We start from the raw sequence: 57671 nt of genomic DNA, 5'->3' as shown, positions 1-57671 counted from the left end.
GTCGAGGCCTCGCCGTCGGCGTCCCGGACGCGCAGGTGGGAGGCGTAGACGGGGACGACCCGGCCGTCGGCGTCCCGCATGCCGTAGGAGCCCTCCCAGCGGGAGAGCTGGAGCGCCTCGGCGATGCCGGTGCCGGTGCCGGGGGTGTGCGGCCAGGCGGCGAGGTCGGTGAGCGGTTTGCCGACGACCTGCTCGGAGTCGTAGGCGAAGAGCTCCTGGGCGTCCTCGTTCCAGGAGCTGATGCAGCCGCCGCGGTCGATCTGGACCACCGCGACGCGGACGCGGGTGTCGGTGACCGGGAGGGCGTCGACGGGGAGGGCGGGGCCGGCGGAGCGGGTGCCGGCGGGGCGCTCGGGGAGGTCGAGCTGGAACCAGACGTGCTTCTGGGCGGCGGTGTACTCGACGCCCCAGCGGGTGGCCAGTGCGCCGCAGAGGAGGAGTCCGCGGCCGCCCTCGCGGTCCGGGTGGACCATCATCTGGCCGGTGTTCTGGAGCGGAATCTCACGTTCGGGGTAACGGTCGGCAACGGAGATCCGTACCCCGCCGTCGTTGCGCAGACACAGTACGTCGGCCGCGGTGCCGGCGTGCACCACGGCGTTGGTGACCAGCTCGCTGGTCAGGACGACGGCGTCGTCGACGATGTCGGCGCAGCCCCAGCCCTGGAGGGTGTCACGGACGAACGCACGGGCAGTGGCGACCGAGCGCCCCACCGGCTCGAATGTTGCGGTGGCCCGCGCGGTGATCACTGGTCTCCTCATGCGTGTGTCGGTGAACTGCTCCCCCATGGTCGCGGCGCCCTCCGATTACCTGTCGTGCGTGCACCACCGCCCGGGCCCCGTGGCCGGGCGGTGGACAGCCGTATGCCAGGTTACTTACCTTCGCCGCACCCGAGGATGCCGGTCACATGTGTTTCCGCCCCCATCGTGCCGTGGGACGGTATGCGATGCTGCCGAAGTGTTATGGCCTGGTTGGGCCATGGTGAAACACTGGGCAGGCTTCAAGAGAAGGCCCGGGTAGGACGGTCGACCCTGCGGGAGGGACACGGTGGAGTCTGGCGCAGCGGCGCGGGGCGCAAGTACGCGCGCGAAAGGCGGACGATCCCGGAGCAATGGGACGACCGAGGTGGATACGGCTGCGCTGAACCGGCTGTTGGTCGCTCTGGTCGCCATGCGGGACGGGAATTTCCGCAAGCGGCTGACGGTTGCCGGCGACGGTGTGATGTCGGAGATCGCCGCCGTCTTCAACGAGGTCGCGGACCGCAATCTGCATCTGACCGGAGAGCTGGCGCGGGTGCGCCGGGTCGTCGGACGTGAGGGGAAGCTCACCGAGCGGCTGGAGGTCGGCGCCGCCGAAGGCTCCTGGGCCGCGGCCATCGATGCCTCGAACGCCCTCGTCGACGACCTGGTACGGCCGGTGTCCGAGGTGGGACGGGTGCTCTCGGCGGTGTCCGAGGGCGACCTGGAACAGCGGATGGACCTGCGGGTGCGCAGCGCGGACGGCTCGTCGGAGCATCCGCTGCGCGGTGAGTTCCTCAAGGTCGGCCGGACGGTCAACGGGCTGGTCGACCAGCTCTCCGCGTTCACCGACGAGGTCACGCGGGTGGCCAGCGAGGTCGGTACGGAGGGCAAGCTCGGCGGGCAGGCCCGGGTGCGCGGAATGTCCGGTTCGTGGAAGGACCTGACGGAGTCCGTCAACACCATGGCGTCCCGGCTGACGGCCCAGGTGCGTGACATTGCTCTCGTCACCACCGCGGTCGCCAAGGGCGATCTGTCGCGCAAGGTGACGGTGCATGTCGCCGGCGAGATGCTCGAGCTGAAGAACACTGTCAACACGATGGTCGACCAGCTGTCCTCGTTCGCGTCCGAGGTGACCCGGGTCGCCCGTGAGGTCGGTACGGAGGGCGAGCTCGGCGGCCAGGCGCAGGTCCCCGGTGTGGCCGGGGTGTGGAAGGACCTGACGGACTCCGTCAACCTGATGGCCGGCAACCTCACCGCGCAGGTGCGCGGGATCGCCCAGGTCACCACGGCGGTCGCGAACGGCGACCTGTCGCAGAAGGTCACGGTCAGCGCGCGCGGCGAGGTCGCGCAGCTCGCCGACACCATCAACACCATGACCGAGACGCTGCGGACCTTCGCGGACGAAGTGACGCGGGTGGCGAACGAGGTCGGGGCCGAGGGGCAGCTGGGCGGCCAGGCGCAGGTGCCGGGTGCGGCCGGTACGTGGAAGGACCTCACCGACTCGGTGAACAACGCGTTCCGCAACCTGACGGGTCAGGTGCGGGACATCGCGCAGGTGACGACCGCGGTCGCGAACGGTGATCTGTCGCAGAAGGTCACCGTCGATGTGGCCGGCGAGATGCTGGAGTTGAAGAACACCGTCAACACGATGGTGGACCAGCTCTCCTCGTTCGGTGCCGAAGTGACGCGGGTGGCACGGGAGATCGGCGTCGAGGGCGAGCTGGGCGGCCAGGCGGCGGTGCCCGGGGCGGCGGGGACGTGGAAGGACCTCACGGACTCCGTCAACACCGCGTTCCGCAACCTCACCGGTCAGGTGCGCAACATCGCGCAGGTGACGACCGCGGTCGCGAACGGTGATCTGTCGCAGAAGGTCACCGTCGACGTCTCCGGCGAGATGCTCCAGCTGAAGAACACCGTGAACACCATGGTGGACCAGCTGTCCTCGTTCGCCGACCAGGTCACGCGGATGGCCCGGGACGTGGGTACGGAGGGCCGGCTGGGCGGCCAGGCCCGGGTGGACGGCGTCAGCGGTACCTGGAAGGAACTGACCGACTCCGTCAACTTCATGGCGGGGAACCTCACCTCGCAGGTGCGCCAGATCGCCCAGGTGACGACGGCGGTCGCGCGCGGCGACCTGTCGCAGAAGATCGACGTGGACGCGCGCGGCGAGATCCTGGAGCTGAAGAACACCATCAACACGATGGTCGACCAGCTCTCGGCGTTCGCCGAGCAGGTCACCCGGGTCGCCCGCGAGGTCGGTACGGACGGCCGGCTGGGCGGCCAGGCGCAGGTGCCCGGTGTCGCGGGTGTGTGGCGCGATCTGACCGACTCGGTGAACGGCATGGCCGGCAACCTGACGGCCCAGGTCCGCAACATCGCGCAGGTCGCCACGGCGGTCGCGCGCGGCGACCTGTCGCAGAAGATCGACGTGGACGCCCGGGGCGAGATCCTGGAGCTGAAGAACACCCTGAACACCATGGTCGACCAGCTCTCCTCGTTCGCGGAGCAGGTCACCCGGGTCGCGCGTGAGGTGGGCACCGAGGGCATCCTGGGCGGCCAGGCCGAGGTGCAGGGCGTCAGCGGTACGTGGAAGGACCTCACCCAGTCCGTCAACTTCATGGCGAACAACCTGACGTCGCAGGTGCGCAACATCGGCGAGGTGACGACGGCGGTCGCGCGCGGTGACCTCTCCAAGAAGATCACCGTCGACGCCAAGGGCGAGATCCTCGAACTCGTCACGACCGTGAACACCATGGTCGACCAGCTCTCGCTGTTCGCCGAGCAGGTGACGCGGGTCGCCCGTGAGGTGGGCACGGAGGGCCAGCTGGGCGGCCAGGCGCGGGTCCCGGGCGTCACCGGTATCTGGAAGGACCTCAGCGACAACGTCAACCTGATGGCCAACAACCTGACCATCCAGGTGCGGAACATCTCCCAGGTCTCGGCGGCGGTCGCCAACGGCGACCTCACCAAGAAGGTCACGGTGGAGGCGCGCGGCGAGGTCGCGCAGCTCGCCGACACGGTCAACACGATGGTCACCACGCTGTCGTCGTTCGCCGACGAGGTCACGCGAGTGGCCCGCGAGGTGGGCACCGACGGCATCCTGGGCGGTCAGGCCCGCGTTCCCGGCGTCGCCGGTACGTGGAAGGACCTCACCGAGTCCGTGAACTCGATGGCCAACAATCTGACCGGTCAGGTCCGCAACATCGCGATGGTCACCACCGCCATCGCCAAGGGCGACCTGACCAAGAAGATCGACATCGACGCGCGCGGGGAGATCCTGGCGCTGAAGACCACCATCAACACCATGGTCGACCAGCTGTCGTCCTTCGCCGAAGAGGTCACCAGGGTGGCCCGTGAGGTCGGTACGGAAGGCCAGCTGGGCGGTCAGGCGCAGGTGCGCGGGGTGGCCGGCACCTGGCGGGACCTGACCGAGTCGGTGAACGAGATGGCCGGGAACCTGACCCGTCAGGTGCGCGCCATCGCCGCGGTCGCCGCGGCGGTGACCCTCGGCGACCACAACGTACGGATCGATGTGGACGCGGCCGGCGAGATCCTGGAGCTCCAGGACAACGTCAACACGATGATCTCCACGCTCCGCGAGACCACCCTGGCCAACGAGGAACAGGACTGGCTCAAGGGCAACCTGGCCCGGATCTCCGGTCTGATGCAGGGACGGCGCGACCTCAAGGACGTCGCCACGCTCATCATGAGCGAGCTGTCGCCCGCGGTCTCCGCCCAGCACGGCGCCTTCTTCCTCGCGGCGCAGCCGGACAGCCGGGAGATCGGTGCGGACGGCGGCGAGGCGGGCGCGTACGAGCTGCGGCTGATGGGCTCGTACGGCTACTCCATGGGCCAGATGCCGACGGCCTTCAAGCCGGGCGAGACGCTGATCGGTACGGCCGCTGAGGAGGGCCGGACGATCCTGGTGGAGAACGTGCCCTCCGGCTATCTGAAGATCGCTTCCGGCCTGGGCGAGGCGCCGCCGGCGAACATCATCGTGCTGCCGGTGCTCTTCGAGGACAAGGTGCTCGGCGTGATCGAGCTGGCGTCCTTCCAGCCGTTCACCCAGATCCAGAAGGACTTCCTCAGCCAGATCGCCGAGATGATCGCGACGAGTGTCAACACCATCTCCGTCAACACCAAGACCGAGGTGCTGCTCAAGCAGTCGCAGGAGCTGACCGAGCAACTCAAGGAGCGGTCGGGGGAGCTGGAGAGCCGGCAGCGGGCGCTGGAGCTGTCCAACTCGGAGCTGGAGGAGAAGGCCGAGCAGCTGCGGGCGCAGAACCGCGACATCGAGATCAAGAACTCCGAGATCGAGGAGGCGCGGCAGGTCCTGGAGGAGCGCGCCGAGCAGCTCGCGGTCTCCATGCGCTACAAGTCGGAGTTCCTGGCGAACATGTCGCACGAGCTGCGGACGCCGCTGAACTCCCTGCTGATTCTCGCCAAGTTGCTGGCCGACAACGCGGAGGGGAACCTCTCCCCGAAGCAGGTCGAGTTCTCCGAAACGATCCATGGGGCCGGTTCCGACCTGCTGCAGCTGATCAACGACATCCTGGACCTGTCGAAGGTCGAGGCCGGCAAGATGGACGTCAGCCCGACGCGGATCGCGCTGGTCCAGCTCGTCGACTATGTGGAGGCCACGTTCCGGCCGCTGACCGCGGAGAAGGGGCTCGACTTCTCGGTACGGGTCTCCCCGGAGCTGCCGGCCACCCTGCACACCGACGAACAGCGGCTGCTGCAAGTGCTGCGCAACCTGCTGTCCAACGCGGTGAAGTTCACCGACACCGGCGCCGTCGAACTGGTCATCCGGCCGGCCGGGGCGGATGTGCCGGTGGCCATCCGCGAGCAGCTGCTGGAGCACGGCTCGCTGCGTGACCCGAACGCCGACATGATCGCCTTCTCGGTGACCGATACCGGTATCGGCATCGCGTCCAGCAAGATGCGGGTGATCTTCGAGGCCTTCAAGCAGGCGGACGGCACGACCAGCCGCAAGTACGGCGGGACCGGCCTGGGCCTGTCCATCAGCCGGGAGATCGCCCGGCTGCTGGGCGGCGAGATCCACGCCCAGAGCGAGCCCAACCGCGGCTCCACGTTCACGCTCTACCTGCCGCACAACCCGGGCGGGCTGCCGCCGCAGGGCTACCCGCAGCTGGTGGCCGGCGGGCTGGCGATGGACGCGGAGGCGCACGAGACGGAGGCCGGCGGGCAGGAGAGCGAGCAGCCGCACGACCGCCGGACGGGCGGGGGCAGCCTCAGCAGGCGCCGCCGCCGGGCGGGCTCGGGCGACCGGCGCCGCTTCGCACTGCCGGGCCAGCAGCCGTTCGCGCCGCCGCAGCACCAGGTGCCCCAGGAGACGTCCCAGCCGTCCGTCCAGCAGTCCGGGGACGAGCACTGGCTGGGCAACGGCCAGGACCTGGTGGACCCGGGCTTCGAGGGTGGATTCCACGGCGAGAAGGTGCTGATCGTCGACGACGACATCCGCAACGTCTTCGCGCTCACCAGCGTGCTGGAGCAGCACGGCCTGTCGGTGCTCTACGCCGAGAACGGCCGGGAGGGCATCGAGGTGCTGGAGCAGCACGACGACATCGTCCTGGTGTTGATGGACATCATGATGCCGGAGATGGACGGGTACGCGACCACGGCCGCGATCCGCCGGATGCCGCAGTTCGCCGGGCTGCCCATCATCGCGCTGACCGCGAAGGCGATGAAGGGCGACCGGGAGAAGAGCATCGACTCCGGGGCCTCCGACTACGTGACCAAGCCGGTGGACACCGACCATCTGTTGTCGGTCATGCAGCAATGGATGCGGGCGGAGTGACGGGGCGCCAGTATGGGAGCCGAAAGAGGATCATCGCGTGCTGACTGAGTGTGGCCGCGGACGTGTGGAAGCTCCGGATCCGGGGAACCTTCTCGTCTCTGTCTGCGTTTCCGCTACGTGCACAGTGACATCGCGGTGACAGGGTGTGGCGACAGGCGGGGTGCAGCTACCATGACCGGCACAAGGACGGGCGGCGTGACGGAGCCGTCCCCTGGGGCGGCGTCCGGTTCCATGCCGGGGCGAGGAGGACGGGCCATGGTGCAGAAGGCCAAGATCCTCCTGGTCGATGACCGGCCGGAGAATCTGCTGGCGCTGGAGGCGATCCTCTCCGCGCTCGATCAGACACTGGTGCGGGCATCGTCCGGGGAGGAAGCGCTCAAAGCACTGCTCACGGACGATTTCGCGGTCATTCTGCTCGATGTGCAGATGCCGGGGATGGACGGTTTCGAGACCGCCGCGCACATCAAGCGCCGCGAGCGCACCCGTGACATCCCGATCATCTTCCTCACGGCCATCAACCACGGCCCGCACCACACCTTCCGCGGCTACGCGGCCGGGGCGGTGGACTACATCTCCAAGCCGTTCGACCCGTGGGTGCTGCGCGCGAAGGTCTCGGTGTTCGTCGAGCTGTACATGAAGAACTGCCAACTGCGCGAGCAGGCCTCCCTGCTGCGGCTCCAGCTGGAGAGCGGCGGCCGGGCGAGCGCCGACGAGGCGAAGGAGTCCGCGGGGCTGCTCGCCGAGCTCTCCGCGCGGCTGGCCGCGGTCGAGGAGCAGGCCGAAGCGCTCTCCAAACAGCTGAACGAGACCGCGGACGCCGCCGCGGTCGCCACCGCCGCGCATCTGGAACGCAAACTGACCGGCCTGCGCCGGGCCCTGGACGCGCTGGAGCCGGGGACGGGACGCGACACGGGGTGAGCGACCGGGGCGGCCGCGGGCGGGCGGCTGACGCCCCTTCATGACCCGGGTGCGACACGGATGGGTGAAGCCGCGTGCGCTCGTGCCCTGTCAGTGTTCGCCTGTAATCTCGTCGGCATGGCCTCACGTACGTCCGGCAAGGGCACCCAGAGCACGGCGGGACCCTCGAAGCAGCGCGCCGGACGGTCCGGGGGCGCGGCCAAGAAGACCGCCGCGAAGCGGGCGCCCGCGAAACCGCCGGCGAAGAAGCCCGCCGGGAAGGCGCCCGGGAAGGCCGGGGGGAAGCGGGCCCCGGCCAAGAAGGCGGCCGCCAGGCGGCCCGCCCCGCAGCCGGCGCCGTCACCGACCGGCGGCCTCTACCGCCTCGTCCGCGCCTGCTGGCTCGGCCTCGCGCACGCCATCGGGGCGCTGTTCCGCGGGATGGGCCGCGGCGCCAAGAACCTCGACCCGGCGCACCGCAAGGACGGGCTGGCGCTCGGGCTGCTCGGCCTGGCGCTGGTGATCGCGGCCGGTACCTGGTCCAACCTGAGCGGCCCGGTCGGGGACCTCGTCGCGCTGCTGGTGACCGGCGCGTTCGGCCGGCTCGACCTGGTCGTACCGATACTGCTCGGCGGTATCGCGGTACGCCTCATCCGGCACCCCGAGCAGCCGGAGGCCAACGGACGGATCGTCATCGGGCTCTCGGCGCTGGTCGCCGGTGTCCTCGGACAGGTCGCGATGGCCTGCGGATCGCCGGGCCGGAACGACGGCCTCGCCGCTATACAGGACGCCGGCGGCTACCTCGGCTGGGTCGCCTCCAAGCCGCTGATCTTCACCGTCGGACAGACCCTCGCCGTGGCGCTGCTCGCCCTGCTGACGCTCTTCGGGCTGCTGGTGGTCACGGCGACGCCGGTGAACGCCATCCCGCAGCGGCTGCGGGCGCTCGGCGTCCGGCTGGGCGTGATCCACCCCGCGGAGTCCGAGGCGGGCCATGACCGGGCCGGGGGGTACGGGGAGTACGGCGAGTACGCCGACGAGTGGCGCGAGCAGCCGGTCCGCAAGCCGCGCCGCTCCGCCGCCGCGGCGCCGGACGGGCGGGACCCGGACGCCATGGAGGAAGCGGCGCTCGCCAAGCGGCACCGGCCGCGCCGGGGCTCCGCCCAGCCCGCCGCGGACCGGCCGATGGATGCGGTGGACGTCGCCGCCGCGGCGGCCGCCGCGCTGGACGGCGCGGTGCTGCACGGCGTCCAGCCCTCGCCGCTCGTCGCCGGGCTCAGCAGCAGCGTCTCCGGTGAGCGCCGGGACGGCGGCCCCGACGGCAGCCCGGCCGGCACGGCACCGGCCGGCACGGTCCCGCCGGCCCGCGGTGCCGAGACCGGGCCGGCGGCCGCCGCACCCACCTCGTCCGTCCCCGACTTCACCAAGGCCCCGCCCGAGCCGTCCGGTGACCTGCCGCCGCGCGCCGAGCAGCTGCAGCTGTCCGGCGACATCACGTACGCGCTGCCGCCACTGGACCTGCTCTCCCGGGGCGGCCCCGGCAAGACCCGCAGCGCCGCGAACGACGCCATAGTGACCGCGCTGACCACGGTCTTCCAGGAGTTCAAGGTCGACGCCGCGGTCACCGGCTTCACCCGCGGCCCGACGGTCACCCGCTACGAGGTCGAGCTCGGCCCGGCCGTCAAGGTCGAGAAGATCACCGCGCTGGCCAAGAACATCGCCTACGCCGTGGCCAGCCCCGACGTCCGTATCATCAGCCCGATTCCCGGCAAGTCCGCGGTCGGCATCGAGATCCCGAACACCGACCGCGAGATGGTCAACGTCGGCGATGTGCTGCGCCTCGCGGACGCCGCCGAGGACGAGCACCCGATGCTGGTCGCGCTCGGCAAGGACGTCGAGGGCGGCTACGTGATGGCGAACATCGCGAAGATGCCGCACGTCCTCGTCGCCGGTGCCACCGGCTCCGGCAAGTCGTCCTGCATCAACTGCCTGATCACCTCGATCATGATGCGGGCCACGCCGGAGGACGTCCGGATGGTCCTGGTCGACCCCAAGCGGGTGGAGCTGACCGCGTACGAGGGCATTCCGCACCTGATCACGCCGATCATCACCAACCCCAAGCGCGCGGCCGAGGCGCTGCAGTGGGTCGTCCGCGAGATGGATCTGCGCTACGACGACCTGGCCGCGTTCGGGTACCGGCACATCGACGACTTCAACCGGGCCGTGCGCGACGGCAAGCTCACCACCCCCGAGGGCAGTGAGCGGGAGCTGCAGCCGTACCCGTATCTGCTGGTGATCGTGGATGAGCTGGCGGACCTGATGATGGTCGCGCCGCGCGATGTGGAGGACGCGATCGTCCGCATTACCCAGCTCGCCCGCGCCGCCGGTATCCATCTGGTGCTCGCCACCCAGCGCCCGTCCGTCGATGTGGTGACGGGCCTGATCAAGGCCAATGTGCCGTCCCGCCTCGCGTTCGCCACCTCGTCGCTGGCCGACAGCCGGGTCATCCTCGACCAGCCGGGCGCCGAGAAGCTCATCGGCAAGGGTGACGGGCTGTTCCTGCCGATGGGCGCGAACAAGCCGGTGCGTATGCAGGGCGCTTTTGTGACCGAGGACGAGGTCGCGGCCGTCGTCCAGCACTGCAAGGACCAGATGGCGCCGGTCTTCCGCGACGACGTCACCGTGGGCGGTAAGCAGAAGAAGGAGATCGACGAGGACATCGGCGATGACCTCGATCTCCTCTGTCAGGCGGCTGAGCTGGTGGTTTCCACCCAGTTCGGGTCGACGTCGATGCTCCAGCGCAAGCTGCGGGTGGGCTTCGCCAAGGCGGGGCGGCTGATGGACCTGATGGAGTCACGGAACATCGTCGGGCCGAGCGAGGGCTCCAAGGCGCGCGATGTTCTGGTGAAGCCGGATGAATTGGACGGAGTGCTGGCGGTGATCCGGGGGGAGGCTACTGAGTAGCACATACATCCGGATCGCCGATCCGGGGCCGTTCCCCCGGCCTGTTCGCTCCTGGCGGGGCCGGCGCGGTCCCGTCGGCCGGATGTGACTGAGGCCAGTAGGCGGGTACACCCGTCCTATTCACCCGTACGAGCAGATCCCGCAACCATTTCTCCTGTCGATACGTCAAGTTGAGGGAGGTGAGGGGACGATGCTTCATCAGTGGCCCGTACGGCACCCCGCGGGCGTTCCGATGGCGTACAAACCCCGCTCTCCCGCTTGCCCGACCCTTTCGCTCCACCCCTAGACTGAACTTCCAGCAGGTGGCTACACGCTCGAAAGGCGCCCCCGTGTCCATCGGCAACTCCCCCGAAACAGACCGGCCTTCCGTCGGTCGTGCCCTCCAGCAGGCCCGTATCGCGGCGGGACTGACCGTCGAAGAGGTCAGTACGGCGACACGGGTGCGCATCCCCATCGTGCACGCGATCGAGCAGGACGATTTCTCGCGCTGTGGCGGCGACGTCTACGCCCGGGGACACATCAGAACGGTCGCCCGAGCCGTCTCGCTCGACCCCGGGCCGCTGATCGACCGGTTCGATGCCGAGCACGGCGGACGGCCCACCCCGACCGACCTCTCCGCGCCGATCTTCGAGACGGAGCGGATCCGCTCCGAGCCGCGCCGCCCCAACTGGACGGCCGCGATGGTCGCGGCGATCGTCGCCGTGGTCGGTTTCGTCGGCTTCACGCTCTTCTCCGGCGGGGACGGCGGCGACAACGGGCCGATCGTGGCCGGCGGCTCCAACGCGAAGCCGGCACCGGCACCCACCCGCCACCCCTCGACGATCAAGCCTCCGCTGCCCGAGCCCTCCGACAGCGCGGTGGCCGGCCTGCCGAAGGACAAGGTCACGATCAAGGTCACCGCCCGTGACGGACAGAGCTGGGTCTCCGCCAAGGACGGCAGCGGCAAGCTGCTGGAGGACAGCCTCCTCAAGCAGGGCGAATCCAAGACGTTCACCGACAAGCAGCGGATCGACCTGGTGCTCGGCAACGCCCCGGCCGTACAGCTGTACGTCAATGGCAAGGAGGTCAGGGAGATCGGCAAGAAGGGCCCGGTGGAGCGGCTCAGCTATACGCCGGGAGACCCGCAGGCGGGCTGACCGCCGCGGCACGGAAGGCGTCCGCCACGGGTGCCGGGGCGCCCGGGACCGGCGGCGGAGACCTGCGCGCCAAAGGGGTGTCCGGGACGAAGTAGGCTGAGCCCTATGCCCGAACGCCGTACCGTCGCCCTTGTCACCCTTGGCTGCGCCCGTAACGAGGTGGACTCGGAGGAGCTCGCAGGCCGCCTGGCGGCGGACGGCTGGGAGCTGGTCGAGGAAGCCGCCGATGCCGATGTCGCCGTCGTCAACACCTGCGGGTTCGTCGAGGCCGCCAAGAAGGACTCCGTCGATGCCCTGCTGGAAGCCAACGATCTGAAGACCGCGGCCCGTGAGGAGGGCGGCAGAACCCAGGCCGTGGTGGCCGTCGGCTGTATGGCCGAGCGCTACGGCAAGGAGCTCGCCGAGGCGCTGCCCGAGGCCGACGGCGTGCTCGGCTTCGACGACTACGCCGATATCTCCGACCGCCTCCGGACCATCCTGAGCGGCGGCATCCACGCCTCGCACACCCCGCGCGACCGCCGCAAGCTGCTGCCGATCAGCCCGGCCGAGCGGCAGAACGCGGCCGGCGTCGCGCTGCCCGGCCACGGTGACGCGTTGGCCTCCGCGCCCGCGGACCTGCCCGAGGGTCTGGCGCCCGCCTCCGGTCCGCGTGCCCCGCTGCGCCGCCGGCTGGACGCCGGCCCCGTCGCCTCCGTGAAGCTGGCCTCCGGCTGCGACCGGCGCTGCTCGTTCTGCGCCATCCCCTCCTTCCGCGGTTCGTTCATCTCCCGCCGGCCCTCGGATGTGCTCGGCGAGACGCGCTGGCTGGCCGAGCAGGGCGTCAAGGAGATCATGCTGGTCTCCGAGAACAACACCTCCTACGGCAAGGACCTCGGCGACATCCGCCTGCTGGAGACGCTGCTGCCGGAGCTGGCGGCCGTGGACGGCATCGAGCGGATCCGGGTCAGCTACCTGCAGCCGGCCGAGCTGCGGCCCGGGCTGATCGATGTGCTGACCGGCACGGACAAGGTGGTGCCGTACTTCGATCTGTCCTTCCAGCACTCCGCGCCCGGTGTGCTGCGGGCGATGCGGCGCTTCGGCGACACCGACGGCTTCCTGGAGCTGCTGGCGCAGATCCGGGCGAAGGCGCCGCAGGCCGGGGCCCGCTCCAACTTCATCGTCGGCTTCCCCGGGGAGAGCGAGAGCGACCTGGCGGAGCTGGAGCGCTTCCTCACCGAGGCCCGGCTCGACGCCATCGGGGTCTTCGGCTACTCCGACGAGGACGGCACCGAGGCCGCTTCGTACGAGCGCAAGGTCGCCCCGGACGTGGTGGCCGAGCGGCTGGCCCGGGTGTCGCGGCTGGCCGAGGAGTTGACCGCGCAGCGGGCCGAGGAGCGGATCGGCGAGACGGTCCGGGTGCTGGTCGACCGGATCGACGACGAGGACGGCATCGTGGGGCGGGCGGCGCACCAGGCGCCGGAGACCGATGGCGTCACCCTGCTGCCGACCGGCCCGGACCTCGTTCCCGGCCGTATGGTCGAAGCAAAGGTGGTGGCCAGCGAGGGCGTGGACCTCGTGGCGGAGGTGCTGTCGGTCGACGGCACGGGGTGTACCGAGGAGGCGGGCAGATGACCGGAGTCCCGGCTTCCGCAGCTGGTGGGCCGCGCCCGGCGCCGTCCGTCCGGCAAGTCGGGCTGTGGAACATCGCCAACGTCCTGACGATGCTGCGGCTGGTGCTGGTCCCGGCCTTCGTCGTGCTGCTGATGCACGACGACGGGACCGATCCGGCCTGGCGCGCGTTCGCCTGGGCCGCCTTCGCCGTCGCCATGATCACCGATGTCTTCGACGGGCATCTGGCGCGCACGTACAACCTGGTCACCGACTTCGGCAAGATCGCCGACCCGATCGCGGACAAGGCGATCATGGGGGCCGCGCTGATCTGTCTGTCGGTGCTGGGCGATCTGCCCTGGTGGGTGACGGGCGTGATCCTCTTCCGGGAGCTCGGGATCACCCTGATGCGGTTCTGGGTGATCAAGCACGGAGTGATTCCGGCCAGTCGTGGCGGCAAGATCAAGACATTGGCGCAGGGCACCGCGACCGGTATGTACGTGCTGGTGCTGACCGGCCCGCTGGCCACCCTCCGCTGGTGGGTGATGGCGGTGGCCGTGGCGCTGACGGTGGTGACCGGGCTCGACTACGTCCGGCAGGCCGTGCTGCTGCGCCGGGCCGGCCTGGCCCGGGAGCGTGCCGGACAGACCGAGCAGGCCGAGCGGGCCGAGCCGGCGGCACGGGCGGAGGGCCCGGAACGGGACGCCGGCCGATGAGCGGACCGGGTTCCGCCGCGGCCGAGGTCCTGGAGCTGCTGGCCGGGCGGGGGCAGACACTGGCGGTGGCCGAGTCGCTGACCGGCGGCCTGGTGGCGGGCGCACTGACCGCCGTCCCCGGGGCCTCACGGGTGCTCCGCGGCTCGGTCACGGCGTACGCCACCGATCTCAAGCGGGAGCTGCTGGGCGTCGACGGGGATCTGCTGGCGGCGTGCGGGGCGGTGGACGCCGAGGTCGCGCGCCAGATGGCGGGCGGTGTGCGGCGGGTGCTGAGCGCCGACTGGGGCATCGCCACGACCGGTGTCGCCGGGCCGGACGCCCAGGACGGGCAGCCGGTGGGCACCGTCTTCGTGGCCGTGCGGGGCCCGGCCGGTGACGGGGCGGTGCGCCGGCTGGCGCTCTCCGGTGATCGCGGCCGGATCCGCCGGGACACCACCGACGCCGTGCTCGCACTGTTGTTGAGCGAACTGACAGAAAATGCGCGGGCACAGGATACGGAACAACGCGGGGGGAATGGATGTTTGCAGCCCTGAGTGAACACGTACTTGCGCCCGGCACGCGTACGGCCCGAGGCGGTACGGTGGGGCGAGAAGGATCCGGATCCGAGGTCCGAGGAGGGAGCCAGCGATGATTCTGCTTCGTCGCCTGCTGGGTGACGTGCTGCGCCGACAGCGTCAGCGCCAAGGCCGAACCCTGCGCGAGGTCTCTTCCTCCGCCCGGGTGTCGCTCGGCTATTTGTCCGAGGTCGAGAGGGGCCAGAAGGAGGCGTCCTCCGAGCTGCTCTCGGCGATCTGTGACGCGCTGGACGTACGCATGTCCGAGCTCATGCGCGAGGTCAGTGACGAGCTGGCGCTCGCCGAGCTGGCAGCGTCCGCGGCCGCGAGCGACACGGTGCCCGCACCGGTGCGGCCCAAGTTCAACGCGGTGTCCGTCACGTCCCTGGCCGGTGTGCCCGAGGAGCGCGTGACGATCAAGTCTCCGGCCGACGTCGTGGATGTCGTCGCGGCCTGACACCCCTTGTCCGTAGGCCTGAAGCCCGGGCCCGGAGCTTCGTAGCGAGGCCTCCGGGCGAGAGCCCCGGTGGGCAGCAGCCCGCCGGGGCTCTGTGCTGTCCGGGTGCGTGCCACCACGCCACTGCCGGGGGTGCCCTCGGGCGGCCGGGTCTCCTCGGGTGGCCCGTCCGAGCGGCCCGGTCCCGCGATTCATTTATAGGATGACGAATGAGGATAACTGCGGGCACCTGCCGTAGATGGCTCCCTCTGCCCCTCACCTGGCCGTATGCCCGGTCGGACCGCTGTAGCGGCACCACCGCATCGTCCGAACAGGAGTATCTGGATGTCTGTCGTCAAGAGCACACTGTCCGACGAAGACCGCCGTGCCGTCGGGAACGCCCTGCAGGGAGCCCTGGTCGACCTTGTCGACCTGTCGCTCGTCGCGAAGCAGGTGCACTGGAATGTCGTCGGCCCGCGCTTCCGCTCCGTCCACCTCCAGCTCGACGACGTGGTGGCCACTGCGCGCCAGCACGCCGACACGGTGGCCGAGCGGGCGTCCGCGATCGGGGTGACGCCCGACGGACGGGCCGCCACGGTCGCCAGGACCAGCGGGATCAGCGAGGTGCAGGACGGCTGGATCAAGGACGGTGAGGTGGTACGGGCGATGGTGAGTGCGCTGGGCGCGATCATCTCCCGGATGCGCGAGCGGATCACCGCCACCGGGGATCCGGACCCGGTCAGCCAGGACATCCTCATCGGCCTCACCGCCGACCTGGAGAAGCACCACTGGATGTTCCAGGCCGAGGCGCACCACTGACCGGGGCTCGCGATGCCGCTTGCGCGCCTGGAGTACGCCGGTGCGCCCTCCCTGCCGGCCGTGGACTCCGCTTAGCGTCGGGCGGAGGAGGCAATCATGGCGTGGTGCGGATCCGCGGCCCGCGGTCGGAGCGGCCGGCTCCCGGAGTATGAGCAGGCCGGGCCGCGCCCGCGGGTCGCGCCGGGGCGCCGGATATCCGTGGCCGTCATCGGAGGGCTGTGGTGGTGGGCCGCGCTCCGGCTGGCGGTGTGGCCGCAGTCGGCCGGCGTGATCGAGGGGACCGTGGTGCTGGGCGGCTGGGGGCTGAGCCTGCTGCCGGTGCACTGCGTGCCGTGGACGGGCGGCGGCGAGGGCACCTGGCGGCGCGCGGCGGCCCGGGAGGTACGCGCGGCGCTGGCCGGAGCACGGCGACGCGGTACGGGAGGGGGCCGTACGGGGGGACGCCGTAGGGGAGGACGCCGTACGTGAGGGGGATGGGCCGAGGGCGGTGCGGGACGCGGTGGTGTGTCAGCGGGCGGGCGGGGCGCTTCGGCCGTCGGGCCCGCCGGGCTGGCAGGCCGGGCACCAGTAGGTGACGCGTTCGTCCGTGGCGGGGCCCTGGCCGCTGTCGCTGGTGCGGACCGTGCCGCCGCAGCGCAGGCAGGGCAGGCCGGCCCGGCCGTAGACCCACAGCCGCCGATCGGAGCGGGCTCCCCCACGGCCCTCGAACGGGTGTGGGCGGTGCCCCCAGGGCGTGGTCGTACGGGCCGTACGCCGCTTGTTGGCCTCCAGGAGCTTCTTGGCGAGAGCGGGGACCCGTTCCGGGCCGGGGAGCTCTCCGATGGGGAGCCAGGGCGAGGCACGGAGCAGAAAACACAGTTCGCACTTGTAGACATTGCCGATACCGGCGAGATTGCGCTGGTCGAGGAGGGCCTCACCGAGCGGCCGCTCCGGAGCGGCCAGCAGCCGTCGCAGGGCTTCCCCCGGATCCCACTCGGGCCCGAGGAGGTCGGGGCCGAGATGGCCGACGACCTGCGATTCGTCGGCGGTGCGCAGCAGATCGAGAACGGGGAGGCGGTAGCCGACGGCGGTCCGTTCGGCGGTGCCGAGAACCGCCCGGATCTGATGGGCGGGACCGCCGCGCCAGCGCTCCCCGGCCGCGTAGACCTGCCAGGTGCCGTCCATCCGCAGGTGGCAGTGCAGGGTGAGGCCGCCCTCGAAACGGGTGAGCAGATGCTTGCCGCGGGGGACCACCTCGGATACCTCCCGGCCGGTGAGATCCACTGTCGCCAGCCGGGGAACGCGCAGGTCACAGTGGGTCAGCGGACGGCCGGCCAGCGCGTCGTGGAGCCGCTGGGCCAGCCGCCAGACGGTGTCGCCTTCGGGCATGGCTCCATCATGCCGGGAGGGAACGGAGAGACGACGGGGGAGGCGGCACGCGGGGCAACCGTCGGCCGAGCGCCCGGGACCTCATCCCCGGAGCCGCAGCCCCCGCGGGGTCGGATGGAAGCCCGCGGACTCCAGCACGGCCGCGAAGGGTGAGGTCAGGGCCGCGGCACCGTTGATGCGCTCGGTGGTGAGGGTGCCCAGCGCGCCGGCGCGGGCGGCGTCGGTGAGCGCCTCGACCGCGAGCCGGAGGCGTGGGTCGGTGGCAGCCCGGGCCGGATCCTGGCCGAGCGGCCATATCAGCAGCGTCTTGCCGCCGCGCTCCATATAGACCGTCAGCTCGCCGTCGACCAGGACGACCAGCGCACCCGCCTTGCGGCCGGGCTTGTGGGAGGCGCCCCCGGGCGGATCGGGCCAGGGCAGGGCGGCGCCGTAGGCATTGGCCGGGTCGGCGGCGGCCAGGACGACGGCGCGCGGCGGGCCGCCGCGCCGGGACGGCGCCGCACCGGACTCCGGCAGCTCGCCGTCGGCGGTGCGCTCCCGCTCGGTGCTGACCGCGCGCAGCCGGTCCACCGCACCGTCCATGGCGAACTGGGCGGCGCCCAGCCCTTCGACGACATAACCCCGGCGGGCCTGACCGGAGTCCTCGAACACGGACAGCACCCGGTACGCGGCGGAGAACCCGCCTTCGACCCCTTCGGCGGCGACCGCGCCGCGGGTGAGGATCCCGTGCCGGTCCAGGAGCGTACGGGCCAGGGCATGGGCGCGGTGGGTGGCGTCCGGCTCGGGGGCGGGCAGCAGCGACCAGCGGCCGCCCACGGTCGGCGGGCCCGAGCGGGAGGCGGCGGGACGGCCGCCGCGCCCCGCGGACACCGCCAACGCCCCATAGCGGCCGCGGGGCACCGCGCGCCGGGCGCGGTGGGCGGTCGAGCCGGCCGTACGGCCCGAGCCGAGGAGAGCGCGCAGCGGGGCGAGGGTGTCGTTGGTCAGCCGGCCCGACCAGGCCAGATCCCACAGGGCGTCGGCCAGCTGCGGGTCGGTGACGTCCGGGTGGGTGGTGGCACGGACCTGATCGGCGAGCTGACGGAAGAACAGGCCGTACCCGGGCGCCAGGGCGGCCAGCAACGACTCGTGCAGGGCGGTCAGTTCGAGCGGGAGCGGCGGCGGGAGCAGCAGCGGGGCGGAGTCGGCGAGATGGAGCGACAGCCAGCCGTCCTTCCCGGGCAGTGCGCCGGCGCCGGCCCACACCACCTCGCCGGTGGCGGTCAGTTCGTCCAGCAGAGCGGGGGTGTAGCCGCCGACGCGGGAGGGCAGCACCAGCTTCTCCAGGGCGGAGGCCGGCACCGGCGCGCCCTGCAGCTGCTCGATGGCCCGGACCAGGCCGTCGATACCGTGCAGGCTGTACCCGGCACCGCCGGACGGCGCCGGCATGCCGTTCATCGCCGCCGGGCGCGGGGCGGCGACATGCTGCCACCGGGGGAGGAACGCGGCGAGCGCGGCGGGCGGCACCGGCTCCAGCTCCTCGCGCAGCGCGGCCAGCGACCGCCGCCGCAGCCTGCGCAGCACCTGGGCGTCGCACCACTCCTGGCCGATCCCCGCCGGGTGGAACTCCCCCTGGACGACCCGGCCGGCGGCGGCGAGGCGCTGCAGCGCGCCGTCGGTGACGGCCGTACCGAGGCCGAAGCGGGCGGCGGCCTGCTCGGAGGTGAACGGGCCGTGGGTACGCGCATACCGGGACAGCAGGTCACCGAGCGGGTCCTTGACCGGTTCGATGAACGACTCCGGGACGCCGACCGGCAGCGCCGTGCCCAGCGCGTCACGGAGCCGGCCGGCGTCCTCGACCGCGGCCCAGTGGCCGGCCCCGGCGATCCGCACCGGGATGGCGCGCCGGGCGGCGGCGAGCTCCCTGACCCAGGCCGGATCCGCGCCCCGCTCGGCCAGCTCGGCGTCGGTCAGCGGGCCCAGCAGCCGCAGGACGTCGGCGACGGCCTCGGCGTCCTTGGCCCGCCGCTCCTCCGTACGCCACTGCAGCTCGCGTTCCAGCTCGGCGAGCACCTCGGCGTCCAGCAACTCGCGCAGCTCGGCCTGGCCCAGCAGCTCGGCGAGCAGCCGGGAGTCCAGGGACAGCGCGGCGGCACGGCGCTCGGCGAGCGGGGAGTCCCCCTCGTACAGGAACTGTGCGACATAGCCGAAGAGGAGGGAGCGGGCGAAGGGGGACGGCTCCGGGGTGGTGACCTCCACCAGGCGCACCCGGCGCGCCTCGATATCGCCCATCAGCTCCGCCAGACCCGGAACGTCGAAGACGTCCTGAAGGCACTCGCGGACGGCCTCCAGCACAATGGGGAAGGACCCGAACTCGCTTGCCACCTGGAGGAGCTGGGCGGCGCGCTGCCGCTGCTGCCACAGCGGTGTGCGCTTGCCGGGGCTGCGCCGCGGCAGCAGCAGGGCGCGGGCGGCGCACTCGCGGAACCGGGAGGCGAACAGCGCGGAGCCGCCCACCTGGTCCGTGACGAGCTGGTCGATCTCGCCCTGGTCGAAGACGGCATCGGCGGCCCCCACCGGGGACTGCTCGGGGTCGTACTCGGCGCCGCGGGCGGCCGGGCCCACGCCGGCGGAGGCGGCCGCGGACGGGGCGGAGGCGACGTCTCCGTCGAGGAGGTCGAGGCCCAGCACGTCGGCGTCGGGCAGCCGCAGCACGATGCCGTCGTCGGCGTGCATCACCTGGGCGTCCATGCCGTAGCGCTCGGCGAGACGGGCACCGAGCGCCAGCGCCCAGGGGGCGTGGACCTGCGCTCCGAAGGGGGAGTGGATGACCACCCGCCAGTCGCCGAGCTCGTCGCGGAACCGCTCGACGACGATCGTGCGGTCATCGGGGACATGCCCGCAGGCCTGCTTCTGCTCGGTGAGATAGCCGAGCACATTGGCGGCCGCCCAGTCGTCCAGCCCCGCGGCGGAGAGCCGGGCCCGGGCCTCCTCCGGGGCCGTCGAGCCGATCTCGCGGAGGAACGCGCCCAGCGCGCGGCCCAGTTCGAGCGGGCGGCCGAGCTGGTCGCCCTTCCAGAAGGGCAGCCGGCCGGGGACCCCGGGCGCGGGGGTGACCAGCACCCTGTCCCGGGTGATGTCCTCGATGCGCCAGGACGTCGTGCCGAGGGTGAAGACATCGCCGACGCGGGACTCGTAGACCATCTCCTCGTCCAGCTCCCCCACCCGTCGCCCGCCACCACCCCGAGTCGAGGCGCTTCGCGCCGCAGTGTCCGATGGTCGCCCGCCACCCCGGGCCCCTCCCTTGCCGGAGTCGCCGCCCGCCAGGAACACCCCGAACAGGCCGCGGTCGGGGATCGTCCCGCCGGACGTCACGGCCAGCCGCTGCGCACCGGGACGGCCCGTCACGGTCTGCGCGACGCGGTCCCACACCAGGCGCGGCCGCAGCTCGGCGAAGGCGTCCGACGGATAGCGCCCGGCGAGCATGTCCAGCACGGCCGTGAAGGCCGACTCGGGCAGCGCGGCGAACGGCGCGGCCCGCCGGACGACGGCCAGCAGCTCCTCGACGTCCCAGGTGTCCATCGCGGCCATGGCGACCAGCTGCTGGGCGAGCACGTCGAGCGGGTTGGCGGGCACCCGCAACGCCTCGATGGCGCCCGACCGCATCCGCTCCGTGACCACCGCGGCCTGCACCAGATCGCCGCGGTACTTGGGGAAGACGATGCCCTTCGAGACCGCGCCGACCTGATGCCCGGCCCGGCCGACCCGCTGCAGCCCGGACGCGACCGACGGCGGTGACTCCACCTGGACGACCAGATCGACCGCACCCATGTCGATGCCCAGCTCCAGACTGGACGTGGCGACCACGGCCGGCAGCCGGCCGGCCTTCAAGTCCTCCTCCACCTGGGCGCGTTGCTCCTTGGACACCGAACCGTGATGCGCCCGGGCCAGCAGCGGCGGCGCGCCCTTGGCGGCCCCCGCCTCGGCCATCAGCTCCGCCGGGGAGTGATGCTCGGGCAGGGCCGTCCCCGTCGTCCGCTCATAGGCGATCTCGTTGAGACGGTTGCACAGCCGCTCCGCCAGGCGCCGGGAGTTGGCGAAGACGATCGTGGAGCGATGGGCCTGGACGAGATCCGCGATCCGCTCCTCCACCTGCGGCCAGATGGACGGCTTCTCACCCGTCTCCCCCTCCTGGACCGGAGCGCCGCCCAGCTCTCCCATGTCCTCCACCGGGACGACCACCGAGAGGTCGAAGCGCTTGCCGGACGGCGGCTGGACGATCTCCACCCGCCGCCTCGGCGACAGATAGCGGGCCACCTCCTCCACCGGGCGCACCGTCGCCGACAGCCCGATCCGGCGGGCCGGCCGGGCGAGCAGCTCGTCCAGCCGCTCCAGGGACAGCGCCAGATGCGCGCCGCGCTTCGTGCCGGCGACCGCGTGGACCTCGTCCACGATCACCGTCTCGACGCCCGCCAACGCCTCCCGGGCCGAGGACGTCAGCATCAGGAACAGCGACTCGGGGGTCGTGATGAGGATGTCCGGCGGGCGGCCGGCGATCGACCGGCGCTCGGCCGGGGAGGTGTCCCCGGACCGGATGCCGACCCTGATGTCGGGCTCCGGCGACCCCAGGCGGACCGACTCCTGGCGGATGCCCGTCAGCGGGCTGCGCAGGTTGCGCTCCACATCGACGGCCAGTGCCTTCAGCGGCGACACGTACAGCACCCGGCAGCGCTTCTTCGGCTCGGCGGGCGGGGGAGTGCTCGCCAGCGCGTCCAGCGACGCGAGGAACGCCGCGAGGGTCTTGCCCGATCCGGTCGGCGCGACCACCAGGACGTCCGAGCCCGCTCCGATCGCCTGCCAGGCGCCTTCCTGCGCGGCGGTGGGCGCGCTGAAGGCCCCGGCGAACCATCCTCGGGTCGCGGGCGAGAACGATGCGAGCGCTGACTTGGCCATGTCCCCCATCGTGCACCCGACCACTGACAACGCGACCGACAACGCGGCCCCACGCCGATGATCACGAGGCTCCCGCGGGCTCCCGCCGGCGGTCAGCCCAGCTGCCGCCCGTACGCCCGCAGGGTCTGCAGGGCCCGCAGTGTCACCACCGGGCGGCCTTCCAGCGCGGTGGCCGGTGCCCACTCCCGCCAGGTGACCGGCCAGCCGCCGTCCTCTCCCTGGAGCCCGGCGAGGTGGTCCAGCGCCCGGTCCATCTCCTCGTCGGTGAACCAGCTCCGGGCGAGGGAGCCGGGGGACGGCGCGAAGTCGTACGCCAGGTGGTGCTCACCGGGGGCGTAGCCCTCCGCCACCGGGACGTCCGCGGACCGCGCGGGGTCCAGCAGCACCAGGCCCTGCTCCCGTACGAGCCGGCCCAGCCGCTCGGCCGCCGCGGCGGCCCGGGGCCGGTCCGGAACGCCGTCCAGGAAGGCCACCGCCGCCTCGGCCTCGTACGGATGGGTTCTCGTCAGGGACTCCACGGCCGACCAGCAGTAATCCGTGGCCCGGAACAGCCACGCGTGCCACACCTCGTTGCGGTGCAGCAGCCCCACCACGGGGCCGGTGGCCAGCAGGGAGCTCGGCGGGTCGTCGACCACCGGGATCCACGGCGCGGCCGGGTAGCCGCGTGACGAGGGGTGCAGTACGGGCAGCGCCCCTTCCGGGGTCGAGACCTTCGTCAGATAGCGGCAGATCCGCTCCGCCCGGCCGCCGCCACAGCGTCCGATCGCGTCGAGCACCCGCAGGGCGTGCGCGGTGTGCAGCGGCTGGCTGACGGGGCCGCGCAGATCAGGCTCCAGGGCGTGGCCGTAGCCGCCGTCGTCATTGCGGTACGCGGCGAGCGCGGTCTCGACCGGGTCCGCGTCCTTGCCGAAGAAGGAGTACGCGAAGAGCCGCTGTTCCAGTACCCGTGCGGTCAGCCAGACGAAGCGTTCGGCACGCGCCAGAGGGGTCGCAGAAGGGCTTGCAATTTCGGCCATGGCCTGACCGTAGGGCTGAAATCCCCCGGCGGCACCGCCTGGTGCACCGCTGCCCACCCAGGGCGGGACACCGAGGGCATGCGGTTGACGGCGGGCCGGCCGGCTCCGGCGCGGTGCCGGCCCCGGCCCAACTCGTGGTCTCCTTGGGAGGGAACAATCGACTAGACGGTTCGCCGCGTGCGCGTACCGGCGGGGAATCAGGCCGTGAACACCATCAAAACCCTCTGCTTCGTCATCGCGGCGCTCTCGTCGTACGCCGCGCTCGCCTACCGGCTGTGCCAAGTACGGCGCAGCCGGCGGGAGAACGCCTACCGCACACTGGTGATCACTCTGCTGCTCCAGTGCCTCACCTTCACGATGGGCGCCATCGCCATGGGAGGCGGGAGCTTCCTCGGCGTCGGCAACCTCGCCATCCTGGTGATGCACGTATCGGCGGTCGCCTTCTGCGTCAGCGCGCAGATTATCCTGTTGCGCTGGGCGACCACCGCCGAGGAGGCGGTGCGCAGGACCCGCTACTGGCTGGTGACCGGCATCGCCCTCAACGCGCTGCTGACGGCGCTCTTCTTCATCGCCGACGGCCCCGGCCGGCCGGCTTCGGACTTCAGCACCGGCAGCGGCCAACCGCTGGTCCTCATCTACCTCCTGGTCTTCATCGTCTCCCAGGCACTTCCGTGCGTCACGATTTTCCGGCAGTGCGGCCCCTACGCCCGTATGGCGAGCAAGGCCTCGCTGCGACAGGCCCTGCGGATGCTCTCCGTCGCCGCAGTGATCCTCTTCCTCTACTGCCTGGCCCGGACGGTCAACATCCTCACCGCCGCGTGCGGGATCGACATCGGCGTCTGGCAGCTCGCCGCCTCCGTCTTCAGCGCGGTGGGCATCGTCGTTCTCTCGCTCAGTCTGACCATCTCCTCCTGGGGAGCCTCCGCCGCCAAACTGCTGAGGTGGGCGCGCAGTTACCGGTCGTACCGCGCCCTCTACCCGCTCTGGCGGGATCTGTACGAGTCGTCCCCGGACATCGTCCTGGAGCCGCCCGGGGCTTCGGTCTCCGACCTCGACTACCGCCTCCACCGGCGGGTCATCGAAATACGGGACGGATGGCGGGGCCTGCGCCCCTACATCGACCGCTCCGCCCATGGGGCCGACGGAGCGGGCCCCGGGGCGAGCGACGAGTCCCGGCAGGCGTTCGCCGAAGCGGCCCAGATCAAGCAGGCCCTGCGGGCCAAGCGCGCCGGCACCATCCCGGACGACAACAAGGACGCCGGCGACTTCGAAGACCACGACACCGACAACTTCACCGCGGAGGTCGCCTGGCTCACCCGGGTGGCCTCCGCCTACCGCGGACTCGAGAGACACGAGAACGTGGGGTGACGGCCGGGGTGGACGGAGAGGGTGAACGGGGGAGGGAGGGCCTCCGTCCGGTCCGTCTCCCGTGGGGCCGGGCGGATGAGCCCCGCCCGGCCCGGCCCGCCATCCCCCGAGGGCGGGCCGGGCCGGGGCGATATGTGCTGGCAGCCCACTCGGCTACCCCCGTGAGCGAAGTTAGCTGACAGCTATCGGCGGGGTCTACGTTGGCGGACCCCCGGCCGATTGTCAACTGTCAGCTAATCTGTGAAACTGACGGTTAGCCAAGGGCAATGCCGGGGAGGTGACGGAAGGGGGATCGCGATGTCCGGGATTGACGACCGGCCTGTGCTGGCAGTGCGTCTGGACAACCTCTTCAAGACGGTTCGTCCCAAGGGCAAGCACTGGACCAACGCCGAGGTGGCGGAGGAGCTGAAGCAGGGCAACCCCGAACTCAGGGTCGGGGGCGTGTACTTGTCGCAGTTGCGGACGGGTAAGCGCGCCAATCCCTCACCGGACCTGCTGGCCGCACTGGCGCGCTTCTTCGGCGTGTCGGTCGCCTACTTCTTCGATGACGAGATCGCCGAGTCGGTGCTGGGCGAGGTCGCCGCCATCGAGGCGCTGCGGCAGGCCGGGGTCCGCGCGGTGGCGATGCGGGCGGCCGGGATGAAGACGGAGAACCTCCAGGCCATCACGGCCATCATGGACCAGTACCGGCAGATGCAGGGACTTCCCCCCGTCACCGATTCCTCGGGCGCCGAGTGAGGGTACGGGGGAGTGCGGAGCGGAGGGGAGCAGTGAGGAGCGCGAGGGGCGCGAAGGCCGCGAGGGCCGCGAGGAAGAAGTGGTCGGCCGATCAGGACCGCCGCAGCCACCTCAAGAGGCTCCGGAAGGCCGGTGCGCGGCGGATCGCCGAACTCGATCTGCCGGACGTGGCCGATGTGGCCGAGCTCTGCCGCCACCTCGGTGAGATCCGCGATCGTCCGATCACGCTGGTCCCGATGCAGATGCCCGCGTCGCACCCGTGCGGCATGTGGGTCGCCGCACGTGACGAGGACCTCATCTTCTACGACGCCAACACGACCAGCGCGCATCAGGAGCACATCATCTTGCACGAGCTGGGCCACATCATCTGCTGCCATCGCGGCGCGGGTTGGCTGGACGAGGCCAGTGCCCGCCTCCTCTTCCCGAACCTCGACCCCGGCCTCGTGCGCGATATGCTCCTGCGCGCGACCTATGACGACGTTCAGGAGCAGGAAGCCGAGGTGATCGCCTATCTGCTCGCCCAGCGGATAGGCGGCACCGGGGAACGGCCCGGCGCGCCCCCGGCCGGAGAATCCGGGGAAGCCGCGGGAGCCGGGACGACCGGCGACGCCGAGAATTCCGGGGAATTCGGAGGATTCGGAGAATCCCGGGGATCTGGAGAATCCGGGGAATCCGGGGAATCCGGGGAATCCGAGGCATCCCGGGAAGAGGCCGTGCTCAGCCGGATCGAACGCACCCTGATCTGACGCATCCAGCTTGATGCATCTTGCCCTGACGCACCTTGACTTGGCGCATCCTGACCTGACGCACCCGGATCCGGCGCAGGCCGACCTGGCGCTCTCCGATGCGATGCCCCGCCGGCCCAGGTGTCATCCGGTGGCGGCCGGTCGTCGCTCGCGCCACCAGTTCACCGTCGCCTTGATCTGCTCATCAACGGAAGTGGCCCGTACCGCGAATTCGGCTTCGTAAGCGCTCGCATCCATGACAAACGGACGGTCGAACTGGTAGCGGATCTCCCTCAGTTCGCGGATCAGCGGGGAGAACACCGAAGCGATGCCCAGTACGGCCGGCGGCAGTCCGCGCACCGCGACCGGTCCCGTTCCCGCCTGAGCGGCGAGGCGGCCGACCATCTCCCGGACGGACAGCGCGGGCTCCGTCGGGACGTGCCAGGCCCTTCCCCAGGCCCGTTCCTCGCCCGCGACCTCGACCAGGGCCCTGGCGACATCGGGGAGGTAGCTCCAGCTGTGCGGGGCGTCCGGGTCCCCGAGTGTGGCGACCGGCTTGCCCCGCAGCAGTCGTGGCACGGCCCGAGCGGCCAGGTGCCCGCCGTCGGTCACGCCGGGGCCGAAGAAGTCCGAGGCCCGCACCTCGACCGCCTTGATGCGCCCCTGTTCGTGCAGACTTCGCGCCTGTTCCCAGACGGCGGCCCGGACCCGCCCCTTGGGGCCGCTCGCCGCGAGCGGCAGATCCTCGGTCATGGCGCCGTCCACCGGACCGTAGCCGTACAGGTTGCCCAGCATGGCCAGGACGGCCCCGGTCGCCTCGGCCGCCGCGCAGAGCGACGAGGCCAGCGGCGGCCATTCGCCCGCCCAGCGGTGGTAGGGCGGGGCGGCACAGCTGAAGATCGCGGCCGCTCCCCGCGTGGCCGCGATCAGCTGCTCGCCGTCCGCCGCGTCCAGCGTGATGTGCTCGATGCCGGGTTCCGGACCACGGCCCGTCTTGGTGACGACTCGTACCGAATGCCCCTGATCGGCAAGCAGCCGAGCGGTGGCGGCCCCGGCGGGCCCGAAACCTATGACGACATAAAGGCTCACGCTCGCACACTAGCGCGAGTGGGCTGTGTGCCCCTGGCTTTACCCTGCTTTCATACACGCACGTCATGTCCGACATACGCGCACGTCAGGTCCGGTGCGGGCCATGGGGGCCACCAGGGGCCGACAGGGTCGTGAACGTGCAGGTCAGAGTGGGTACGGAGCGGGATTCATGCGGTTGACGGTCTTCTGGCAGCGGATGGCGGATCACTTCGGCGCGGCGTACGCCGACTCCTTCGCGCGCGACTATGTGATGTCCGACCTCGGCGGACGTACCGTCCACGAGGCGCTGGACGCGGGCTGGAGCGCCAAAGAGGTGTGGCGGGTGGTCTGCAGGGTGATGGACGTGCCGCACGACAAGCGGTGAGCCCTCGTGGCGGGCGGTGAGTCCGTCCCGGCCGGCCAGGACGGGGTTGTCGGTGCGGTGCGGGACACTTGGCTGCGTGTCCGTGTCTGATGAGATCACCAACGAAGCCGCACGGCCGGAGGGCCGGCCCGATGGCCGGCGCGCGAACCGGCCCGAGGCTCAGCCTGCGAACCGACCCGAGGGCCGGTCCGAGGATCGGTCCGAGGATCGGTCCGAGGCGCGGATGCCGCGCTGGCTGCCGCGCGCCATGGTGCTCGCGCTCGCCCTCGTGGCGTGCTACCAGCTCGCCATCTGGGGCTTCCACCAGCTGATCACCCTGCTGCTGAATGTGCTGATCGCGTTCTTCCTCGCGCTCGCCATCGAGCCGGCCGTCGACTGGATGGCGGCCCGCGGCGTGCGGCGCGGGCTCGCCACGGGGCTGGTGTTCCTGGGAATCCTCGTCGCCACGGTCGGCTTCTTCACGCTGCTGGGATCGATGCTCGCCGGCCAGATAGCCACCATGGTCCAGGAGTTCCCCCAGTACCTGGACGACGTGATCAGCTGGATCAACAGCACGCTGCACACCCGTCTCTCACGGGTGGAGGTGCAGAACAACCTGCTCAAGTCCGACTGGCTGCAGAACTACGTCCAGGACAGCGCCAACAACGTGCTGGCCGTCTCCGCGACGGTGCTGGGCAGCCTGTTCAACCTTCTGACGGTCGCCCTGTTCTCGTTCTACTTCGCCGCCGACGGCCCCCGTCTGCGCCGCGCCCTGTGCTCCGTCCTCCCGCCGCACCGCCAGACCGAGGTCCTGCGTGCCTGGGAGATCGCGGTGGCCAAGACCGGCGGCTACCTCTACTCCCGCGGGCTCATGGCCCTGATATCCGGGATCGCCCACTACGTCCTGCTGGAGCTGATGGGCGTCCCGTACGCCCCGGCCCTGGGCATGTGGGTCGGCCTGATCTCGCAGTTCATCCCCACCATCGGTACGTACCTGGCGGGTGCGCTGCCCATCCTGATCGCGTTCACCGTCAACCCCTGGCACGCCCTGTGGGTCTTCGCTTTCGTCGTGATCTACCAGCAGTTCGAGAACTACCTTCTGCAGCCGCGGATCACCGCCAAGACGGTGGACATCCACCCGGCCGTCGCCTTCGGATCGGTCGTCGCCGGTACCGCCCTGATGGGAGCGGTCGGCGCGCTGATCGCGATCCCCGCGACGGCGACACTGCAGGCGTTCCTCGGCACGTACGTGAAGCGCTACTCGGTCCCCGACGATCTCCGGGTCCGTGGCCGGGCCCCGCGCCGCCCCGCCGCCGGGCTCATCGACCGGATCCGCGGCACCCGGCACGCGGAACAGCCGCCGTCACCGCCCTCCTCTCCCGCCACCGACCGGAACGACGGGAACGACGGGAACGGCGGGAACGACGAGAGCGGCGAGAGCGGCGCGGCCGGAGGCGGCCGGGGAAGCCGCTGAGCCACCCCTCCCCCCACCCTGGCTCGCCCTTGGCCATCCCTGACCATCCCTGCCCCGGTGCCGGGTGCCAGTCGGCCGCTGCGTCGCGATACCGGCGGGGCGGCTGCTTGACAGGAAAATCGAACATCCATTCTCATTGGGGTTCGGGCTTGTAATTCCGGGGTTTTCGCGGAGTTATCCACAGGCCGGAGGTGGGTCCGGGCGCATTGTCAGTGGCAGGCGTTAGCGTCATGGACGTGAAGCGATCGACTCAAGCAAACCGGGTGGAACCCATGGCAGGCACTGACCGCGAGAAGGCGCTGGACGCCGCGCTCGCACAGATTGAACGGCAATTCGGCAAGGGCGCCGTGATGCGCATGGGGGAGCGCTCCAAGGAGCCCATCGAGGTCATCCCCACCGGCTCCACCGCGCTGGACGTCGCGCTCGGCGTCGGCGGTCTCCCCCGTGGCCGTGTGATCGAGGTATACGGCCCGGAATCCTCCGGTAAGACGACCCTGACCCTGCACGCTGTCGCGAACGCCCAGAGGGCCGGTGGCTCCGTCGCGTTCATCGACGCCGAGCACGCCCTCGACCCCGAGTACGCCAAGAAGCTCGGTGTGGACACCGACGCCCTGATCCTCTCCCAGCCGGACAACGGCGAGCAGGCCCTGGAGATCACGGACATGCTGGTCCGCTCCGGCGCACTCGATCTCATCGTGATCGACTCGGTTGCCGCCCTGGTGCCGCGGGCCGAGATCGAGGGCGAGATGGGCGACTCCCACGTCGGCCTCCAGGCACGGCTGATGAGCCAGGCCCTCCGCAAGATCACCAGCGCGCTGAACCAGTCCAAGACCACCGCGATCTTCATCAACCAGCTCCGCGAGAAGATCGGCGTGATGTTCGGCTCCCCGGAGACCACGACCGGTGGCCGGGCGCTGAAGTTCTACGCCTCGGTGCGCCTCGACATCCGTCGTATCGAAACCCTCAAGGACGGTACGGAGGCGGTCGGCAACCGCACCCGCGTCAAGGTCGTCAAGAACAAGGTCTCCCCGCCGTTCAAGCAGGCCGAGTTCGACATCCTCTACGGCCAGGGCATCAGCCGTGAGGGCGGTCTGATCGACATGGGTGTGGAGCACGGCTTCATCCGCAAGTCCGGTGCCTGGTACACCTACGAAGGCGATCAGCTGGGCCAGGGCAAGGAGAACGCCCGCAACTTCCTCAAGGACAACCCCGATCTCGCCAATGAGATCGAGAAGAAGGTCAAGGAGAAGCTCGGTATCGGCGTCAAGCCGCAGGACACGGCGGAGCCCGGCGTGGACGCCGCCGGGGCGGCCGCTCCGGCCACCCCCGCACCGGCGGCCAAGGGTGCCAAGGGCTCCAAGGCCGCCGCGGCCAAGAGCTAATCCGCTATGACACGGCGAACGGAATGGCCGGACAGCGAGGGGAAGACCACCAGCGCTGCCGGTGACGCCGAGACCCGTTATGGCCGCAGGGGCTGTAGCGGCCCTGAGGACAGCGGTGGTCACTCCTCGTCGAGGGCCGAGGCGGGACCACCGCGTACACCCGAGGAGCAGGCGCGGGCGATCTGCCTGCGCCTGCTCACCGGGACGCCGCGCACACGCAAGCAGCTCGAGGACGCCCTGCGGCGGCGGGGCATCCCCGAGGAGGCGGCACAGGACGTGCTGTCCCGGTTCGAGGACGTCGGCCTGATCAATGACGCGGCCTTCGCCGATGCCTGGGTGGAATCCCGCCACCACGGCCGTGGCCTGGCGCGCCGCGCGCTCGCCCGTGAACTGCGCACCAAGGGGGTGGACTCCACCCTGATCGATGTGGCCGTCGGCCGCCTCGATTCCGAGCAGGAGGAGGCCACCGCCCGGGAGCTGGTCGACCGGAAGCTGCGCGCGACGCGAGGCCTGGACCGCGAGAAGCGCCTCCGCCGGCTGGCCGGAATGCTGGCCCGCAAGGGCTACGCGGAAGGCCTCGCCCTCCGCGTCGTCAAACAGGCCCTGGAGGAGGAAGGCGAGGATCCGGAGCTGCTGGATCAGCATCTGCCGGACGATTGACGAGATGTTCGCGCAGGGGCGCAGGGGCGCAGGGGCGCAGGGGCGCAAGGGGCGCAAGGGTGCTGGGCCCCGCTAGGTTCAGCCGCGTGCCGAAAGAGGCGCTGCTGCTGACGACGCCGCTGGGGTTGAGGTGTGTATCGGGAGTCCCGCGCGGCGCCAGGACTGGAAGCCGCCCGCGAGGTCGGTCGTGCGGTGCAGGCCCAGTTGGCGGAGGGAGAGGGCGGCGAGCGTGGAGGCGTAGCCCTCGTTGCAGATGACGACGATGGGAAGGTCGAGGTGGGTCGCTTCGGGGGCGCGATGTTCGCTGGTGGGGTCGAGGCGCCATTCGAGTTCGTTGCGCTCGACGATCAGGGAGCCGGGGATGGTGCCGTCGCGTGCCCGCAGCTGTGCGTACCGGATGTCCACCAGCAGACCGCCGGCCCGCTGGACGGCGGCGGCCTCTCGGGGGCCCGCCCGCCGGCCCAGTTCCCGCCGGGCCCGGACCAGTAGCTCGTCGACGGCACTCATGCCTCCGCCTCCCATGCCTCCGCCTCCCGCGTCTCCGGGGCCCGTGTCTCCGGGCCCCATTCCTCCGGGCGTTCGACGGCTTCGAGCCGGAGCAGCTGTCCGGTGCGGCTGTAGCGGCGCATCAGCGGCAGCGGCGGATAGTAGGCGTGCACCGATACGGCATGGGTGCCGGCGGACAGGCCGGAGAGGTTGAGCACCTGATGGACGTGGTGCGGGCCGAAGGCCCGGCCGCGGCCGTCGCGCAGCGTGCGTGCGCGGTCCACACCCTCGGCGAGTTCCAGGGTCTTCCAGCCTTCGGTGGGCAGTTGGGCGGCGAGCGAGTGTTCCGTCAGTTCGCCGGTGGCCACCGCGAAGGCGCCGCGGGAGCCCCCGTGGTCGTGCCAGCCGGTTCCGGTGCCGGGCGGCCAGCCGATCAGCCAGGCCTCACTGCCGCCCGGACCGTCCAGCCGGATCCAGGTGCGGCCTTCGGGGTCGAGCGGGAGCGAGGCGATGAGCGCCGCGTCCGTGGCGGTGCGGCGGGCGAAGCCGAGGAGTTCGGAAGCGCTGGGCCCGCTGCGGGTGCCGGAGGCATGCGGGCGCGCGGAGGTATGTACGTCGGGCACGGAGACCGTCCTGGGGGATCGCGAAGGGGCGCGGCCGCCGAGCAGGTTCAGGCGGCAGCGCGGGCAGGGAGACGCGGATCAACAGGACGGACGACACATGCAGCCCGCATGGCGGACCAGGTCCAGATGGACCCTCCGCCAGAATCGCGAGCCGGGATCAGTCACGCTCGGAGTGAAACATGGGGGATCCCACAGGGTCAACAGCGGAGGCCGCGTCCAGCCCGTGTCGGCCTGTGGAGTCCCCCTCGCCGGTGGTCCTCGTCTCGCCCGTGATCCCCGCCTCGCCCGTGGGTCCGTCCTCGCCCGTGGTCCCCTCCTGGCCTGTGGGTCCCTCTCCGCCGGGGGGTGCCGCGCTCCACGGGGTTCCCTCGCGGCCGGGGGCCTGCGCCTCGGCCTCGGTGGCCTCACCGGGCCCGGGCGTGGCCGGAGACCCGGACACGGTGGGCGACCCGGACACGTGTGGTGAGCCGGGTGGCCCGAGCGGCCCGGACGATGGCCCGATCGGCCCGGCCACCCCGGACGGCGCCGTGCTCACCCCGGACGCCGTGGCCCCGGCCCTCGCCCCGGCCCTCGCGCTCGCGCCTGCCCTCGATCCCGCACCCGCGCCCGCGTCTCCGCCCCGTACAGCCGCCGCACAGGCGGACATCTCAGCCGGGCGGACGCCGGACAGGGCGGTGACCAGATGGCCGTCGGGGCGCACGAGGAGGACGGTGTGGGCGGCGGCGCCCGGATAGGACTCGGTGACGAGGACCTCGGCGGGCATCGGCAGGGCGGCGACCGCGCTGGTCAGCTGGGGCATCAGGCCCGCCGACCGCCAGTGCCGGCGGTCCCAGACGGTGGTGCCGGGGGCCACCAGTACCACCAGGAGGCCCTGCCCCAGACGGTCCCGCAGCCGGACCACCGAGCCGTCGGACGCGGTCACCGGCACATCCGTGACCGGTGCCCCCGCAGGCGTCTCGGTGAGCGGACCGCCGGTGTGCTCGGCGGGCGGCGCCAGGGGAGTGCGGCCGTAGACGGGCGGTGCGCCCAGGGGGCCGCGGCCCAGGTGGCCGTCGGTCAGCAGGGTGCTGCGGCCGCGTGCCGCGCCCGGGAGCACGGTGCGCCAGCGGGCCGAGCCGCCGTCCCGGAGCAGCGGCAGTGCCTGGTCCGCGGCGCGCAGCCGGGCCGCGACCGCGGCTCGGCGCTCGTCCTGGTAGCTGTCGAGCAGCGTCTCGGAAGCGCCGTGGTGCCAGGCCAGGCTCAGCTTCCAGGCGAGGTTCTCGGCGTCGCGCAGCCCTTCGTCCAGGCCCTGTGTGCCGAGCGCGCCCAGCAGGTGTGCGGCGTCACCGGCGAGAAAGGTGCGGCCCTGCCGCCAGCAGCGCGCCAGCCGGTGGTGGACGGTGTGCACGCCGGTGTCGAGGAGTTCGTACGGGGGGACGAGCCGGCCATGGCCGTGGTCGTGACCGTGGCCATGGCCGTGCGACAGCGTCCCGCCGGCGTCCGGACCGGTTCCGTCCGCCGGAGCGGAGGCCGAGGAGCCGGCCGGGTACCCCGGTGGGGCCCCGGCCGGGGATTCGGCGGTCCAGCCGGCCAGGGAGTCGCGGATCCGGGCCACCAGGGCCTCCGGGGTGACCAGTTCGCGCCCCGGTGGCAGCAGCCAGTCCAGCCGCCACACGCCGTCGGCCAGCGGGCGGGCGGACACCTCGCTGCCCGGTCCGCCGCCCTGCCGGGGCGGCGAGCGGTGCAGCAGGGCCTCACCGGGCCAGGGGAGTTCACAGCGCAGCGCGGCCACCGCGTGCCGCTCGACGGCGGTACGGCCCGGGAAGCGGATGTCCAGCAGCTTACGGACGGTCGACCGCGGGCCGTCGCAGCCGATGAGGTAACTCCCGCGCCACCACGTCCCGTTGGCGCCGCGGGTGTGGGCGCTGACGCCGTGCGCGTCCTGTTCGAGATCGATGAGCCGGCCGCCGGTGACGACCTCGGCGAGCTTCTCACGGGCCAGCGCGGCGCGCAGGGCGCGGGTGAGCGTGTGCTGGGGGAGGTGGACCGGGGAGGCCAGGGCGGACGGGCCGGCCTCGTCGTCCGGGGTGCGCGGAGCGAAGGCGACGCGTTCGACCAGGCGCCGGCGGCGCATGATGCGCCAGGCCGTCCAGCGGGTGCCGTCGCTCTCCAGGGCGTCGGCGCAGCCGAGCCGGCCGACGAAGGCCGCGGTCTCCGCGCGGAGTACGGCCGTGCGGGCGGGCCGGGTGTCCTCCTGCCCGGTGGTCTCGTCGAGGACGAGGGAGGGGACGCCGAGCCGGGCGAGGGCGAGGGCGAGCGACAGGCCGACCGGGCCGGCCCCGACGATGATCACCGGGTCCACGGCGTCGCTCCCTGGGGCCGCTGGAACGTACGGGACATGCGGGAACTGGCGCTGGGAGCCCGGTGCGTGATCACACAGCGTATGCAACCCACTGCGGGCGTCGGCGTCAAGTGACGGAGGCGGTGGCGCCCTTGCCGCCGCCTCCGCACGGTCGGATATCGGCCGGTCCGGCCGGGCCCGGCGAAGCGGTCCCGCCCGGCTCCGGCCGGAACGGCGCGGCTAGTGCTGCGACCCCTTCGCGCCCTTGGCGCCCGTCGGGCCGTCCGGTGTCGCGTCGGCGACCTCCATCGCGTCGGTGGCGGTCACCGGCTCGGCGGCCCCCGCGACGCCGATGCCCGTCCTGGCCCGACGGCCACGCCGCTCGATCCAGTTGGCGAGGCCGGACAGTGCCAGGCACATCGCGACGTAGAGGGAGCCGGTGACGATGATGATCGGGACGTAGGTGTCGTTGCCGTTGACGATGATGTTGGAGCTCATCAGCCGGGCGGTGTAGAGGAGTTCCTCGAACGTGATGATGTAGCCGAGGGAGGTGTCCTTCAGGGTCACCACGAGCTGGCTGATGACGGTCGGCAGCATCGCCCGGACGGCCTGCGGGATCAGGACCGTCGTCATGACCTGGGTCTTGCGCATGCCCAGTGCGTAGGCGGCCTCGCGCTGGCCCTTGGGGACGGAGTTGATACCGGCCCGCAGGACCTCGGCCTGCACCGAGCCGTTGTAGACCGTCAGGCCGAGCACCAGCGCCCAGAACTGCGGCTGGTCGCCGGTGAGCCCGAGGCTCTCACGGTTGCTGAGGAAGATCACCCATACCGCGTAGATGGTGATCAGCAGCGGGACGGCCCGGAAGAGCTCGATGAACCCGGTCGCGAACCAGCGGACCGGCTTGTGGTCCGACAGCCGCGCCACGGCGAGCAGGACGCCCAGCGCCAGCGACAGCACCGCGGCGACCGCGAAGACCTGAAGTGTCGTCAGGACGCCGTCGCGGATGCTGGTCCGCACACCGGCGTAGTTGAAGATGTTCCATACCTCGGGTTCCAGCTGGCCCTTGGCGCTCAGCCGCAGTACGGCGAAGACGGCCAGGCCGAGCACCGCGAGGCTGCCGAGGACGGTGTAGACGCGGTTGCGCGCCCTCGCCTTCGGCCCCGGAACGTCGTAGAGAACGCTCGCAGTCATGCGGAAACCTCGCTTCGCCCGGCCTCGCATGCGCGCGGCACGTTCTTTGTGGTGACGAGTCTGACGAGTCTGCTGCGGCCGCTCACCGGGCCACCCCCAGCCGGCGCTCCAGCAGCCGGAAGAGGCCGCTGATGGCGAAGGTGATGATGAGGTAGGACAGGGCGACCCACAGGAAGATCCAGGCGATCGCGTACCCCTTGTCGTTGAGCAGCTTGGAGACGCTGAACAGCTCGGGGAAGCTGAACGCGCCGGCGATCGCCGAGTTCTTCGTCAGGGCGATGAAGATGCTGCTCAGCGGGGGGATCACGGTGCGGGTCGCCTGCGGGAGCACGATCAGCCGGAGGGTCTGGCCGAAGGTCATGCCCAGGCTGCGCGCGGCCTCCGCCTGCCCCAGCGGGACGGTGTTGATGCCGGACCGCACCGCTTCGCAGACGAAGGACGAGGTGTAGAAGCCCAGCGCCAGAGTGGCCAGTACGTAGGGGCTCGCGCCCGTGAAGAGGACCAGCGGCACGACGAAGAACGCGACCAGGAAGAGCAGCGTCAGCGGGGTGTTGCGCAGCACCGTGACCCAGGCCGTCCCGAACGCGCGCAGCGGCGGAATCGGGGAGACCCGGAAACCGGCTATGAGTACGCCGAGGACCAGCGCGAGCAGGCCGCTGGACGCGGTGATCGCCAGGGTTCCGAGGAACCCGTCCCGGAACTCGGGCAAATAATCGAGGAGTACGTTCATGGGGTCTCCGCGGTAGCGGTCAGGTCGGCGGCGGGGAAACGGCGGGATTCAGCGGGATTCAGCGGGATTCAGGGAGGTCCGGCAGGAATCGGTGGGGGGAGCGCGGGGAGGCCGACGGAATCAGGGGAGCGCGGGCGGGCCGGCGTCCGACCGGGCGCGAGGGCGGAGACGGCACGCCCCTGGCCCGCGACAGCGCGCCCCGTACACCCGGCCACGACGGGCGTACGGGGCGGCGCGGTCAGGAGCGGAGCGGGCCGGCGTTTCAGTACCGCGGCAGCGGCGTCTGCGGGGCGACGTACTTCGAACCCGACTTGCCGAGCGTGCCTTCGTACGCCTTCTGGTAGTCGCTGTTCTTGATGTGGTTCTCCAGCGCCTTGGTGATCGCCTCCCGCAGCGCCTTGTCGTCCTTGTTCAGGCCGACGCCGTAGGGCTCCTTGGTGAACGGCTTGCCGACGACCCGGAGCTTCTCGGAGCGCTGGGCGGCGTAGCCCTTGAGGATCGCGTCGTCGGTGGTGACCGCGTCGACCGAGCCGTCCAGCAGGTTCTTGACGCACTCCGAGTACTTGCCCATCTCGGTGGTCTCGGCGCCGTACTTGTCCTTCTTGATCTCCTGGAGCGGAGTGGAGCCGACGATCGAGCAGACCTTCTTGCCCTTGACCGCCTCCGGGCCCGTGATGGCCTTGTCGTCCTTGCGCACCAGGAGGTCCGCACCGGCGGTGTAGTACGGGCCGGCGAAGCCGACCTGCTTCTTGCGCTCGTCGTTGATGGTGTAGGTACCGACGTAGAAGTCGACGCCGCCGTGGGCGATCTTGGTCTCCCGGACGTTGGAGTCGACCGTCTGGAAGTCGATCTGCTTCTCCGAGAAGCCCAGGTCGGCCGCGATCATCTTGGCGATCTCGATGTCGAACCCGGAGTACGTGCCGGTGGCCGGGTCCTTGAAGCCCAGGAACGGCTGATCGGCCTTGACACCGACGGTGATCTTCTTGGCCTTCTGGGCCTTCTTCAGCACCGGTGAGTCGATCGTGACGTCCGAGGCGACCTTGTACGTCCCGCTGAAGACATCCCCGCCGGCCGGCTTGTCGCCCGCCGTACCGGCCTCGCCGCCGCACGCGGTCGCCGTGGCCGCCAGCGCGAGCACCACCGCACAGGCCGCAGCCGTCTTACCCATCCTCATGGTCAACATCCTTTGGTTCAGCACGTGTTGGCGGACATGGTGGCTCAACCGCGGCCTCAGTGGTGGAGGATCTTCGACAGGAAGTCCTTGGCGCGGTCGCTGCGCGGGTTGGTGAAGAACTGGTTCGGCTCGGCCTCTTCGATGATGCGGCCGTCCGCCATGAAGACGACCCGGTTCGCCGCCGAGCGCGCGAACCCCATCTCGTGTGTGACGACGACCATCGTCATTCCGTCCTGGGCGAGCTGCTGCATCGTGTCCAGCACCTCGTTGATCATCTCCGGGTCCAGCGCGGAGGTCGGCTCGTCGAAGAGCATCACCTTCGGGTCCATCGCCAGCGCGCGGGCGATCGCCACGCGCTGCTGCTGGCCGCCGGAGAGCTGTGCGGGGTACTTGTCGGCCTGGGTGCCGACCCCCACCCGGTCCAGCAGGGCGCGGGCCTTCTCCGCGGCCTTCGCCTTGTCCGTGCCGCGGACCTTGGTCTGCCCCAGCATCACGTTCTCGAGCACGGTCTTGTGCGCGAAGAGGTTGAAGGACTGGAAGACCATGCCGACGTCGGCGCGGAGCCGGGCCAGCTCCCGGCCCTCCTGCGGCAGCGGCTTCCCGTCGATGGTGATGCTGCCGGAGTCGATGGTCTCCAGCCGGTTGATCGTGCGGCAGAGCGTCGACTTGCCGGAGCCCGAGGGCCCGATCACGACGACGACCTCGCCACGGTTGATCGTCAGATCGATGTCCTGGAGTACGTGCAGCGCGCCGAAGTGCTTGTTCACGTTGTCCAGCACGACCAGCTGGTCCCCTGCTCGCTCGGGGCCCTTGGCGTTCTTGGTCACCGATACTTCGCTCATCGGCGTACAGCTCCGTCCTCCTCGGTTGGGAGGACCCTAGGCCGGGGTGCGAACAGCGTCATTACATCTGAGGGGAAATTGAGCATAACGATCCGGTCGCAGCGGAACACTGTGGGTGAAGCGGGGGAGGCGGGCCTCGGGGCCACGGCTGCGGTACCGGCTGGGTAACGGATGGCGGCCCGGAGGCGGCCTGCTCTTGACGTGTGTGCCCCCCATCGCCGTAGATGCCCTGTGGTCCGTACGTACGCACCCGGGAGGAGGACCGATGAGACTGCTGCTGGTCGAGGACGACGATCATGTCGCCGCGGCCCTGTCCGCGGTGCTGGCCAAGCACGGCCTGGCGCTCGTGCACGCGCGCAGCGGGGAGGAGGCGCTGCAGGCCCTGCTGCCCGATGACGCGGAGCCCTTCTCGGTGGTGCTGCTCGACCTCGGGCTGCCCGATCAGGACGGCTTCGAGGTGTGCGGCCGGATCCGCAGGATCTGCAGCACCCCGGTGATCATGGTCACCGCGCGCGCCGATGTGCGGTCCCGTATCCACGGCCTCAACCTGGGCGCGGACGACTATGTGGTCAAGCCGTACGACACCGGTGAGCTGCTGGCCCGTATCCACGCGGTGAGCCGGCGCGCGGTGTCCCCGGGGGACGGCGGCGGGGAGCAGCCCGCTGCCGAGGGCGCCGTGGCCGAGCCGCTGCGGCTGGGCGCGGTCACCGTCGAGCTGCCCACCCGGCAGGTGTCCGTGGACGGCACCGCGGTCCCGCTCACCCGCAAGGAGTTCGACCTGCTGGCGCTGCTCGCCCAGCGCCCGGGGGTGGTCTTCCGCCGGGAGCAGATCATCAGCGAGGTGTGGCGGACGAGTTGGGAGGGCACCGGCCGGACCCTGGAGGTGCATATCGCCTCACTCCGCGCCAAACTGCGCATGCCCGCCCTGATCCAGACGGTGCGTGGCGTCGGCTACCGCCTCGTCGTGCCGGCTCCCGGCCGGCCGGCTTCCCCGACGTCCCCGGCGTCCCCGGCGTCCTGAAGGCCGCCGCCGGCCCGTGCGCACCCGACTCCTCCCGCTCCTCATCGTCCTCCTGGCCGGTGTGCTGCTGGCGCTCGGCATTCCGCTCGGCGTCATCACGGCCGGTGTGGAGCAGCAGAAGGTGGTCATCGACCGGATCGACGACGCCGCCCGGTTCGCCTCCCTCGCCCAGTTCGTCACCGCCCGCTCCGACGCGGCCGACCGGCACGGTGCGTCGCGCGAGGAGGACGAGCGGCGGGCCACCCTCGGCGCCGAACTGGCGCGCTACCACGACCTCTACGGCGTACGCGCCGGCGTCTTCTACCGCGACCGCACCCCCATGGCCGCCGCCCCACGGGACATGCCGGTGCCCCGCCACGGGGAGGGTGCCCGGGCCTTCAGCGAGGCGCTGGCCGGGCGCCGCAGCCGCGATCCGCGCCAGGTGTGGCCCTGGGACGAGGGCGGCCGGGTCCCGGTGGCCTCACCGGTCATCCGCGACGGCGATGTGGTCGCGGTCGTGGTCACCGACTCGCCCACCGGCCAGATGCGGTCGCGCATCCTGCGCGGCTGGGCGCTGATCGGGGCCGGGGAGTGCGCGGCCATGCTCGTCGCGGTGGCCGCCGCCTTCCGGCTCACCGGCTGGGTGCTGCGGCCGGTGCGGGTCCTGGACGCGGCCAGCCACGACATCGCCACCGGCCGGCTGAAGTCCCGGGTGGCGGCCACCGCGGGACCGCCCGAGCTGCGCCGGCTGGCCCGCTCGTTCAACGAGATGGCCGACCACGTCGAGGACGTCCTGGAGCAGCAGCGCGCCTTTGTCGCGGACGCCTCCCACCAGCTGCGCAACCCGCTGTCCGCGCTGCTGCTGCGGATCGAGCTGCTGGCCCTCGAACTCCCCGACGGCAACGCGGAGATCGCCTCGGTCCGTACCGAGGGCAAGCGGCTGGCCCGGGTCCTGGACGACCTGCTCGACCTGGCGCTGGCCGAGCACTCGGCCGCCGACCTCCAGCTCGTCGATGTCGCCGCGCTGGCCGCCGAACGCGTCGACTCCTGGCGCCCGTTGGCCGATGCCAAGGGCGTCCGGCTCACCTACGAGGGGCAGGGCGCGGTCACCGGCTGGGCCGACCCGGTGGCCCTCTCCAGCGCGCTGGACGCCGTCGTGGACAACGCCCTGAAGTTCACTCCGGAGGGCCGGCCGGTCGTCGTCGGTGCCGCGCCCGACGGTGAGCGGGTGCAGATCGCCGTCGCCGACCGCGGGCCGGGGCTCACCGACGACGAACTCGCCCGGATCGGCGACCGCTTCTGGCGCAGCAGCCGCCATCAGAACGTCTCCGGCTCCGGACTGGGACTGTCGATCACCCGTGCCCTGCTCGCCGCGGGCGGCGCCACCATCGCCTACGCCCCGCATCCGCCGCACGGCCTCAAGGTCACGGTGACCGTGCCGCGCACCGGTCCCTGACGGGCGCGGCCGGGGCGCGTGCCGCCGGCGTGGCGATGGCGGTGGCGGTGGCGCGACGGTGGCGGTGTGTGATGCGGATCACTGATCGGTCCGTGCTGTGCCTGTGTTAGCGTGAACAGCGTTGCAGTTGTGGTACCCATGATGAACGTTGTGCGCGCCCGGAGGCTGGAAGCCCCGGGCGTTCCTTGTTTCCGGTCCTGTTCAGGTGCTTCCGGAAATCCTTTCCGGTGCTCCCGGGCCTGGTTCCGGTATGGGGCGATCAATTCGGCGACAAGGGAGGCCGCACGGTGCGGTCTCCGGTTTGCCCCATGAAGGAGAAAGACATGGCTTCCGGCACCGTCAAGTGGTTCAACCCCGAGAAGGGCTTCGGCTTCATCGAGCAGGACGGCGGCGGCCCCGACGTCTTCGCCCACTACTCGAACATCGCCGCCCAGGGCTTCCGTGAGCTCTTCGAGGGCCAGAAGGTCACCTTCGACGTGACCCAGGGCCCCAAGGGCCCGCAGGCGGAGAACATCGTCGCCGCCTGACACGCTCAGTGTCCCGTGAACGGGGCCCGCGCCGGCCTCCGGTGCGGGCCCCGTTCCGTGCGGCCGCGGGACCCGGGGCCGCCTCACGGCTTCTGCGACAGGTAGTACCGCCGGGCGCCCTCGTGCAGCCTCAGCGGGTCGGTGAACACCGCCGTGCGCAGGTCCACCCGCTGTGCGGCGTGCACCTGCCGGCCGATCCGGTCCCGGCTGTTGATCACGGTACGGGTGATGCCCTCGGTCAGGGCGGCGTCCGAGCGGTCCGTCGTCACCAGCAGATTCGCCACCGCTATCGTCTTCACCGCCTGTCCGTCCTGGGCCTGCGGATAGGCGTCGGCAGGCATCACCGCCGCCCGGTAGTAGCGGGTGCGCTCGTCCTGCCGGTGCAGCCCCTCGATCAGGTCCCCGAGCTGGACCAACCGGACCGGGAACCGCTGCGCCAGCTGCTGCACCGCCGTCGTCGGCAGCCCGCCCGACCAGAAGAACGCGTCCAGCTCTCCCCGCTCCAGCAGCTCCGGCATCCGGTCGATGCCGATGCGTACGGGCTCGATGTCCCGGTCGATGCGGAGTCCGGCCGCCGCCAGCAGCCGCCGGGTGATCAGCTGGACGCCGGAGCCGTCGGCCCCGACCCCCACCCGCAGCCGCCGCAGATCCTTCGCCGAGCGCACCGGGGACCCCTTCGGCACCACGAGCTGCATGTAGTCGTCGTACAGCCGGGCGCAGGCGCGCAGCCGGTCCGCGCCGGGCCCGCCGCCGCCCCGGTACGTGGCGACCGCGTCCGCCGTGGCGATGGTGAACTGCGCCTGCCCGGCGGCCAGCTGCCGCAGATTGTCGATCGACCCCTCGCTGCCGGCCAGTCGCAGGTCCAGCTCCGGCATGTCGTGCGCCAGATCCCGCCGGAGCAGCTCCCCGTAGCGCGCGTACACGCCGGTCGGGACGCCCGTGGCCAGGGTCACCCGGCCGCCCGCGGACCGCTCGCCGCCCGTCGACAGCAGCAGCCACAGCGCCAGCCCGAGGGCGACCAGTGCCGCGACCGCGGCCCGGAGGGCCCGGCGTCCGGGGCGGGGGAGTGCGGTGAGCATGGGCGGGATCCTGCCAGGACATTGGCTTGATCGGGAGGGGTGGCCGGAATTCCGGGGGCGGACGGCGCCTCTGCGCGCGGCAGGGATGCTGTGCCTTTCTGCCCGAAGTCCTGTGAAACGGGTCACTGTTGGGGTCGCACTGCGTACACTCCGTGACCGTGCGGTGAGGACCACACGGGCGAACGGGCGAGGAGTGACGGACGCGGTGCGGATGACGCCACAGGCCGGGGACCGGGTCGCCGGCCGCTACCTCCTCCAGGAGCGCATCGGCCGAGGCGGAATGGGTGTCGTCTGGCGGGCCTGGGACGAGACGCTGAAACGGCGCGTCGCGGTCAAGTGCGCACGTCCGGACGACGAGCGGGCCGCGCGGCGGCTCAGGAGCGAGGCGCAGCACGCGGGACGGCTGCACCACCCGAACATCGTGGGCGTCTTCGACTTCGTCGACGAGGACACCGCGTGCTGGATCGTGATGGAGTACGTGCCCGCCCGCAGCCTCGCGCAGATCATGGCCGAGCGCGGGCCGCTCACGCCCGACGACGCCGGTCCGGTCGGCTGCCAGGTCGCCGCCGCGCTGGCGAAGTCGCACGCCGAGGGCGTGGTGCACGGTGATGTGACACCGGAGAACATCCTCGTCACCGACGAAGGCGTCGCCAGACTGACCGACTTCGGGATCTCGCGGGCCCTGTGGAGCGAGGCCGCCCAGACCACGACCGGCGCGGTGCGCGGCAAGCCCCGCTATCTGGCCCCCGAGGTGGCCCAGGGGCGGCCGGCGGGCGAGAAAGCCGACGTCTTCTCCCTGGGCGCGTCCCTGTTCGCGGCGGTCGAGGGCCGGTCGCCGTACGGGGAGGCCGAGCACCTCATGGCGTACGTGGCCCGGGCCGTCGAAGGGCACATCGAGCCCGCACACCGGGCCGGTCCGCTCTCCGGCCCGCTGGCCGCGCTGCTGGCGGTGGAGCCCCGGCGGCGCCCCGACGCCGCCGCGGCCCATGCGCTGCTGACCGGCGCGGCCCCGCCGTCCCCGGACGTCCGGGGACGGCTGCACGACGGCCGCACCCGGTCGCTGTCGCGCACTGCTGCGACTCTCCGGCTGATACGGCCGGTGCGGCCGGTAGGCCGTCGGCCCCTTGGGGACCGCCGCCGCTCCCTGGCGACCGGGGCGGGGGCGCTGGTGACGGCGGCGGCGATCACGGCCGCGCTCGCCGTGCTCCACCCGTGGGGCCCGGGCGGCAGCGGCGGGGACCGCGGCGGCGGAACGGGCGTGGCCGGCGCGGAACCCCCGGCCGGCACAGCGGCCGCGGGCAGGGCCGGTACCGTCGGCGAGGCCCGTACCGCGGACCCCTGCGCGCTGCTCGACGCCCCCTCGCTGAGCCGCTTCGGCGCCACCGAACGGGATCCGGCCTATGGCGAGTTCGACCGCTGTGACGTCCTGGTGCGGAGCGGTCGCGACGGGGAGGACATCGCTGATGTCGAGCTGAACTTCGACGGGGATCCGGCGCGGTTCGAGGGGGACGTACCCACCCGGCGGGCCGGCAACGTCACGGTCGGGGCCTTCCCGCGTGACGGGGACACCTGCGTACGGAGCATCGCGACCGCCGACCGCAAGCAGATCCTGCTCATCGGCGAGCGGCTGGCGTCCCCGGCCCCCGACCCGTGCGCACTGGCCGACGCCGCCACCGACCACGCCGTGGCCCTGCTGGACCGGGGCCCGGTGCCCCGGCGCACCGCACCGCCGGCGCCCGCCTCCCTGGCCCGCCTCCACGCCTGCACCCTGCTCAACGGCACCGCGCGCAAGAAGGTTCCCGGCGCCGGCGCGCTGCGCGCGAAACCCGGATTCGGGGGCTGGTACTGCGCATGGGAGGCCCCGGACGGCGAAGCCGGCGTCACACTTCAGTTCAGCCGGGACAACACACTGGAGGACGACGGGGAACCGGTGGTCGTCGCCGGGAAGCGGAGCTACGTGGCACCGAAGGACGCCGGCGACGGCACCTGCGCGGTGCGGACACCACACCGCTCCTACACGAACGCCCAAGGCGACGACACCGTCGAGCTCTTCATCCTGACCGTGCGCGGCCCGCGGCCGGTCAACCGGCTGTGCGACACCGCCAAGGCGCTCGCGGCCACGGCCGCACGGAACATCGCGAAGAACCTGCCGGGGAAGTGACGCCGTCGGCAGCCGATCCCCTACCGGATGACCTGGTCCGGCCCGGCCTCCAGGCGGATGATGGCTGCACGGCAGGCGTCGGTGAACTTCCGGAAGGCGTCGTTGTAGCTGGTGCGGCGCCCGGTCTGGGAGAAGGTCTTGAACATGCTCCTGCGCAGCTCCGTCGTGAGCTCCAGCTGGCCGCCCTTGCCGAGCATGGTGCGGTTGCAGGGATTGCGGACGTGGTCGCCGTTGAGGTCGGGCTTGGTCGCGCCGTCAACGGTCTGGAACCCGGCGGCGCGCAGTTCCTCGGTGAGGTACCGCTGGAAGGCGGTGTTGCGTCCGCCGATCACGACCGCTTCGGGCCGCTTGGCCGGGGCTCCGGCCTGCTCGGCGGTGCAGCCGTGCAGGCTGAGGACGTTGAGGCTGCTCGCGGCCATGGAGAGGGCGACATGGTCATCGCAGTTCTTCGCGGTGACATGCAGTTCGCGGTTGGACGGGACGCCCGGATTCGACTGCGACGGCTTCCGCAGTCCTTCGAACATCCAGTAGTCGTAGACGGGTCCGCCGGCCGGCCGGGCCGTGAGGTCACGGGGGTCGTATCCGGCGATTCCCAGGCAGAGTTCGGACGTCCCGGGTTCGATACCGCCGCCGTGCATCGCCATGATCATCGTGCGTATGTAGGGGGAGGAGAGGGCCATGTCGTCGTCGGCCATCTCGTGCCGCCGGTAGCGGCGGGTGTACTCGGTCCCTTCGCCGTTCGGCAGCTTGGTGTACAGGTCCGTGTGGGAGTGGTACTTGTCCCCGATCCCGGACGCGTGGGCCTCGCCGGCACCCCATGTCGAGGTCAGCAACGGGGCGGCCGTCGCGGCAGCGAAAGCGGACAGAACGGTGCGTCGGGTGGTGTGTGACGTGGCCAATGGTGGTCTCTCGACGGGCAGCCTCGGCGGTCGGCCGCCGGCTGCGGGGACTTCGGGGGAGCGCGGCCGGCGACGGCGGCTCTCCGCGTCGTACGGGGCTACTCGGCGTCGTACGGCGCTACTTGCCGGCGGACATCCGCATCGATGACTCACGTTCACTTGATTGAGGGCCCGAAAGGGGCAAAGTCGCCCCTTCGTTAGGACTATCACTTTGCGCTGCTTCACCTCAAACCATGTCTGATGTGGTGTTGAGGAGATATCGGCCACGGGGCCGACGTGCGTTCCCCCTCCGGATCCGGGATCCCGTCGGCGCCCCGGCTCCGACCCGGGGCCGGGGGTCGATCTTGATGCTCCGGGCCGGTCGGCCCGGCGCGGTATCGGCGTCGAGAGGTACGCCGGGCACCGCCTACCCTTGTCGTATGACCAGCAGCGACCGGAGCCAGGCAGCAGTGGACGTTCAGCAGAGCAAGACGTACGAGATCCGCACCTACGGGTGCCAGATGAACGTCCATGACTCCGAGCGGCTGTCCGGGCTGCTGGAGGAGGCCGGATACGTCCCCGCGCCCAAGGGCGGCGAGGGCGCCGATGTCGTGGTGTTCAACACCTGCGCGGTGCGGGAGAACGCCGACAACCGTCTCTACGGCAACCTCGGGCAGCTCGCCCCGAAGAAGGCCGCGCGCCCCGGGATGCAGATCGCGGTGGGCGGCTGCCTCGCCCAGAAGGACCGGGACACCATCGTCAAGAAGGCGCCGTGGGTCGATGTGGTCTTCGGCACGCACAACATCGGCAAACTGCCGGTCCTGCTGGAGCGCGCCCGTGTCCAGGAGGAGGCACAGGTCGAGATCGCCGAGTCCCTGGAGGCGTTCCCGTCCACGCTGCCGACCCGGCGCGAGAGCGCCTACGCGGCCTGGGTGTCGATCTCGGTCGGCTGTAACAACACCTGCACGTTCTGTATCGTCCCGGCGCTGCGCGGCAAGGAGAAGGACCGCCGGCCGGGCGACATCCTCGCCGAGGCCGAGGCGCTGGTCGCCGAGGGCGTCAGCGAGATCACCCTGCTCGGGCAGAACGTCAACGCCTACGGTTCCGACATCGGGGACCGTGAGGCCTTCAGCAAGCTGCTGCGGGCCTGCGGGAAGATCGAGGGCCTGGAGCGGGTCCGCTTCACCTCCCCGCACCCCCGCGACTTCACCGACGATGTGATCGCCGCCATGGCCGGGACGCCGAACGTGATGCCGCAGCTGCACATGCCGCTGCAGTCCGGCTCCGACCGTGTCCTCAAGGCGATGCGCCGCTCGTACCGCCAGGAGCGCTTCCTGGGCATCATCGAGAAGGTGCGTGCCGCGATGCCGGACGCCGCCATCTCGACGGACATCATCGTGGGCTTCCCCGGCGAGACCGAGGAGGACTTCGAGCAGACCATGCACGTGGTGCGGGAGGCGCGCTTCGCACAGGCCTTCACGTTCCAGTACTCCAAGCGCCCCGGCACCCCGGCGGCCGACATGGACGGCCAGATCCCCAAGGCCGTCGTCCAGGAGCGCTACGAGCGCCTGGTCGCGCTCCAGGAGGAGATCTCCTGGGAGGAGAACAAGAAGCAGGTCGGCCGCACGCTGGAGGTCCTGGTCGCCGAGGGCGAAGGGCGCAAGGACGACGCGACGCGCCGGCTGTCCGGGCGTGCGCCCGACAACCGGCTGGTGCACTTCACCAAGCCGGAGGAGCCGGTGCGGCCGGGCGATGTGGTGACCGTCGAGGTCACGTACGCCGCTCCGCACCACCTCCTGGCCGAGGGGCCGGCCAAGGCGGTCCGCCGTACCCGGGCCGGCGACGCCTGGGAGAAGCGCAACGCCGCGGCGGCGGAGAAGCCCAAGGGTGTGCTGCTGGGCCTGCCGACGATCGGTGCTCCGGCGCCCGCCCCGGCCCCGGCCGCCGGCTGCGGCTGCGACTGACCCGGAGAGACCGGCCCCACGGCCGGCGGATCCGGCCACCGGGAGCCGACGCCCCGGGCAGCGGCCCGTGCCGGGCGGCCGTCCCCGGGGCGTTACGCTGCATGGCATGCTCGTAGCCGCCGCCCTCTGCCCCTGCCCGCCGCTGCTCGTCCCGGAGGTGGCCGCCGGCGCCGCCCCCGAGCTGGACGCGCTGCGCGCCGCGTGTCTGGACGCGGTCGGGGTGCTCGCCGCCTCCCGCCCCGACCGGCTGGTCGTCCTCGGCCCCGCCGACGAGGCCGGCCGTGGGGCGTACCCGCAGGGCGCGGCCGGTTCCTTCCGGGGCTTCGGGGTGGATTTCGAGGTGACGCTGGGCGCGGGGGAGGACATGCCCGGGGAAGGGCCCGGGGACGGGCCCGAGCGGGAACTCCCGCCGTCGCTGGCCGTCGGCGGCTGGCTGCTGTCCCGCGCGGACTGGGACGACTCCCCGGTGGAAGGGCTGGGCGTCGCCGAGCAGATGCCCGCAGAGCGGTGCCTGCCGGCCGGCCGGGAGATCGCGGCGTCGGCGCCGAGGGTGGCGCTGCTGGTGATGGGCGACGGCAGCGCCTGCCGGACGGTCAAGGCGCCCGGCTACTTCGACGAGCGGGCCGAGGGGTTCGACGCCGCCGCGGCCCGTGCGCTGGGAGCCGCCGACATTCCCGCGCTGACCACGCTCGACGAGCGGCTGGCAGCCGACCTCCAGGCGTCGGGACGGGCCTGCTGGCAGGTCCTCGCGGGGGCGGCCGAGGGGGCCGGGCTGAGCGGCCGGCTGCTGTGCGACGAGGCTCCGTACGGCGTGGGCTACTTCGTGGCCACCTGGTCGTAGCGCGCGTCATCCTTGGACAGCCGTCCGAACTCCGGGCCGTCGTCCCGCGCGTCACCCGCATCCGCTGTCCGCATCCGCCGTCCGCATCTGCCTTTCGCACCCGCATCCGCATCCGCGGACATGACAGCGGCCGCGGGGGCGCCTCCCCGCGGCCGCTGGGCCACGCCTGCTCCGGGCGCGCTCCGGGCGCGCGCACGACCGGCGCGTGGACTACTTCCGCGCGCCCTCGCCGGACTCGCTGTCCGTGGCGGCCGGTGCCGACTGCTGGCGGGGGATACCGGCGCTCTCGGCGGCCTTCTCCGTACGCGCCTCGCCGTCGGCGGCAGGCTGGCGGACCGGGGCCTTCCGGTCCGCGTCACCGGCCGCCGCCGAAGCCGCGGTTTCCCCCGCTTCCCCCGCCTCCGCCGCGGCCTTGGGGGACGCGTCGTCCTCGGCGGACTCACCGTCGCCGGTGGCCGCCTCCGCGCCTCCGGCCTGCCCGTCTCCCCGGTCCTCAGCGGCCTGCCCGGCCCCCTCGGCCCGGTCGCTCTGCTCGGCGGCAGCCCCCTCGGCCACCGCGCCCCCCTCGGCCCCCTCCGCTTCCGTGGCGCCCTCGGCGTCCGCCGGAGCGGCCGGCTCCGCCGGTTCCTCCGCCTCGGCCGTCACCGTCGCAACGGCACCCGCCTCCGTCGACGCTTCGGACTTGCGGCGACGAAACCGCGAAAACACGCCCATAACTGCTCCTACGCTCTCCATATGACGGAAACCCCGGGCCGCCCGGAGCGGACCGTTACGCCGCCCACGGGCGCCGGTGCTGCACCGGATCTGTCGGGACCTCGCAACAGGCAACGACGTCACCGGTAGCCCGTCACGTCGCTCGTTCGAGATGAGGCCATGAGGTTTGCGAGACTGACGGGGTGAACACCGCCGTTCCCGCTCCGCGGGTCATCGCCGTCGTCGGCCCCACCGCGGCCGGAAAGTCCGATCTCGGGGTCGCGCTCGCCCAGCACCTGGGCGGCGAGGTCATCAACGCCGACTCCATGCAGCTCTACCGCGGTATGGACATCGGCACCGCCAAGCTCACCCTCGACGAGCGGCACGGCGTCCCGCACCACCTCCTGGACATCTGGGATGTCACCCGCGCCGCCAACGTCGCCGAGTACCAGCGGCTGGCGCGCGCCGAGATCGACCGGCTGCTCGCCGAGGGGCGTACCCCGGTCCTCGTCGGCGGTTCCGGCCTCTACGTACGGGGCGCGATCGACGCCCTCGACTTCCCCGGCACCGATCCCGAGGTGCGCGCCCGTCTGGAGGCCGAGCTGGCCGAACTGGGCAGTGGCGCCCTGCACGCCAGGCTGTCCGCCGTCGACCCCGAGGCCGGCCGCGCGATCCTGGCCGGCAACGGGCGCCGCATCGTGCGGGCCCTGGAGGTCATCGAGATCACCGGTCGCCCCTTCACCGCCAACCTCCCCCGCCATGAAGCGGTCTACGACACGGTCCAGATCGGCGTCGACGTCGCGCGTCCCGAGCTCGACGAGCGGATCGCGCGGCGGGTCGACCGGATGTGGGAGGCCGGCCTGGTCGACGAGGTGCGCCGCCTGGAGGCCCAGGGCCTGCGCGAGGGCCGTACGGCGTCCCGGGCGCTCGGCTACCAGCAGGTGCTCGCCCAACTGGCGGGGGAGTGCACCGAGCAGGAGGCGCGCAATGAGACGGTGCGCGCCACGAAGCGCTTCGCGCGCCGTCAGGACTCGTGGTTCCGCCGGGACCCCCGGGTCCACTGGCTGAGCGGTGCGGCCGAGCACCGGGCGGAACTTCCCGGGCAGGCACTGGCGTTGCTCGAACGACCGGTCACAGCCTGATCACGTCATGGCATCGGGACGCCCCGGCCGTCATCCGGGCCGCTGAGGGCGTGTCATCATCGACCTTCGATCGAGGCGTGCAATCTGCAGTGGGGAGGGCGCGTGGCAATGGAGGCCGGCCCTCGCAACAGAGCGCAGCAACCGGACAACGGCGCTGATACGGCACCGCTGGCCGAGGACGGCCCGGACGCCCAGGACGTACCCGACGTGCCGGACGAGCTGTCCGGCATCGGCACGCTCACCGCTCCGGACGCCCTGGACGGTTCCGACGGCCCGGACACCGATGCCGACGGCCCCGGCGACGGCAGCGGGTGCGGCGAGTCCTTCCGCGAGTTGCGCCCGCCGCGCCGGCTGCGGCTGTGGCAGCTCGCGCCGATCGTCGGACTCGCCGCCGTCGGTTCGCTGATGTTCGCCTTCCCCCTGGCCTTCCAGTTCGGCGGCGACGGCCGCGCGGTGATCGCGATGCTCGGCCTCCTGCTGTGCTGCTGCGCCGCGGGCTGGGGCATGATGGCCGCCCGTCGCGTCGGCCACACCTGGCCCGGCCTGCCGGCCCATGGCTCCGGCCGCCGCGCCGGCTGGCGGGTGATCCTGCTGTACGCCCTGGTGGTGGCCGTCCCCGCCTCCCTGGCCATCTGGCGCGTGGCCCGGCTGCGCTGAGGCGCCCGGTGTGCGCGCCTCCGCGCGGCTCCCCGTGCGGGCCGTGCCTTCCCGGGGTGCCGTGCCTCCGCCCCCGTACAGCCGTATCCCCGCCATCCCCGTACGATGCAAGCGTGACCAGCACCGCGCGCCCCGACCGCATCGCCTTCCTCAAGGCCCACGGCACCGAGAACGACTTCGTGATCGTTCCGGACCCGGACGGCCGTCTCGACCTGCCCGCGGCCGCCGTCGCCAGGATCTGCGACCGGCGGGCCGGCCTCGGCGGCGACGGGCTGCTGCACGTCGTACGGTCCGCCGCGCACCCGGAGGCGCGTTCCCAGGCCGATGAGGCCGAGTGGTTCATGGATTACCGCAACGGCGACGGCTCCGTCGCCGAGATGTGCGGCAACGGCGTCCGGGTCTTCGCGCGCTACCTGCTGCACGCGGGCCTGGTCGAGGCCGGCGATCTGGCCATCGCCACCCGCTCCGGCGTACGCCGGGTGCACCTCGCCAAGACCGGCGACGTCACGGTCTCGATGGGGCGCGCCGAGCTTCCCGACGAGGGCGTCGTCGTCACCCTCGGGGGCCGCAGCTGGCCGGCCCGTAACGTGAACATGGGCAATCCGCACGCCGTCGCGTTCGTCGAGGATCTGGCGCACGCCGGTGAGCTGCGCTCGGTACCGCCCTTCAGCCCGGCCGCGGTCTATCCCGACGGGGTCAACATCGAGTTCGTCGTCGACCGTGGTCCGCGGCATGTCGCGATGCGGGTCCATGAGCGCGGCGCGGGCGAGACCCGCTCCTGCGGCACCGGCGCCTGCGCGGTCGCCGTGGCCGCCGCGCGCCGGGACGGTGTGGACCCGGCGGAGACCGGCACTCCCGTGACGTACACGGTCGATGTGCTCGGCGGCCGCCTCTCGATCACCGAGCTGCCCGACGGCACGGTCGAGATGACCGGGCCGGCCGAGATCGTCGCCGAGGGCACCTTCGACCCCGCCTGGCTGGCCGCCGCGCTCGCCTGAGGAGGGGCGGGACGCGCGGGACGGACTCCCCGGGGCGCCGAGGCGAGCGGAACCGCGCCCGACGGGACGCGGAACGCACGCCTGACGGGGCCGGGGATTCCGGTTGTGCCACCCGCGGGGGAAACGGTTCCGGCCAAAAGGTTCGCTCGAACGGGTGGTCCGTATCACTCTGAGCGAGAGGCGTACAGCGCAGCGTGATGGGCTCGATAGCATCAAGCACCGGCCCGGGCGTCCGACACCGCCGCGTCCCGCCGCCGGTCGACGCTGCCGGAGGTGCCCATGAGCGCAGAGGCCACTAACCCTGGTAACCCTGGAGCAGCGGGCCGTAGGCGCGGCCGCCGCCGACTGGAACTCAGAGGGCTGCGCCGCATCGGCCGGGCCGCCCTCCTCGGCACGGCCCCGCGCGACGGCCTCCCGCACGCGCTCGAACATGTCGCCAAGGTGCATCGCGGACATCACCCCGATGCCGACCTGGGCACCCTCGCCAAGGCCTACCGGCTCGCCGAGTCCTCCCACCGCGGCCAACTGCGCAAGAGCGGCGAACCGTACATCACGCACCCTCTGGCGGTGACCCTGATCCTCGCCCAACTGGGTGCGGAGACCACGACCTTGACCGCCTCGCTGCTCCACGACACCGTCGAGGACACCGAAGTGACCCTCCATCAGGTGAGGGAGCGGTTCGGCGCCGAGGTGTGCTATCTGGTCGACGGGGTCACCAAGCTCGAGAAGGTCGACTACGGCGCCGCCGCCGAGCCGGAGACCTTCCGCAAGATGCTGGTGGCGACCGGCAACGACGTCCGGGTGATGTCGATCAAGCTCGCGGACCGGCTGCACAATATGCGTACCCTCGGTGTGATGCGGCCCGAGAAGCAGGCCCGGATCGCCAAGGTGACCCGCGATGTGCTCATCCCGCTCGCCGAACGCCTCGGTGTCCAGGCGCTCAAGGCCGAGCTGGAGGACCTGGTCTTCGCGGTCCTGCACCCCGAGGAGTACGCCACCACCCGCTCCCTGGTCCTGGAGTACGCCACCCGGACCGATCCGCTCGCCGCCCTCGCCGGGCGGATGCGTACGGTTCTGGACGAAGCCGGGATCGGCGCCGAAGTCCTCGTCCGGCCCCGGCACCTGGTCTCCGTGCACCGCGTGCGGCTGGCCCGCCGCGAGCTGACCGGCGCGGATCTGGGGCGGCTGCTGGTGCTGGTGTCCGAGGACGCCGACTGCTACGGCGTCCTCGGAGAGCTGCACACCTGCTTCACCCCGGTCGTCTCGGAGTTCAAGGACTTCATCGCGTCGCCCAAGTACAACCTCTACCAGTCGCTGCACACCGCCATCGCCGGCCCGTCCGGGGAGATCGCCGAGACCCTGATCCGTACGCACCAGATGCACCGGGTCGCCGAGGCGGGGGTGATCGCGCTGGGCAACCCGTACGCCCCCACGGACGGTGCGGACGCCCCCGAGGGGGAGCGGGCCGACCCGACCCGCCCCGGGTGGCTCTCCCGGCTGCTGGAGTGGCAGCGCACCACCCCCGATCCGGACACGTTCTGGACCTCGCTGCGCGACGACCTCGCCCAGGACCGGGAGATCACCGTCTTCTGCGCCGGCGCGGCGTCGAGCGGTCCGGGCGCCTCGGGCGGTCCGGCCGGTCCGGGTGGTTCCGAGGGTGCGGCCGGGGCTCCGGGGGGCGCCATCGACCTGCCGGCCGGGGCGAGTTGTGTGGACGCGGCGTACGAGCGGTACGGCGAGGCGGCGCACTGCTGCATCGGGGCGCGGGTGAACGGGCGGCTCGCCACCCTCGCCACCGTCCTGCAGGACGGTGACAGCCTCCAGCTGCTGATGGCCCCGGACTCCGCGGCCGGCCCCTCGCCCGAATGGCTCGGCCACGCCCGTACCCCCGCCGCCCGGCTCGCCATCGCCCGGTGGCTGGCCGGCCCGCGCGAGCCCGGTGGCCGCCCGGCCGCCGGCGAGATGCCCGCCGCGGCGCCCCCGGCCGGGCGGCCCACCGTGCCCCCGGACCGCTCCGGCCCGGGGCCCGTCACCCCGGGCTCGGTCCTGGCGGTGGCCGATCTGCCCGGCGCCACGGTCCGGCTGGCCGGCTGCTGTACACCGGTGCCGCCCGATGCCGTCACCGGTTTCGCCGTACGGGGCGGCGCGGTCACCGTGCACCGCGCCCTGTGCCCGGTCGTGGCCCGTATGGCGGCCACCGGGCGGCAGCCCGTCGGTGTGCGCTGGCGCGGCGCCGGGCAGGGCGGCCACGGCTGCCGGGTCACGCTCCTCGCCGAGGCTTTCAGCCGGCCGCACCTCCTGGCCGACCTCACCGAGGCGATCGCCTCCCAGGGGGCGGCGGTGGTCTCGGCCGCCGTCGAACCCCCGCACGAACAGCGCGTGCGCCATACGTACACGCTCCACCTGCCGAACGCCGCCGCGCTGCCGTCCCTGATGCGCGCCATGCGCCAAGTGCCGGGCGTCTTCGATGTGTTGCGGGCCGGCCGGGCCCGCCAGGCCGCCATGACGGGCCCCTGAACACCTGAACATGACGAGCCCCTGAACGTCTGAATCTGTCCATGGGTGACGGTGTGTCAAACGCGCGGTGGGCGCCGGGCCCCGGGACGGACGCATACGGAGCCGCCCGTTCGGGTGCCGTTTGGCGCCTCGCCCGCGCTGAGGGTGGCCGCGTTGGTAGCCCTAGTGCATGGCACTTCCTTCGCGCCGTTCGTCCCGCGACCCTCGCCCCGTTCCCGCTCGTGCCCTTCAGATCGTCCCGAGCGGCCGGCTGCGGTGGCCCGGCCGCCGGGCCGCCGCCCTCGGTCTGGCCGCCGTCGCCACCCTCGGCATGGCCGAGCCCCAGCCCCTGGGGCCGCAGGGCCTCGGCGACCGGCTCTTCCCCACGCTGGGAAACATCGGCTACGACGTCACGGCCTACGACGTCTCCCTCGACTACTCCGGCCACAACGACCGGCCGCTGAACGTCACCACCGAGATCACCGCCCGCGCCACCACGGAGCTCGACCACCTCAACCTCGACTTCGCCGGCGGCACCGTACGCTCCGTGACGATCGGCGGGCAGCCCGCCGGGCACCAGCAGCACGGCGAGGACCTGGTGCTCACCCCGGCCTCCCACATCTCCCGGGGGAAGGAGCTGAAGATCTCCATCCGGCACACCAGCGATCCCCGGCGCACGGGTAACGGCGGCTGGATCCGTACCTCCGACGGGCTGGTGATGGCCAACCAGGCGGACGCCGCACACCGCGTCTTCCCCTGCAACGACCACCCTTCCGACAAGGCGCTCTTCACCTTCCACGTCACCACCCCCGGCGGGCTGACCGCGGTCGCCAACGGGCTGCCGGTGAGCGCCCCCGGCCGCGCCGCGACCCGCACCTGGACGTACCGCACCGCCCACCCCATGGCCACCGAGCTGGCCCAGATCTCCATCGGGAAGTCCGCCCTGGTGCGGCGGCAGGGGCCGCACGGGCTGCCGATCCGGGACGTCGTACCGGCCGCGGACCGCGCCGTCCTGGAGAAGTGGCTGGCCAAGACCCCCGACCAGCTGGCCTGGATGGAGCGCAGGCTCGGCCGCTACCCCTTCGAGACGTACGGCGTACTGATCGCCGACGCCCAGACCGGCTTCGAGCTGGAGACCCAGACCCTCTCGCTCTTCGAGAAGGGCCTGTTCACCACCATGCGGCTGCCCGACTGGTACGTGGAGTCGGTGATGCTGCACGAGCTGTCCCACCAGTGGTTCGGCGACAGCGTCAGCCCGCGCCGCTGGTCCGACGTCTGGCTCAACGAGGCCCACGCGACCTGGTACGAGGCCCTCTACGCCCAGGAGCGGAGCGGCGGCAAGGCCTCTCTGGAGACGCGTATGCGGCTCGCGTACCAGCAGTCCGACGGCTGGCGCTCCGAGGGCGGGCCGCCCGCGCAGCCCAAGGCCCCCAGCCCCGGTGAGAAGATCAGCATCTTCCGCCCGATCGTCTACGACGGCTCCGCGCTGGTGCTCTACGCCCTGCGGCAGAAGGTCGGCACGGCCGCCTTCGAGCGCCTCGAACGCGAGTGGGTGGCCCGCCACCGCGACGGGGTGGCCGACTCCGCCGACTTCATCGCGCTGGCCTCCAAGGTCGCCGGGCAGGACCTGTCGGGCTTCTTCCGGGAGTGGCTCTACGGGGCCCGGACGCCCGCGATGCCGGGGCATCCGGACTGGCGGTCCACCGCGGCGCCCGGCAATGCTGGCAATGCCGGGAAATCCGCGAAGTCCGGAATCTCCGGACTGGCCGGGCACCCCGGAATCCCCGCGCACGCCGCGCACCACGTGCCTCACGTGCGTCATGGACGCCCCGGAATTCCCGTGCAGCAGGCACACCCCGGACACCCCGCCCGCCCCGGACACCCCGCACAGGCCGGGAAATCCGCGTGACTGCCTGTCCGGGGCCGTGCGACCATCATCGTGTCGACGGCGACCGGTTCCGGGAATCTCCGGGGCGGCTCGTACGTTGACACCATCGACAGTCCCGGTGGGGCCACCCGGTCCCGGTGAGGGCTTCCCAACGACGCAAAGGATCAAATGACCTCCTCTTCATCCCTTCCGCAGGACCGGCAGCGCCTCCCCGAGAGCCTTCGGGCCCACGCCCTGATGGAAGAGGACGTCGCCTGGAGCCACGAGATCGACGGGGAGCGTGACGGCGACCAGTACGACCGCTCGGAACGCGCCGCGCTGCGCCGGGTGGGCGGTCTCTCCACCGAGCTGGAGGACGTCACCGAGGTCGAGTACCGGCAGCTCCGTCTGGAGCGGGTGGTGCTCGTCGGTGTCTGGACCTCCGGCACGGTCCAGGACGCGGAGAACTCCCTCGCCGAGCTCGCCGCGCTGGCCGAGACGGCCGGCGCCATGGTGCTCGACGGCGTCATCCAGCGCCGCGACAAGCCGGATCCGGCGACGTACATCGGCTCCGGCAAGGCCGTCGAGCTCCGCGACATCGTCCTCGAATCCGGGGCGGACACCGTGGTGTGCGACGGTGAGCTCTCCCCGGGCCAGCTGATCCACCTGGAGGACGTCGTCAAGGTCAAGGTGGTCGACCGGACCGCCCTGATCCTCGACATCTTCGCCCAGCACGCCAAGTCCCGGGAGGGCAAGGCGCAGGTCTCGCTGGCACAGATGCAGTACATGCTCCCCAGGCTCCGTGGCTGGGGCCAGTCGCTGTCCCGGCAGATGGGTGGCGGCGGCTCCGGTACGGCGGGCGGCGGTATGGCCACCCGTGGTCCCGGTGAGACCAAGATCGAGACGGACCGGCGGCGGATCCGCGAGAAGATGGCGAAGATGCGCCGGGAGATCGCGGAGATGAAGACCGGCCGGGACATCAAGCGCCAGGAACGGCGGCGCAACAAGGTCCCCTCGGTCGCCATCGCCGGCTACACCAACGCCGGCAAGTCCTCGCTGCTCAACCGCCTCACCGGTGCCGGTGTGCTGGTGGAGAACGCCCTGTTCGCCACCCTGGACCCGACCGTCCGGCGGGCCGAGACGCCCAGCGGGCGGCTCTACACCCTCGCCGACACCGTCGGCTTCGTCCGGCATCTGCCGCACCACCTCGTCGAGGCGTTCCGCTCCACGATGGAGGAGGTCGGCGACTCCGATCTCATCCTCCATGTGGTCGACGGCTCGCATCCGGTGCCGGAGGAGCAGCTGGCCGCCGTACGTGAGGTGATCCGCGAGGTGGGCGCGGTGGACGTGCCCGAGATCGTGGTCGTCAACAAGGCCGACGCGGCCGATCCGCTGGTGCTGCAGCGGCTGCTGCGCAAGGAGAAGCACGCCATCGTGGTCTCGGCCCGTACGGGCCAGGGCATGGCGGAGCTGCGGGAGCTGCTCGACGAGGAGCTGCCCCGGCCGCGGGTCGAGGTCGAGGTCCTGGTGCCCTACACCCAGGGCGCCCTGGTCTCCCGGGCGCACGCCGAGGGCGAGGTCATCTCCGAGGAGCACACCGCGGACGGCACGCTCCTCAGGGCGCGGGTGCACGAGGAACTGGCCGCCGAACTCCAGGCCTTCGCTCCGGCGGCATAGCGGCAGAGGGTCCGCACGCGCGGCGTACGGCGGCTGGACGGACACCGCGTCAGGACGAACGGCGCATACGGCGAAGGCCCGCCCCCGGGAGACCGGAGGCGGGCCTTCATCTG

43 protein-coding genes and 1 pseudogene (1 of these 44 cut by a window edge) are annotated in these 57671 nt (G+C 71.9%); 29 read left to right on the top strand and 15 right to left on the bottom strand.

Going from position 1 to position 57671, the window contains the following annotated elements; all coding sequences use genetic code 11:
* A protein-coding gene (locus AZE13_RS24235) for a SpoIIE family protein phosphatase (protein WP_181690430.1) crosses the window boundary here: on the bottom strand, positions 1 to 746 show its 5' portion. It extends 1894 nt beyond the left edge of the window; the window shows 746 of its 2640 coding nt (coding positions 1-746); it begins with the start codon at positions 744 to 746; its stop codon lies off the left edge, out of view.
* 298 nt (positions 747 to 1044) lie between these two features.
* Between AZE13_RS24235 and AZE13_RS24230 the strand changes: the two genes are divergently transcribed.
* The 10 genes from AZE13_RS24230 to AZE13_RS24185 all read left to right on the top strand — a co-directional run bounded on the left by AZE13_RS24230 (position 1045) and on the right by AZE13_RS24185 (position 16129).
* Positions 1045 to 6555, top strand: a complete 5511-nt coding sequence (locus AZE13_RS24230) for a HAMP domain-containing protein (protein WP_079124317.1) — start codon at positions 1045 to 1047, stop codon at positions 6553 to 6555.
* A 255-nt stretch (positions 6556 to 6810) separates the two neighbouring features.
* Complete coding sequence (locus AZE13_RS24225) at positions 6811 to 7473, top strand: two-component system response regulator (RefSeq protein WP_066935886.1); 663 nt, start codon at positions 6811 to 6813, stop codon at positions 7471 to 7473.
* 117 nt (positions 7474 to 7590) lie between these two features.
* Entirely contained in the window at positions 7591 to 10413 is a 2823-nt protein-coding gene (locus AZE13_RS24220) for a DNA translocase FtsK (protein ID WP_066935939.1), read from the top strand.
* 329 nt (positions 10414 to 10742) lie between these two features.
* Entirely contained in the window at positions 10743 to 11549 is an 807-nt protein-coding gene (locus tag AZE13_RS24215) for a helix-turn-helix domain-containing protein (protein ID WP_066935883.1), read from the top strand.
* 105 nt (positions 11550 to 11654) lie between these two features.
* A complete protein-coding gene (gene rimO, locus AZE13_RS24210) occupies positions 11655 to 13160 on the top strand; it encodes a 30S ribosomal protein S12 methylthiotransferase RimO (protein WP_066935880.1) in 1506 nt (501 codons plus the stop codon).
* Positions 13157 to 13852: a CDP-diacylglycerol--glycerol-3-phosphate 3-phosphatidyltransferase gene (gene pgsA / locus AZE13_RS24205; protein WP_066935877.1), complete on the top strand. Its 696-nt coding sequence runs from the start codon at positions 13157 to 13159 to the stop codon at positions 13850 to 13852. Before rimO ends, pgsA begins: the two co-directional genes overlap by 4 nt.
* Positions 13849 to 14385, top strand: a complete 537-nt coding sequence (locus tag AZE13_RS24200) for a CinA family protein (RefSeq protein WP_066935874.1) — start codon at positions 13849 to 13851, stop codon at positions 14383 to 14385. Before pgsA ends, AZE13_RS24200 begins: the two co-directional genes overlap by 4 nt.
* A gap of 94 nt (positions 14386 to 14479) precedes the next feature.
* The gene (locus AZE13_RS24195) at positions 14480 to 14863 is read left to right on the top strand and encodes a helix-turn-helix domain-containing protein (RefSeq protein WP_066935870.1); all 384 of its coding nucleotides are present in this window, start codon (positions 14480 to 14482) and stop codon (positions 14861 to 14863) included.
* Positions 14864 to 15187: 324 nt separating this feature from the next.
* Entirely contained in the window at positions 15188 to 15661 is a 474-nt protein-coding gene (locus AZE13_RS24190) for a Dps family protein (protein ID WP_066935867.1), read from the top strand.
* 96 nt (positions 15662 to 15757) lie between these two features.
* Positions 15758 to 16129, top strand: coding sequence for a hypothetical protein (locus AZE13_RS24185; protein WP_066935863.1), 372 nt, complete (start codon positions 15758 to 15760; stop codon positions 16127 to 16129).
* Between the two features lie 39 nt (positions 16130 to 16168).
* Here the strand turns inward: AZE13_RS24185 and AZE13_RS24180 are convergent, their stop codons facing one another.
* The 3 genes from AZE13_RS24180 to AZE13_RS24170 form a co-directional block, all read right to left on the bottom strand.
* On the bottom strand, positions 16169 to 17029 hold the full coding sequence (locus tag AZE13_RS24180; RefSeq protein WP_066935860.1) for an Fpg/Nei family DNA glycosylase: 861 nt from the start codon (positions 17027 to 17029) through the stop codon (positions 16169 to 16171).
* An 81-nt stretch (positions 17030 to 17110) separates the two neighbouring features.
* Complete coding sequence (locus tag AZE13_RS24175) at positions 17111 to 21961, bottom strand: DEAD/DEAH box helicase (RefSeq protein ID WP_066935857.1); 4851 nt, start codon at positions 21959 to 21961, stop codon at positions 17111 to 17113.
* Positions 21962 to 22053: 92 nt separating this feature from the next.
* A complete protein-coding gene (locus tag AZE13_RS24170; RefSeq protein WP_066935855.1) occupies positions 22054 to 22977 on the bottom strand; it encodes a hypothetical protein in 924 nt (307 codons plus the stop codon).
* A gap of 204 nt (positions 22978 to 23181) precedes the next feature.
* Here AZE13_RS24170 and AZE13_RS24165 point away from each other — a divergent pair, with 204 nt between their 5' ends.
* From AZE13_RS24165 to AZE13_RS24155, 3 genes and pseudogenes are all read left to right on the top strand, one after another.
* A complete protein-coding gene (locus AZE13_RS24165; RefSeq protein WP_066935852.1) occupies positions 23182 to 24345 on the top strand; it encodes an MAB_1171c family putative transporter in 1164 nt (387 codons plus the stop codon).
* A gap of 297 nt (positions 24346 to 24642) precedes the next feature.
* Positions 24643 to 25083 carry a helix-turn-helix domain-containing protein gene (locus AZE13_RS24160; RefSeq protein ID WP_066935849.1) on the top strand — a complete coding sequence of 147 codons (441 nt, stop codon included), beginning with the start codon at positions 24643 to 24645 and terminating at the stop codon, positions 25081 to 25083.
* Between the two features lie 32 nt (positions 25084 to 25115).
* Positions 25116 to 25694 (top strand): annotated as a pseudogene (locus tag AZE13_RS24155) (hypothetical protein); the annotation flags it as partial.
* A gap of 258 nt (positions 25695 to 25952) precedes the next feature.
* On the opposite strand, the gene AZE13_RS24150 reads toward AZE13_RS24155, so the two are convergent.
* Positions 25953 to 26897, bottom strand: a complete 945-nt coding sequence (locus tag AZE13_RS24150; protein WP_066935845.1) for an NAD-dependent epimerase/dehydratase family protein — start codon at positions 26895 to 26897, stop codon at positions 25953 to 25955.
* A gap of 169 nt (positions 26898 to 27066) precedes the next feature.
* On the opposite strand from AZE13_RS24150, the gene AZE13_RS24145 reads away from it, so the two are divergent.
* The 4 genes from AZE13_RS24145 to recX all read left to right on the top strand — a co-directional run bounded on the left by AZE13_RS24145 (position 27067) and on the right by recX (position 30756).
* Positions 27067 to 27261: a DUF3046 domain-containing protein gene (locus AZE13_RS24145; RefSeq protein WP_066935842.1), complete on the top strand. Its 195-nt coding sequence runs from the start codon at positions 27067 to 27069 to the stop codon at positions 27259 to 27261.
* Between the two features lie 82 nt (positions 27262 to 27343).
* On the top strand, positions 27344 to 28714 hold the full coding sequence (locus AZE13_RS24140) for an AI-2E family transporter (RefSeq protein ID WP_398780212.1): 1371 nt from the start codon (positions 27344 to 27346) through the stop codon (positions 28712 to 28714).
* A 272-nt stretch (positions 28715 to 28986) separates the two neighbouring features.
* A complete protein-coding gene (recA, locus tag AZE13_RS24135) occupies positions 28987 to 30096 on the top strand; it encodes a recombinase RecA (RefSeq protein ID WP_066935839.1) in 1110 nt (369 codons plus the stop codon).
* A 6-nt stretch (positions 30097 to 30102) separates the two neighbouring features.
* The gene (gene recX / locus AZE13_RS24130) at positions 30103 to 30756 is read left to right on the top strand and encodes a recombination regulator RecX (RefSeq protein ID WP_066935836.1); all 654 of its coding nucleotides are present in this window, start codon (positions 30103 to 30105) and stop codon (positions 30754 to 30756) included.
* 78 nt (positions 30757 to 30834) lie between these two features.
* Here the strand turns inward: recX and AZE13_RS24125 are convergent, their stop codons facing one another.
* The 7 genes from AZE13_RS24125 to AZE13_RS24095 form a co-directional block, all read right to left on the bottom strand.
* Positions 30835 to 31263 (bottom strand): rhodanese-like domain-containing protein, encoded by a 429-nt coding sequence (locus AZE13_RS24125; protein WP_066935834.1) that lies wholly within the window; start codon positions 31261 to 31263, stop codon positions 30835 to 30837.
* Complete coding sequence (locus tag AZE13_RS24120) at positions 31260 to 31865, bottom strand: cysteine dioxygenase (RefSeq protein WP_066935831.1); 606 nt, start codon at positions 31863 to 31865, stop codon at positions 31260 to 31262. Before AZE13_RS24120 ends, AZE13_RS24125 begins: the two co-directional genes overlap by 4 nt.
* A 157-nt stretch (positions 31866 to 32022) precedes the next feature.
* The gene (locus AZE13_RS24115; protein ID WP_258527957.1) at positions 32023 to 34206 is read right to left on the bottom strand and encodes an FAD-dependent monooxygenase; all 2184 of its coding nucleotides are present in this window, start codon (positions 34204 to 34206) and stop codon (positions 32023 to 32025) included.
* Between the two features lie 219 nt (positions 34207 to 34425).
* Positions 34426 to 35376, bottom strand: a complete 951-nt coding sequence (locus AZE13_RS24110; RefSeq protein ID WP_066935828.1) for an amino acid ABC transporter permease — start codon at positions 35374 to 35376, stop codon at positions 34426 to 34428.
* Between the two features lie 82 nt (positions 35377 to 35458).
* Complete coding sequence (locus AZE13_RS24105; RefSeq protein ID WP_066935825.1) at positions 35459 to 36106, bottom strand: amino acid ABC transporter permease; 648 nt, start codon at positions 36104 to 36106, stop codon at positions 35459 to 35461.
* A gap of 262 nt (positions 36107 to 36368) precedes the next feature.
* Positions 36369 to 37280, bottom strand: a complete 912-nt coding sequence (locus AZE13_RS24100) for a glutamate ABC transporter substrate-binding protein (protein ID WP_066935822.1) — start codon at positions 37278 to 37280, stop codon at positions 36369 to 36371.
* A 56-nt stretch (positions 37281 to 37336) separates the two neighbouring features.
* Complete coding sequence (locus AZE13_RS24095; RefSeq protein ID WP_066935820.1) at positions 37337 to 38122, bottom strand: amino acid ABC transporter ATP-binding protein; 786 nt, start codon at positions 38120 to 38122, stop codon at positions 37337 to 37339.
* 265 nt (positions 38123 to 38387) lie between these two features.
* Between AZE13_RS24095 and AZE13_RS24090 the strand changes: the two genes are divergently transcribed.
* The 3 genes from AZE13_RS24090 to AZE13_RS24080 all read left to right on the top strand — a co-directional run bounded on the left by AZE13_RS24090 (position 38388) and on the right by AZE13_RS24080 (position 41105).
* Positions 38388 to 39143, top strand: a complete 756-nt coding sequence (locus tag AZE13_RS24090; RefSeq protein ID WP_066935817.1) for a response regulator transcription factor — start codon at positions 38388 to 38390, stop codon at positions 39141 to 39143.
* Between the two features lie 16 nt (positions 39144 to 39159).
* Positions 39160 to 40578 carry a sensor histidine kinase gene (locus AZE13_RS24085; RefSeq protein ID WP_066935815.1) on the top strand — a complete coding sequence of 473 codons (1419 nt, stop codon included), beginning with the start codon at positions 39160 to 39162 and terminating at the stop codon, positions 40576 to 40578.
* Positions 40579 to 40901: 323 nt separating this feature from the next.
* Positions 40902 to 41105 (top strand): cold-shock protein, encoded by a 204-nt coding sequence (locus AZE13_RS24080; protein ID WP_066935813.1) that lies wholly within the window; start codon positions 40902 to 40904, stop codon positions 41103 to 41105.
* An 83-nt stretch (positions 41106 to 41188) separates the two neighbouring features.
* Here the strand turns inward: AZE13_RS24080 and AZE13_RS24075 are convergent, their stop codons facing one another.
* Complete coding sequence (locus AZE13_RS24075) at positions 41189 to 42184, bottom strand: TAXI family TRAP transporter solute-binding subunit (protein ID WP_066935812.1); 996 nt, start codon at positions 42182 to 42184, stop codon at positions 41189 to 41191.
* A 163-nt stretch (positions 42185 to 42347) separates the two neighbouring features.
* Between AZE13_RS24075 and AZE13_RS24070 the strand changes: the two genes are divergently transcribed.
* The gene (locus AZE13_RS24070) at positions 42348 to 44345 is read left to right on the top strand and encodes a serine/threonine-protein kinase (protein WP_258527956.1); all 1998 of its coding nucleotides are present in this window, start codon (positions 42348 to 42350) and stop codon (positions 44343 to 44345) included.
* A 20-nt stretch (positions 44346 to 44365) separates the two neighbouring features.
* Here the strand turns inward: AZE13_RS24070 and AZE13_RS24065 are convergent, their stop codons facing one another.
* Positions 44366 to 45178, bottom strand: a complete 813-nt coding sequence (locus AZE13_RS24065; protein ID WP_258527955.1) for a poly-gamma-glutamate hydrolase family protein — start codon at positions 45176 to 45178, stop codon at positions 44366 to 44368.
* Positions 45179 to 45663: 485 nt separating this feature from the next.
* Here AZE13_RS24065 and miaB point away from each other — a divergent pair, with 485 nt between their 5' ends.
* Entirely contained in the window at positions 45664 to 47187 is a 1524-nt protein-coding gene (miaB, locus tag AZE13_RS24060) for a tRNA (N6-isopentenyl adenosine(37)-C2)-methylthiotransferase MiaB (RefSeq protein ID WP_066935801.1), read from the top strand.
* Positions 47188 to 47293: 106 nt separating this feature from the next.
* Positions 47294 to 48028 carry a class III extradiol dioxygenase subunit B-like domain-containing protein gene (locus tag AZE13_RS24055; RefSeq protein WP_066935800.1) on the top strand — a complete coding sequence of 245 codons (735 nt, stop codon included), beginning with the start codon at positions 47294 to 47296 and terminating at the stop codon, positions 48026 to 48028.
* Positions 48029 to 48238: 210 nt separating this feature from the next.
* Here AZE13_RS24055 and AZE13_RS24050 read toward each other — a convergent pair whose 3' ends face one another.
* Positions 48239 to 48736, bottom strand: coding sequence for a hypothetical protein (locus tag AZE13_RS24050; RefSeq protein ID WP_147264709.1), 498 nt, complete (start codon positions 48734 to 48736; stop codon positions 48239 to 48241).
* Positions 48737 to 48924: 188 nt separating this feature from the next.
* On the opposite strand from AZE13_RS24050, the gene miaA reads away from it, so the two are divergent.
* The 6 genes from miaA (at position 48925) to hflX (ending at position 57558) form a co-directional block, all read left to right on the top strand.
* Positions 48925 to 49863, top strand: a complete 939-nt coding sequence (miaA, locus tag AZE13_RS24045) for a tRNA (adenosine(37)-N6)-dimethylallyltransferase MiaA (RefSeq protein ID WP_066935794.1) — start codon at positions 48925 to 48927, stop codon at positions 49861 to 49863.
* Between the two features lie 108 nt (positions 49864 to 49971).
* Positions 49972 to 50520, top strand: coding sequence for a hypothetical protein (locus AZE13_RS24040; protein WP_066935791.1), 549 nt, complete (start codon positions 49972 to 49974; stop codon positions 50518 to 50520).
* Positions 50521 to 50633: 113 nt separating this feature from the next.
* Positions 50634 to 51518, top strand: coding sequence for a diaminopimelate epimerase (gene dapF, locus AZE13_RS24035; RefSeq protein ID WP_066935788.1), 885 nt, complete (start codon positions 50634 to 50636; stop codon positions 51516 to 51518).
* 279 nt (positions 51519 to 51797) lie between these two features.
* On the top strand, positions 51798 to 54035 hold the full coding sequence (locus tag AZE13_RS24030) for a RelA/SpoT family protein (protein ID WP_066935787.1): 2238 nt from the start codon (positions 51798 to 51800) through the stop codon (positions 54033 to 54035).
* Positions 54036 to 54204: 169 nt separating this feature from the next.
* On the top strand, positions 54205 to 55923 hold the full coding sequence (locus tag AZE13_RS24025) for a M1 family metallopeptidase (RefSeq protein WP_079124316.1): 1719 nt from the start codon (positions 54205 to 54207) through the stop codon (positions 55921 to 55923).
* A gap of 147 nt (positions 55924 to 56070) precedes the next feature.
* Entirely contained in the window at positions 56071 to 57558 is a 1488-nt protein-coding gene (hflX, locus tag AZE13_RS24020) for a GTPase HflX (RefSeq protein WP_066935785.1), read from the top strand.
* Positions 57559 to 57671: the final 113 nt, after the last annotated feature.

It is taken from the genome of Streptomyces sp. NBRC 110611, assembly GCF_001590865.1.
Taxonomy (GTDB): domain Bacteria; phylum Actinomycetota; class Actinomycetes; order Streptomycetales; family Streptomycetaceae; genus Streptomyces.
This window is presented reverse-complemented; position numbering and strand designations above follow the sequence as displayed.

Coding starts and splice junctions, on each gene's coding strand:
- AZE13_RS24055 (WP_066935800.1), top strand. CDS start 47,294: ATGCTCGTAGCCGCCGCCCTCTGCCCCTGCCCGCCGCTGCTCGTCCCG.
- AZE13_RS24195 (WP_066935870.1), top strand. CDS start 14,480: ATGATTCTGCTTCGTCGCCTGCTGGGTGACGTGCTGCGCCGACAGCGT.
- rimO (WP_066935880.1), top strand. CDS start 11,655: ATGCCCGAACGCCGTACCGTCGCCCTTGTCACCCTTGGCTGCGCCCGT.
- AZE13_RS24185 (WP_066935863.1), top strand. CDS start 15,758: ATGGCGTGGTGCGGATCCGCGGCCCGCGGTCGGAGCGGCCGGCTCCCG.
- AZE13_RS24160 (WP_066935849.1), top strand. CDS start 24,643: ATGTCCGGGATTGACGACCGGCCTGTGCTGGCAGTGCGTCTGGACAAC.
- hflX (WP_066935785.1), top strand. CDS start 56,071: ATGACCTCCTCTTCATCCCTTCCGCAGGACCGGCAGCGCCTCCCCGAG.
- AZE13_RS24110 (WP_066935828.1), bottom strand. CDS start 35,376: ATGACTGCGAGCGTTCTCTACGACGTTCCGGGGCCGAAGGCGAGGGCG.
- AZE13_RS24200 (WP_066935874.1), top strand. CDS start 13,849: ATGAGCGGACCGGGTTCCGCCGCGGCCGAGGTCCTGGAGCTGCTGGCC.
- AZE13_RS24100 (WP_066935822.1), bottom strand. CDS start 37,280: ATGAGGATGGGTAAGACGGCTGCGGCCTGTGCGGTGGTGCTCGCGCTG.
- AZE13_RS24225 (WP_066935886.1), top strand. CDS start 6,811: ATGGTGCAGAAGGCCAAGATCCTCCTGGTCGATGACCGGCCGGAGAAT.
- AZE13_RS24040 (WP_066935791.1), top strand. CDS start 49,972: ATGGAGGCCGGCCCTCGCAACAGAGCGCAGCAACCGGACAACGGCGCT.
- AZE13_RS24080 (WP_066935813.1), top strand. CDS start 40,902: ATGGCTTCCGGCACCGTCAAGTGGTTCAACCCCGAGAAGGGCTTCGGC.
- AZE13_RS24105 (WP_066935825.1), bottom strand. CDS start 36,106: ATGAACGTACTCCTCGATTATTTGCCCGAGTTCCGGGACGGGTTCCTC.
- AZE13_RS24095 (WP_066935820.1), bottom strand. CDS start 38,122: ATGAGCGAAGTATCGGTGACCAAGAACGCCAAGGGCCCCGAGCGAGCA.
- AZE13_RS24030 (WP_066935787.1), top strand. CDS start 51,798: ATGAGCGCAGAGGCCACTAACCCTGGTAACCCTGGAGCAGCGGGCCGT.
- AZE13_RS24125 (WP_066935834.1), bottom strand. CDS start 31,263: ATGAGTGCCGTCGACGAGCTACTGGTCCGGGCCCGGCGGGAACTGGGC.
- AZE13_RS24025 (WP_079124316.1), top strand. CDS start 54,205: ATGGCACTTCCTTCGCGCCGTTCGTCCCGCGACCCTCGCCCCGTTCCC.
- AZE13_RS24180 (WP_066935860.1), bottom strand. CDS start 17,029: ATGCCCGAAGGCGACACCGTCTGGCGGCTGGCCCAGCGGCTCCACGAC.
- AZE13_RS24190 (WP_066935867.1), top strand. CDS start 15,188: ATGTCTGTCGTCAAGAGCACACTGTCCGACGAAGACCGCCGTGCCGTC.
- pgsA (WP_066935877.1), top strand. CDS start 13,157: ATGACCGGAGTCCCGGCTTCCGCAGCTGGTGGGCCGCGCCCGGCGCCG.
- AZE13_RS24170 (WP_066935855.1), bottom strand. CDS start 22,977: ATGGCCGAAATTGCAAGCCCTTCTGCGACCCCTCTGGCGCGTGCCGAA.
- recA (WP_066935839.1), top strand. CDS start 28,987: ATGGCAGGCACTGACCGCGAGAAGGCGCTGGACGCCGCGCTCGCACAG.
- AZE13_RS24175 (WP_066935857.1), bottom strand. CDS start 21,961: ATGGCCAAGTCAGCGCTCGCATCGTTCTCGCCCGCGACCCGAGGATGG.
- AZE13_RS24075 (WP_066935812.1), bottom strand. CDS start 42,184: ATGCTCACCGCACTCCCCCGCCCCGGACGCCGGGCCCTCCGGGCCGCG.
- miaB (WP_066935801.1), top strand. CDS start 45,664: ATGACCAGCAGCGACCGGAGCCAGGCAGCAGTGGACGTTCAGCAGAGC.
- AZE13_RS24145 (WP_066935842.1), top strand. CDS start 27,067: ATGCGGTTGACGGTCTTCTGGCAGCGGATGGCGGATCACTTCGGCGCG.
- recX (WP_066935836.1), top strand. CDS start 30,103: ATGACACGGCGAACGGAATGGCCGGACAGCGAGGGGAAGACCACCAGC.
- AZE13_RS24090 (WP_066935817.1), top strand. CDS start 38,388: ATGAGACTGCTGCTGGTCGAGGACGACGATCATGTCGCCGCGGCCCTG.
- AZE13_RS24220 (WP_066935939.1), top strand. CDS start 7,591: ATGGCCTCACGTACGTCCGGCAAGGGCACCCAGAGCACGGCGGGACCC.